General features: G+C 35.8%; 34 protein-coding genes. 23 read left to right on the top strand and 11 right to left on the bottom strand.

The window, feature by feature from the left end; genetic code table 11:
- Positions 1-244: 244 nt before the first annotated feature.
- On the bottom strand, positions 245-541 hold the full coding sequence (locus F6K06_RS25850; RefSeq protein ID WP_124146035.1) for a Mo-dependent nitrogenase C-terminal domain-containing protein: 297 nt from the start codon (positions 539-541) through the stop codon (positions 245-247).
- Positions 542-602: 61 nt separating this feature from the next.
- Positions 603-830 carry a CP12 domain-containing protein gene (locus F6K06_RS25845; RefSeq protein WP_124146034.1) on the bottom strand — a complete coding sequence of 76 codons (228 nt, stop codon included), beginning with the start codon at positions 828-830 and terminating at the stop codon, positions 603-605.
- A gap of 374 nt (positions 831-1,204) precedes the next feature.
- Between F6K06_RS25845 and F6K06_RS25840 the strand changes: the two genes are divergently transcribed.
- Positions 1,205-1,756, top strand: coding sequence for a hypothetical protein (locus F6K06_RS25840; RefSeq protein ID WP_124146033.1), 552 nt, complete (start codon positions 1,205-1,207; stop codon positions 1,754-1,756).
- Positions 1,757-2,090: 334 nt separating this feature from the next.
- Here F6K06_RS25840 and F6K06_RS25835 read toward each other — a convergent pair whose 3' ends face one another.
- Entirely contained in the window at positions 2,091-3,122 is a 1,032-nt protein-coding gene (locus tag F6K06_RS25835) for a tetratricopeptide repeat protein (protein WP_124146032.1), read from the bottom strand.
- A 180-nt stretch (positions 3,123-3,302) separates the two neighbouring features.
- The gene (locus F6K06_RS25830; protein ID WP_287323311.1) at positions 3,303-3,425 is read right to left on the bottom strand and encodes a hypothetical protein; all 123 of its coding nucleotides are present in this window, start codon (positions 3,423-3,425) and stop codon (positions 3,303-3,305) included.
- A 546-nt stretch (positions 3,426-3,971) separates the two neighbouring features.
- On the opposite strand from F6K06_RS25830, the gene F6K06_RS25825 reads away from it, so the two are divergent.
- The 17 genes from F6K06_RS25825 (at position 3,972) to F6K06_RS25745 (ending at position 25,250) form a co-directional block, all read left to right on the top strand.
- Positions 3,972-5,903, top strand: a complete 1,932-nt coding sequence (locus tag F6K06_RS25825) for a carbamoyltransferase (protein ID WP_287244518.1) — start codon at positions 3,972-3,974, stop codon at positions 5,901-5,903.
- Positions 5,904-6,568: 665 nt separating this feature from the next.
- A complete protein-coding gene (locus F6K06_RS25820) occupies positions 6,569-7,879 on the top strand; it encodes a tyrosinase family protein (protein ID WP_287244516.1) in 1,311 nt (436 codons plus the stop codon).
- A 172-nt stretch (positions 7,880-8,051) separates the two neighbouring features.
- Complete coding sequence (locus tag F6K06_RS25815) at positions 8,052-8,501, top strand: hypothetical protein (protein ID WP_287244514.1); 450 nt, start codon at positions 8,052-8,054, stop codon at positions 8,499-8,501.
- 149 nt (positions 8,502-8,650) lie between these two features.
- Entirely contained in the window at positions 8,651-8,773 is a 123-nt protein-coding gene (locus tag F6K06_RS25810) for a hypothetical protein (protein WP_287244512.1), read from the top strand.
- A gap of 64 nt (positions 8,774-8,837) precedes the next feature.
- Positions 8,838-9,572 (top strand): hypothetical protein, encoded by a 735-nt coding sequence (locus F6K06_RS25805; protein WP_287244510.1) that lies wholly within the window; start codon positions 8,838-8,840, stop codon positions 9,570-9,572.
- A 216-nt stretch (positions 9,573-9,788) separates the two neighbouring features.
- Complete coding sequence (locus F6K06_RS25800) at positions 9,789-10,403, top strand: IS200/IS605 family accessory protein TnpB-related protein (RefSeq protein WP_287244507.1); 615 nt, start codon at positions 9,789-9,791, stop codon at positions 10,401-10,403.
- A 175-nt stretch (positions 10,404-10,578) separates the two neighbouring features.
- Complete coding sequence (locus tag F6K06_RS25795) at positions 10,579-10,800, top strand: hypothetical protein (protein WP_287309036.1); 222 nt, start codon at positions 10,579-10,581, stop codon at positions 10,798-10,800.
- Between the two features lie 94 nt (positions 10,801-10,894).
- Complete coding sequence (locus F6K06_RS25790) at positions 10,895-11,368, top strand: hypothetical protein (protein ID WP_287244502.1); 474 nt, start codon at positions 10,895-10,897, stop codon at positions 11,366-11,368.
- A 185-nt stretch (positions 11,369-11,553) separates the two neighbouring features.
- On the top strand, positions 11,554-11,967 hold the full coding sequence (locus F6K06_RS25785; protein ID WP_124146027.1) for an SxtJ family membrane protein: 414 nt from the start codon (positions 11,554-11,556) through the stop codon (positions 11,965-11,967).
- Positions 11,968-12,132, top strand: a complete 165-nt coding sequence (locus F6K06_RS25780; protein ID WP_192901158.1) for a DUF5989 family protein — start codon at positions 11,968-11,970, stop codon at positions 12,130-12,132. It abuts the gene before it with no gap.
- Positions 12,133-12,503: 371 nt separating this feature from the next.
- Positions 12,504-13,706 (top strand): SGNH/GDSL hydrolase family protein, encoded by a 1,203-nt coding sequence (locus F6K06_RS25775; protein WP_124146026.1) that lies wholly within the window; start codon positions 12,504-12,506, stop codon positions 13,704-13,706.
- Positions 13,707-13,989: 283 nt separating this feature from the next.
- Complete coding sequence (locus F6K06_RS25770) at positions 13,990-15,192, top strand: SGNH/GDSL hydrolase family protein (RefSeq protein WP_124146025.1); 1,203 nt, start codon at positions 13,990-13,992, stop codon at positions 15,190-15,192.
- A gap of 1,328 nt (positions 15,193-16,520) precedes the next feature.
- Positions 16,521-17,759 carry an SGNH/GDSL hydrolase family protein gene (locus F6K06_RS25765; protein ID WP_287244497.1) on the top strand — a complete coding sequence of 413 codons (1,239 nt, stop codon included), beginning with the start codon at positions 16,521-16,523 and terminating at the stop codon, positions 17,757-17,759.
- A 931-nt stretch (positions 17,760-18,690) separates the two neighbouring features.
- On the top strand, positions 18,691-20,043 hold the full coding sequence (locus tag F6K06_RS25760; RefSeq protein WP_124146023.1) for a hypothetical protein: 1,353 nt from the start codon (positions 18,691-18,693) through the stop codon (positions 20,041-20,043).
- A gap of 580 nt (positions 20,044-20,623) precedes the next feature.
- Positions 20,624-20,797, top strand: a complete 174-nt coding sequence (locus F6K06_RS25755; protein WP_161564621.1) for a hypothetical protein — start codon at positions 20,624-20,626, stop codon at positions 20,795-20,797.
- 586 nt (positions 20,798-21,383) lie between these two features.
- Positions 21,384-22,634 (top strand): SGNH/GDSL hydrolase family protein, encoded by a 1,251-nt coding sequence (locus tag F6K06_RS25750; protein ID WP_124146022.1) that lies wholly within the window; start codon positions 21,384-21,386, stop codon positions 22,632-22,634.
- Positions 22,635-23,834: 1,200 nt separating this feature from the next.
- Entirely contained in the window at positions 23,835-25,250 is a 1,416-nt protein-coding gene (locus F6K06_RS25745; RefSeq protein WP_375339683.1) for a hypothetical protein, read from the top strand.
- 240 nt (positions 25,251-25,490) lie between these two features.
- On the opposite strand, the gene F6K06_RS25740 is transcribed toward F6K06_RS25745, so the two are convergent.
- Complete coding sequence (locus F6K06_RS25740) at positions 25,491-26,555, bottom strand: hypothetical protein (RefSeq protein WP_240039070.1); 1,065 nt, start codon at positions 26,553-26,555, stop codon at positions 25,491-25,493.
- A gap of 664 nt (positions 26,556-27,219) precedes the next feature.
- Between F6K06_RS25740 and F6K06_RS25735 the strand changes: the two genes are divergently transcribed.
- Complete coding sequence (locus tag F6K06_RS25735) at positions 27,220-29,019, top strand: hypothetical protein (RefSeq protein WP_124146020.1); 1,800 nt, start codon at positions 27,220-27,222, stop codon at positions 29,017-29,019.
- Between the two features lie 679 nt (positions 29,020-29,698).
- Here the strand turns inward: F6K06_RS25735 and F6K06_RS25730 are convergent.
- A complete protein-coding gene (locus F6K06_RS25730) occupies positions 29,699-29,884 on the bottom strand; it encodes a hypothetical protein (protein WP_124146019.1) in 186 nt (61 codons plus the stop codon).
- A gap of 6 nt (positions 29,885-29,890) precedes the next feature.
- A complete protein-coding gene (locus tag F6K06_RS25725; protein WP_124146018.1) occupies positions 29,891-31,090 on the bottom strand; it encodes a hypothetical protein in 1,200 nt (399 codons plus the stop codon).
- Between the two features lie 22 nt (positions 31,091-31,112).
- On the opposite strand from F6K06_RS25725, the gene F6K06_RS25720 reads away from it, so the two are divergent.
- The 4 genes from F6K06_RS25720 to F6K06_RS25705 all read left to right on the top strand — a co-directional run bounded on the left by F6K06_RS25720 (position 31,113) and on the right by F6K06_RS25705 (position 37,675).
- On the top strand, positions 31,113-31,262 hold the full coding sequence (locus F6K06_RS25720; protein WP_161564620.1) for a hypothetical protein: 150 nt from the start codon (positions 31,113-31,115) through the stop codon (positions 31,260-31,262).
- A gap of 1,211 nt (positions 31,263-32,473) precedes the next feature.
- Positions 32,474-36,016 (top strand): transcription-repair coupling factor, encoded by a 3,543-nt coding sequence (gene mfd / locus F6K06_RS25715; RefSeq protein ID WP_287244205.1) that lies wholly within the window; start codon positions 32,474-32,476, stop codon positions 36,014-36,016.
- Between the two features lie 875 nt (positions 36,017-36,891).
- The gene (locus F6K06_RS25710; RefSeq protein ID WP_275670284.1) at positions 36,892-37,017 is read left to right on the top strand and encodes a hypothetical protein; all 126 of its coding nucleotides are present in this window, start codon (positions 36,892-36,894) and stop codon (positions 37,015-37,017) included.
- 46 nt (positions 37,018-37,063) lie between these two features.
- Positions 37,064-37,675, top strand: coding sequence for a hypothetical protein (locus tag F6K06_RS25705; RefSeq protein ID WP_124143381.1), 612 nt, complete (start codon positions 37,064-37,066; stop codon positions 37,673-37,675).
- Positions 37,676-38,243: 568 nt separating this feature from the next.
- Here F6K06_RS25705 and F6K06_RS25700 read toward each other — a convergent pair.
- The 4 genes from F6K06_RS25700 to F6K06_RS25685 all read right to left on the bottom strand — a co-directional run.
- Positions 38,244-40,286 (bottom strand): WD40 repeat domain-containing protein, encoded by a 2,043-nt coding sequence (locus tag F6K06_RS25700; RefSeq protein WP_287244201.1) that lies wholly within the window; start codon positions 40,284-40,286, stop codon positions 38,244-38,246.
- Between the two features lie 754 nt (positions 40,287-41,040).
- Positions 41,041-42,240 (bottom strand): glycosyltransferase, encoded by a 1,200-nt coding sequence (locus F6K06_RS25695; protein ID WP_124144236.1) that lies wholly within the window; start codon positions 42,238-42,240, stop codon positions 41,041-41,043.
- 658 nt (positions 42,241-42,898) lie between these two features.
- Positions 42,899-44,830: a S9 family peptidase gene (locus tag F6K06_RS25690; protein WP_287244198.1), complete on the bottom strand. Its 1,932-nt coding sequence runs from the start codon at positions 44,828-44,830 to the stop codon at positions 42,899-42,901.
- Between the two features lie 1,345 nt (positions 44,831-46,175).
- Positions 46,176-48,330 (bottom strand): Ig-like domain-containing protein (locus tag F6K06_RS25685; protein ID WP_287244196.1); only part of this gene is annotated, 2,155 nt, incomplete at its 5' end.

The following is a 48,330-nucleotide window of genomic DNA, read 5'->3' as shown; positions in this document are numbered from 1 at the left end:
AATCACTTTTTTTTAGTGGTCACTTTTTGGGGCTGGCCTCTCCGATGCGATCGCACCTCTGAGTATTCTATCTCAGGAAGAGGGCATTGCTCCTACTGGTCACTTATTTCTGCCATCCTGCACTAGTAGTTATAGCAGTCGAAGAAAAGGTTAGAACAGATCAAAAGCTGAAAATTCAGACAAAGCAATATTTTCCCTTTTCCCTCTTCCTTCTTCCCTCTTCCTTCTTCCTTCTTCCCTCTGCTTAACAATAAGGAGTAACATCTTCTAAACAAACATCAGCTAAGAAAGTTAGGGCGCGAAAACGTAAACTAATTAGTTCATAGTAAAAAGGATTTAGTTTACATAGAGGTGGAATATGCAAAACTGTACGACCAAAGAATTTAATATCTCTGGCAAATGGGCATTGAGCCGGAATCAATTGACATAATTTTCTGGCAAATTCAGGATTATTAATATCTATATTTTCTATAAAATTACGGCAAGTTTGTAGCAAAACATCAATGGGGTTTTGGGGACAATTATTAGTAGTAGTTTGCATTTTTTTACTCCTATTATTTTGAATTAATTGTAATGATGATATATAGTTAAAACCAAGAGAATTATGATGAGTAAATGCTGCACTCAATAGCATGAGGATTTTGTCTACAGTAATCATTAAACATAGAAGCTATTTGATGTTTCTGCTGATTAGCTATGCTGCCTAAAAACTCTTCATATATTTGCCAAGCAATTGGAGATTTAGCACTGTCTATATCTTGTAAATTCGTGGCTGAATATGTCCGTGTAAATGTTGTTATCGTTGACTTTTTTGAACTGCTACTAAACATATCTTTTGCTCTGCTTTACTTCATACTTTTAATATACACATAATCAAAACAGATTGCAAGATAGTTTTTATATAAAAAATATTTATCAATTATAGGCAGAGCTTATCTTCTCAACCAAATGTCTTTAAATGAAGAGTTAATAGTCTGAAGAGAAAGAATATTTGATAATGTAGTTGCGTGATCGCTGTATAACCAGATTTTATTTCAGTAATTAATTTTTATTTTCAAAAACTAATTTAAGGTAGTAATTCCTCCTAGTAGACTGACACACTTTAAATGGTGTTGACCAAGTTTATTTATGGTACAAACGTGATGGTACTAAATTTGAGCATAACATTCAGATATTTGCTTTTATTACTGATGATTTTTTACGGATGCAAAGTGCAAAGTTTTTTGGTTATGGAAAACCATTACTGTATTTAGAAAATGGGGAGTTAGTTAATCATAATTTTCCTGTGCCTAGAGGTGCTTTTTTATTTCCAAAAATTAGAGAAGGCAGCAGATATATTCAAGAGTTAAGATTTTTAGGTCTCTGGCAAACATTGTTTCCGAGAAAGTTGGAAACTGATAATCAATATGTTACAAAAACTCCTGCTATAGCCATGAAAATATTTGAGGATTTGGCAGAAATAAATAGAGATAAAAATAGTAAATTGGTAGTGGTTTATTTACCTACTCGTTCTGACTATTATGGAAATGAATCTAATTTTTGGCGACAATATCTACAAGTAGAGTTAGAGAAACGCAACATAATTTATATCTATCTAATTGCTGAATTTAGAAACATAATGTCTAATGACAAAGTAGAAATAGTATTCTTGGGAGGTGATGGGCATTATTCTGTATTTGGCAATGAATTTTTTGCTAATGTTTTGTATGAAAAGTTGTTGTCTTTGCCAGAAGTTGCAGCTACTTTGCAGCAGTAGAATAATTTTGTAGGTTGATTTTTATCCTGAATGCTAAAAGCTGATAGCTAGTTAAAATAAAGGCGAGCGATCGCTAAAATTAAACTTACTTGACTATGGCACAGAAGTAAAAATTTATTTAAAGTCTTTTTATAAGGATGATGGATGAGTCTATATCGATAATAGGATTTTGAATAATTTTCACGATTTTTCCATTAGCTCAATTTAAGAGTTTCAACAATAGTTTTATAGGTTCATAATAACAGTACAAAATATATTAAAATTATGTCCTACATCCTTGTCAAGGTCTTTTAAAGACTCTAAGCTTGAAACTCGAAACTTGTAGTTCCTATATCTAATTTTTTCTTAACTTTCTTAATTGATTAAGAGTTTTTTGATAGAACACTTTATTTTTTTGTTGTTTGTATAAATTGCCAGCTTTTAAAAAATGTTTGATAGCTTGTTGTTTATTTCCTTTTTGTTGATCAACTAAACCCTTATTATAGTAAGCAAAAGCATAGTTAGGATTAATTTCAATACCTCGATCATACTGAACTAATGCTTGTTCATATTTTCCCTGCTTATAATAAACTAAACCTTTGTTAATATAAGCTTTAAAATTATTAGGATTAAGTTGAATTGCTTTATTATAATCAGCTAAGGCTTGTTCATATTTTTCAATATGACTGTAGATATTAGCCCGATTATTATAGGCTATAGGATAATAGGGATTAAGTTCAACCGCTTTTGTGTAATTAGCAATTGCCTGTTGAAAATTTCCTTGGCGATTATTAATTACAGCTCTCTGCAAATTTTTCTGCAAATCTAGATTGAGAAGAAAATCTCGGTTAAGAAATAATAATATTTGAGCAGTATCCCCTATAATCATAATAGATAAGTAGAAAAGTAAGCAGAAAAATAAATTTAAAATTCCTAAAATTTCTGAAAATAATGAAGCTAAAAAAACATTTTCTAAAGAAATATTACTAGAGATACTATATAGTATTTCATAAATACGAGAAGAAAGAATAGAATAAGCAATCCCGAAAAAAATCGGTAATAAATAAATTAAAAAGAAGACTTTCCAGAAATTACTACTTACCAACAAACGACTGTAAAAAAGAGCTGTTTTATCCCTTTTTTTTCTAAGAATAAAAGCCAGCCAATAGAATTGATTATTTACTCGATAAATTATACCTGGGATTAATAGTAAAAAATAGCGAATAACAGAGTTGATAGAATATCTAAAGTGTAGGAAAGAAAGGGAGATAAAGCTTGTAAATATTTTTTTGATTATTTTATGATAATTAGTATCTGTTTCTAGTACATAATTTTCTGTAACAGTTGATATGGCTATTAAGTAGCTATTATAAATAAATAATATCAAGATCAATAATGTTAATAAAAAGGTCAAAAAGCATAAAAAAAATAACACAAAGAATATGGGATGTAAAGAAAAATTTGGGAATGCTTCTAAAAGATTATTTTGAAATTCTGAGTTATTTTAAACCCAAAGTACCACTTGTACAATAGCAAAATAAGCTAACTTATTAATGATATAAAAAAATCAAAATATTAGAGAAAATACTACTAGGAAAGCCTTTAAGTTTCTCTGTAAAACATCACTTCCCATTGATAGTAATTCTGTTAAACTAAGTTTTTCATTTTTAATTTTAGAGGGATTATTCATAATATAGTATTTATAAATAGCAAACTCAAATATACCAAAGTCTTTGAGAATTGATATTAGCGATCGCTCTTAATTATGTAACTAATTTTAGAAGTGGTAATTTCTCCAAATTGACTGAATTAAATTTTTATGGTAAGGGGCGAACGATACAACTTGCCAGCAATACATTATCCCCTCAATGATGGAGAACTTAATTTAGTATTGTCTAAATTTTTACAAGGTAACTAAGGCTTGCTGAAAAAAGCAAAGTGTGGGAAGTGTGGGAAGTGTGGGAAGACTGGGATTGTAGGAGAAATAATTTTTCCTTGATTTTTCTGCCTCACGTTACCCCAAATTCCTGACTTTATGCAGCTCTTTTCACCGAAAAACTGATACTTTTTCACGACTTAAAATGGCTAAAACCTTTATATGTAAATGCTTTAATATTTAATCAGCAAGCCCTAACTAGATGAGTATACTTTGATGAACTATAATTTGAGGATATTTGACTAAATTTTGGCCAAAACTAGATAAAAAGCCCTATGTGAGGAGAAAAAATTTATAGATATGAACATTCTGGGAATCTCAGCCTATTACCACGACAGCGCCGCCGCCCTAGTATGTGATGGAAAAATTATCGCCGCCGCTCAAGAAGAAAGATTTTCTCGTAAAAAACACGATGCCAGATTTCCCAAAAATGCTATTTCCTATTGCCTGAAAGAAGCCAATATAGAATTACTCGACCTAGACCAAGTAGTTTTCTATGACAAACCCTTAATCAAATTTGAGCGACTTCTGGAAACTTACCTCAGCTATGCTCCTAAAGGTTTTCGGTCTTTTCTCATGGCAATGCCAATTTGGTTAAAAGAAAAATTATATTTAAAAACACTTTTAAGAAGAGAATTAGCCACATTAGGTAAATGTAAGTCATCCCAAATTCCTCAACTGATGTTTACAGAACATCATCAAGCTCATGCAGCTTCAGCTTTTTTCCCTAGTCCCTTCGACCGTGCTGCGGTAATGTGTCTGGATGGAGTGGGTGAGTGGGCGACAACTTCGGTTTGGTTGGGAGAAGGAAATAAACTTACTCCCCAGTGGGAAATAGATTTTCCTCACTCTTTGGGTTTGCTTTACTCAGCTTTTACTTATTACACGGGTTTCAAAGTCAATTCTGGGGAATACAAACTTATGGGTTTAGCTCCCTACGGAGAACCTAATTATGTAGATTTGATTTTAAATAACCTCATAGATTTAAAAGCTGACGGTACTTTCCGGTTGAATATGGAATATTTCAACTACACAACCGGGTTGACTATGACTAATCAGAAATTTGACAAACTTTTTGGCGGACCTCCTCGCAAAGCTGAAACTAAAATTAGTCAACGAGAAATGGATATTGCTGCTTCTATTCAGAGAGTAACTGAGGAAGTAGTATTACGTCTGAGTCGCACAGTGCAAAAAGAACTTAATGCTGACTACCTTTGTTTGGCAGGGGGAGTTGCTCTCAATTGTGTGGCGAATGGCAAGATTTTACGGGAAGGTATTTTTAAAGATATTTGGATTCAACCTGCAGCGGGAGATGCTGGTGGAGCATTGGGTGCTGCTTTGGCTATTTGGTACGAATATCACAATCAACCACGGGTAATAGAAAAGGTGGTTGAAAATATTCCCGAAAAGGAATTAATTTCTGTGGAGTCTGGAAATTCTGCTGTTTCTCTGGCAAAACCTCCTGTTTGTAGCGCTCCTAATGACATGATGCAAGGTGCTTACCTCGGACCGAAGTTTGCAGATGAGGAAATTCGGGAATATCTGGATGCTATTCAGGCAAAATATGAATATTTGCCAGATACAGAATTAATGCCTCGGTTGGCAGAAATTTTAGATAACGGCAATGTGGTGGGATGGTTTCAAGGTCGGATGGAATTCGGACCCCGTGCTTTGGGAGGACGCTCTATTATTGGCGATCCCCGGAATCAGAAGATGCAGTCAGTGATGAATTTGAAGATTAAGTATCGGGAGTCTTTTCGACCTTTTGCGCCTTCAGTTTTGGCGGAACGGGTTTCAGATTATTTTGACATTGAACATTCGAGTCCTTATATGTTGTTGGTAGCTCCCGTGCAGGAGAATTTGTTAATTCCCATGACAGAGGAGCAAAAGCAGTTGTTTGGAATTGAAAAGTTGAACGTGCCGCGATCGGAAATTCCGGCTATTACTCATGTTGATTATTCGGCGAGAATTCAAACTATTCATCAAGAGACGAATGTTCGGTATTACGATTTGATTCGTCATTTTGAGAAGTTGACGGGATGTGGGGTAATTGTGAATACATCTTTTAATGTGCGGGGTGAACCAATAGTTTGTACGCCCGAAGATGCTTATCGGTGTTTTATGCGGACAGAGATGGATTATTTGGTGGTGGAGAATTTTTTGATGGCGAAGACTCAGCAAATTCCTTGGGAAAAAGATGAATCTTGGAAAGACGAGTTTGAGTTGGATTAAAGTTAAATCAAAATTTAAAAGTTAAAATTAGTCTGTTATGAGTGGATTAGTTATATTGCCACTCAAACAGAGTAATATAGTTGTTTCAAATAAAAATGAAACACTTTTTTGGCTGAAATCCTTAATCCTTTTTTTCATGGCCAGAAATTCTCGTCTCAATCTAAACACTTTAATTTAAGTAGATATAAAATTATAACAGAGAAAGCATCTATTACAATAATTTTTTTCGACGGTTGACATTTAGAATCCAAGTTGTTTAGGATTTAGTTAGTAAGACAAGTTGTCAAACTTGGGAGAAGAAAATCAATTATGTTAACTGGCAAAACCCGCCGCGAGTTCCTGATATCTACTGGTGCGGCTACAGCTTTAGCATTTCTGCCAACCAAGGTAGCACGCGCAGAATCCTTCCGCATACGAAGGGATGTTACTAGCCGTGGAGCTGAGAGTGATATCATGTCCGGTAGCATCGGTATTGTATAGCAAAGGGAAGGAAGAAGGAAGAGGCAAGAAGGAAGAGGGAAGAGGGAAGAGTAAAGAAAAGGGAAGAAGGCTACCCTCGCAAGAAAAAAATCTAAATTTCCTGTAGATATTTACCCTTGGGTTTACACAAACGATACCAACGGACATGATATGATTTGGCTTCCTTGAGTAAAGGTGTGGGGAAGATGAAGGAACTTATTGAGACAAATTCTTCCGCTCCGCAAAGCTGGATTATGCAAGCTTTCATTCATGGCGATTGTAATGGCTTTAATGACTGTCAGCACGCCAACTGGTACTTTGCGCCCTGGCATCGCTCTTACCTTTACTACTTCGAGAAGCTCATCCAACACTTTAGCGAGAACCCCAACTTTGCACTGCCCTATTGGGATTGGTCATCAACTATTAGCGTGCCGAGTCAATTCTACGGTGACGGCAATCCTCTTGACGACAATATTTCAATCCAGTCCAACTGTCCTGATGCGCCACCTGCAGGGCGTGGTGTTCCAGAAGGAGCGAGGTTTAATTACGCTCAACTAAACGCTTATGTTGGTGCTGGAAGGGTTGAAGAAATTCAGAGTAATCCAGACTACAAATCTTATCTAGGTTCTGGATCTAAAGAACCAGGAGCGGGTGAGCTGGAGGAAACACCACACAACTTTGTACATCGTTGGGTTGGTGGCGAAGATTCTGGAAAGTCTAGCAATATGGTGCAGACTTTTTCACCGCTAGACCCCATATTCTGGATGCACCATTGCAATGTAGACCGACTGTACTCTGATTGGCTAGGCAGGGATGGCCACAACTATCCTAACGACTCTGAGTGGACGGAGAAATCCTTTAACAACTTCTACGATGCTGATGGAAACCAGGTGGGTGGAAACTTCACCTGTGGTGACACTGTAAACTCAACGGTGATGGGCTACATCTATGATACAGATAAGCTTTCTAACCTATCGCGATTGCTGCCTCTTCGGACATTACCATCAAAGCCACAGGTAATAGATTCGGTAGTTGCTTCAAAGTCCTCCATTAAAGAGAATTTACTGACGTTTGAAACTGATACGCCTTTGCGCAGGCGACCTCGTAGCTTGCTAGGTGCGACAGCAGTGGGTGCGCCCAATTATGTTGTACGGCTGCGCATTGAGGGTGTCAAGATACCCAAGCGACAGGACACCGGAGTTTTCATATTTTTGGGTTCTGGTATTACGCCCGAGACCCCAATTTCTGCACCGGGATTTGTTGACAACTTCACCTTTTTCGAGGGAGGAAGTGGCAGCGACAGCAAATCCCAAGATCATAAACACAAGAAGAATGTAATTCTAAATGCCACTAAAGCAGTGAAGCGACTTTATGGAAATGCCGACCTGCCAGAGGATACTACTCTGCCAGTCTCAATTGTAACTCGATCGCTCTTTGGAGATCGTGACGCTTCTGCAACGGTGGAGGAGATCCAACCAGATAGAATAAAAATCGAGATTGTTGACCTCAATGGCTAAAAACTGGCTCCTAGTGCGGAGGTCTCCCAGGTTCGTGAGGATAGCTATGAGTCTCATCATTGCTCTTGTCTTCATGGGCGTAGTCTCCGTAGTTTATCCCACCTCAAACTCAACCGCTGGGGCTGAGAGTCCCCAGGCAAGTAATTACTGTACTGGGGGTTATCCCATCACTATGAATGTCATTACCGCTAATCCTAGCACCTTTGAGGTAGAGATCGAGGAGGAGGTTCGGCAACGCCTCAATCTCTACTTAGAGGATGACTCTCTCAAGATTGCCCGTCTCTATATCCAAGAACTTCGTCCCCGTGAGGCACGAGCTTTGCAGGGCGTCCGGATCTTTATTGAGAAGCCAGATGCTGATGCCAATACTCCAATTGATGACCCGCATTATGCAAACAGCTTTGTCTTGGGTCTTGAGGATTCACAATCCATGATATGGAATATCGCGCCGACGCTTTCCAAGTTATGGTATTTAGGCGATCTGTCACCAGAGAAACTGGCAGAGAAAGAGGCGCTGCAAATTACCTTCGTTCCCAACCCTTGGGATTTTGCTATTGCTTTACCAGAAGACTTTGCCCTAACGTTCAGATGCTTGAGGTTTGAGATGCCACACCAACCATAAGCAAGTTCTAGGAGAGGGTGATGGCTGCCGTAGGTTGGGTTGAGTAAACCAGCAGGGTGTGTTAATGAGATTTAACGCACCATCTTTATTGAATTTTTACGTGTTAAGCTGATGCTTTTTCCTACAGAATACTTCCCCTATATCTGAAAATGAAAATATATAACCCACCCCACCCAGGCGAAGTGCTTCAAGAACTCTACATTGAACCTTTGAATCTGACCGTTACTAAGGTCGCAGAAGCTTTAGGTATAAACCAAGAAACATTGCTATAGCAAATATTATTGACACCCTTAGACAAGCTTTGCTAATCTTGGGAAAAGTGATTAAATGTAAGTAATGGCCAAATCTCACGGTTCCTTAACAGGGATAGAAGCAAAAATTGAATATCATCCTGTTTTTGAGGAACTGGGAGAATTATATGAATCCTGGAAACGCTCTGCTGTCAACTGGATGCAAACTGAGAAGTTGTCAGAATCAGAAGTAGAAAAGCGTCTAATGAAGCGGTTTAACATCCAATGGGCATGGGCTGATTCAATTGCTACTGAAGCCACTCAATGTTTAAACCAATTAAAAACAGCTAAGGATAACAATATCACTAAATTAGAGTTACAAATCCAAGCTAAAACAACTGCTGCAAAAAAACTCATCACTAAACTAGAAAAAACTTTAAAATTAGCAACAAAAAAAGGTTTTCCGCATCTACAAGCCCGAAATATTTTTTTTCATCAATTGCTAGGTTTAAAGAGTAAAATTCAGAAAATAGCTAGTCTGAAACGAAAATTAAAGCAGTTAAAAAACACAGAACGTTTACATATTTGTTTTGGCTCACAGAAATTATTTAATGCTCAACATAATTTAGCAGAAAATGGATATAAAACCCAAGAAGAATGGGGTTTAGATTGGAGAAAAAAACGCTCAGGCAGATTTTTATGTGTAGGAAAATCTCAGCCAGGCGGTGGAACTATGCTCAAAGTTTTCCCATTAAAAGAGGATGGCTTATATCAATTACAAGTTCAACTACCTAGACCATTACAAGACAAATATGGTCAGAAAATACAGTTAGAATTTTAAGTTTCAGATAGGGATGGCAGATATAGAGCAACAGATTTAGATTATGCCATAAATAATTTAAAACCAATCACAATTCAAGTTTTTCGCAGGGAGTATAAACAGGATAATTGGTATGTACATCTTTCTACTTATGTACCAGAAATACCAGTAGTTCATATAAGAAAAAATGGTTGTATAGGTATTGACTTTAATGCTGATTCAATTTCAGTTACTTATGTGAAGTGGGATGGTAACATTGAATATTTAGAAGAAATCCCGTATAAATGGAAAAATCAAACAACAGGACAACGGCAAGCATCCATGAGAAATATTGTTTGCCAAGTTGTGAAATTAGCAGAATTTTTTGAATGTGCTATTGCTATTGAGTCTCTGGATTTTACCAAGAAAAAATCCAAGATGAGCGAGGAAGGTAAAGTTTATAATGAGATGCTTTCCAATTTTTCTACGGGAATGTTTAGGGAAGCTATATTGTCACGTTGTAGAAGATTTGGAGTTGAATTAATTAAAGTAAATCCAGCTTTTACCAGTGTAATTGGAATGATTAATTATATGGCTAAGTATGGCCTGAATAGTGGCACTGCTGCAGCTTTAGTAATTGGCCGTAGAGCGTTAAAATTATCAGAAAAAATACCACAGTGTTTGTTGAGACCAGAGGATGTCAACAAACATGATTGGAGTCATTGGAGGCGAGTTGCTAGTTTTATTAAACTACATCGTATCCAGAGGACTCAACTTTTTCAGTGGAGGAAAGCCCTTGAGGGAATCCTAACCCATAGTTTATGGGCAGAACATCAACTTTCTGTGCAAGTACACATTGAAACGGGTGAGTAATCAAATCATTTGCAGTCACCGATGGCAAATGTATAGCTTTGTCTAGTTTTCAAGAAGGTGGACATACTAATACTGGAAAAACTATGACCCAGACTTTAATGAAGCAAGAAATAGGAGAAATAGATGATAGAGCGAACTATAGAGGAACTTGGTAAAATTCAATGTATTTGCATTAATGTCATTTGGGCGCTTTCACAGCATGGGTTTGGTGTTGGGAAAGAAGGTAACTCTATCAAAGTTACTATATTTATTGAACATTAACTATTGTCCAACAGTTGAAGAAAAAATCATAAGTACTAGAGAAGCATCTTTTTTATTAGGTATGTTTCGTCAACGTTTATTAGTTTTATTAGCTCAAGGAAGAGTCAAAGGATCTCAAAAAAATGGTAGATTCTAGAATTTCATTTAGTATTGTTCTTAAGTAAAATTAATTATCAAAATTGCCTTTTTATTAAAAACTAACTATTGTCCAACAGTTAAGGGAAAAAATTATGGGTACTAGAGAAGCATCTTTTTTATTAGGTATATCTCGTCAACGTTTATTAGTTTTACTTGCTCAAGGAAGAGTTAAAGGAGCTGAGAAAAAAGGTAGATTCTGGGAAATTCCAGTTTCAGACAGTGGAATGCCTGTAATAATTCCGGCTCGGCGCGGTCCGAAAGGTATGTGGCGCAAGAGAGAATCTACCACACCAAAAATGATTCATGTCAATCAAAACAAAATTCAAAGTAATAAAAAGAAGCCTCCAACAGAATTGGAAGCTGTAGTGTCAGTTAAGCACAGCGGTCATAACTATTATGGTTATGAGTTATATATTTCAGGTCCTTGCCAAATCGTCTATCGACCTTACAAACCAGCAAGTTGTGGCGCTCATCTATGGATTAATACTTTTGATTCTGTGCAATTTATAGATACTAAATCCAATCCAGCTACGGCAAGACAATCTAGTAAACAAATATACGCATAGTTTATTTCCATCTTAGGGTGAAAAAAAGTGCGTCTGTTTGAGTCTACGAACGCTGAAAAAGCTTACTGGGTGACCAGTGTTTAAGGCTTTTGGGCATCACTACCGTTCTACCCAACTTATATTGACTTTTGATAACTTTTCTGCTAGGAGTTAAAAGTTAACGAAATATTGATTATGCATAACTAATGAGCGATCGCGAGATACCGAAAATTGATAAGAAGGGTCTCAGGGAATTTGGTCTAATAGTGGGTGGTGTTTTTGGCGGTTTATTCGGTCTATTACTACCGTTACTCCACAGACATTGGCCTCCTCCTGCATGGCCTTGGATAATTGCTACTCCTCTATTGGTATTGGCAATTGTTTCACCCCCAACTTTGGGACCTGTTTATAAGTTTTGGATGCGGGTGGGAATTTTCCTGAGTAAAATAATGACTCCCCTATGGATGGGGTTAGTATTTTATCTTGTAGTTATGCCAATGGGTTTGATTATGCGAATGTTTAAAAAAGACCCAATGGAACGACAATTGAATACTGAAACTTCAACTTATCGGGTGATGAGTCAATTAAAAACTAGAGAAAGTATGGAGCGACCTTTTTAAATGTTTGAAGGAATATTAGACTTTCTCAAAGACCTTTGGGGTTTTATGGGAGAGCGGAAAAAATATTGGTTATTACCTTTGATTATTACTTTAGTTTTGTTAGGAGCTTTGATTGTTCTGAGTCAATCTTCTGTAATTGCACCGTTTATTTATACTTTGTTTTAATTTGACGTTTAAAAAAGCGGTCAGCGGTCAGCAGTCAGCAGTCAGCAGTAAACGTTTAGAAGGGGACTGTTACTCTTCCACGCACCTTTCGGTTTATAGAAACTGGGGATTTAAACCAGAGCTTCTAAAAGCTGTTAACGGAGTTCCTCTGCAAGAGGCTAGCTGTTTGCGGAGCATTCCGGTATGGAAATGGTAAAAGCTAATAGCTAGTTAACTTTACATTTCTAGCAGAAGGTTTTAGTTACAGGTACTAATAACTGTTAACTGATAACTGATAACTGAAAAGTTGGGTTTATCCCCAGGATAAACTCTGCTAATTTTCCTCAACCCAATCTACAGGATCAAAATACAAAAAAATTATAGCTGAGAGGATGATTAAACTAAAAACTTTGGTGGTAAATTTAGGTATGATTTTCGCCAGTTTATTTGTTGGGATAGCGATCGCTGAAGTAGGAGCAAGAATTGCTGGTTTGGAGGGTTTAAAAAAAATGTCGGAAAGTACCCATGCAGAATTTTATCCTACATTTCATACTATTCCTCATCCGGTTAGAGGTTGGGAATATAGAGGTAATGTTTCTGGTTGGTGGACGAGCGAAGGAAAGGCTTATTTAGAGTTTAATAGTCATGGTCTTAGAGGACCGGAAATTACTAAAGCAAAACCAGAAAATACTCTAAGAATTGCTGTACTTGGGGATTCTTTTACTTCAGCAGTGCAGGTTTCTTATCAGCAAACTTTTGTGGCAGTAATGCAGAAGGAATTGGGAAAATGTACTAATTTAGAAAGTCAAAAAGTAGAGGTAATTAATTTTGGAGTGGATGGTTATGGAACTGCCCAACAATTATTAACTCTCCGAGAAAAAGTATGGGATTTTCAGCCGGATATTGTGCTTTTAGCTTTTTTTATTGGCAATGATGTTACTGATAATTCTCGACAGTTAGAAAATAATCATTATCGACCTTTTTTTGTTTATGAAAATGGGAAGTTAGAATTAGATTTATCTTTTAGAGAACTAACTATTAGTCAAGCAAACCGCTACATGATTACTACAGTCGATAAATTACCAACTTGGCTAGTAAATAATGTCAGAATTTTACAAATTATCAAAAAAGTAGAGGCAGATCAAAAGAAGAGAAATGCTGCCAGACATTTTGAAAATTTACAAGCTAATAATTTTAGAGAACCGCCAAATTCTGCTTGGCAAGAAGCTTGGAAAATTACTGATGAACTAATAGGAATCATGGCAAAAGAAGTACAAGAAAAAGGTGCAGAATTTAAAGTAGCTAAAGTGATGACTCCGATGCGAGTTCATCCAAATCAAGAATGGCGAGAAGGGTATATGAAAATTATGAATATTCAAGACTGGTCATATCCAACAAAAAGACTGCAAAATTTAGGAGAAACTTATAATTTTTCTGTGATTGATTTAGTCGAACCTTTTGATGATTATGTTCGGGAAAATCCGGTTTGTGTTCATGGGTTTAAAAATACGACAATGTGTACGGGACATTGGAATGCTACAGGGCATAAATTAGCAGGAGAAATTATTGCTGAAAATTTATGTAAAAGGTTATAGCGCTACGCGCAAGTTAAAAGTCAAAAGTCAAAAGTTAAAAGTAATTCCTGTCTAGGTTTGAGCATTTAAAATGTCCTAACTTTTGCTTCGACTGCTATATAGGAGAGTGTGGGAAGTGTGGAAGTAGGGGAGTAGGGAAGAAAGTTAGTATTTTGGGCAAATAAGGGCAGAAAAATCAAAGAAAAATTCTTCCTCCTTTCTTCTGTATAATTCTCCTGAATTTTTAATTCTGACTCCTACCCTTATCAAAAGACTTTTTATTAAAAAATAAACCTCCAATTTAATGAAAAAACTCAAGAATTTAGCCATCAATTTAGGATTAACATTGGGTACATTAATATTTACTCTGACAGTAAGTGAAATAGGATTAAGAATAGCAGGAATTGAGCATCCAACGATAAAAATAGATGGAGATCAAAATCCTCTCCATACTTTCAAAGATATGTACAGAGGTTGGGCAGGAAAACCTAATGGCAAAGGATTTTGGCAGGAAGAGGGTATCCCTTCTGAAATAATAATGAATAGTGCAGGATTTCGCGATTATGAACGGAGTAAAAATAAACCAGAAAATGGATTGAGAATTGCTTTATTGGGAGATTCTTTTACAGAAGCACTTAATGTCAAATTAGAAGATACTTATGGTGCAATAATGGCAGAAAAACTACAACAATGCCCTGTGTTGAAAAACCGAAAAGTAGAAGTAATAAATTTTGGGGTAAATGGTTATGGAACAGCACAACAATTAATGACTTTAAGGGATCGTGTTTGGGATTATCAACCAGATTTAGTCATATTGGCTTTTTATCCAGGTAACGATCTTAGTAACAATTATCGCGGTCTAGAACATGACCATTTACGCCCTTATTTTGTTTACCAAGATGGGCAACTTGTGGCAGATATGTCATTCCGAAATTTGAAGTTTTGGCAGAGAAATCGTTATGCTTTTTCTATTGTAGATTTCTTGCCATATTGGTTGATAAAAAATTCTCGAATTCTACAGTTAATTAGAAAGGTAGATCTTGATGCTAAACGCCGTCAGTATAATCGGGATTACAATGCAATTAATATAGATTTTTATAAAGAACCAAAACCCAATTCTGATTGGGAAGAAGCTTGGGATGTAACTGAGGGTTTAATTAAGTTAATGCGAGATGAAGTATATGAAAAAAAGGCAGATTTTATGCTGATAACAGTTAGTCATTCTTCTCAAGTACTTCCCGATGTTCAAGAGCGCGATAACTTGAAAAAAATTTTAAATGTGTCAAATTTATTTTACCCAGATATTAGACTAAAAAATTTTGGGAAAGAGGAAAATATACCAGTTTATAATTTAGCTGGACCTATTTGGGATGAGGCTAAAAAAACAGGTAAGTGTTTACATGGTTTTGATAATGCACTTCCCTGTGGAGGTCATTGGAATGTAGAAGGTCATAAATTGGTAGGGGAAATAATGGGAAATTATTTGTGCGAGAAATATGGCGGTTAGGAGTCAGGAGTTAGGAGTTAGAAGTCAGAATTTTATATCAAATTCATGATGATTAGTTACTTTATTGCCACTGAAACGAAGTGGAAGGAAGCAATTTTAGGGGTGGTGCGAGATTGCTTCCTATTGTCGCAATGACGACTTTTGTACAAAATTCGCGATCGCTCAGACAAATATACTATTTTTAGTTGAATAAAAAGTCATGCGTAGGTACGAACAAACCCCAATAACATTTATAATATCACAAAAATTGTGAGGGTGGAACCGAAAATCCTTTGAGCCGCCGATTTTTTCATGAGCTTCATAAAATGAAACTGTTTGTGGTTTTCTACTGAGGAGAGATAGAAGGTAAAGATTTGATGATGGGAAAAACAAGCATTTCTATGAGCTTCACAAAATGACAATATTTCTAGTATTTCTCCTGGAAAAAAAGCCTGAATATTTGATTGTGTCTCAGTCAGGAATTTTAGTTGAATAAAAAGTCATGCGTAGGTACGAACAACCCCTAATAACATTTATAATATCACAAAAATTGTGAGGGTGGAACCGAAAATCCTTTGAGCCGCCGATTTTTTTATGAGCTTCATAAAATGAAAATGCTTGTGATTTTCCACCCTAGGAGAGATGGAAGGAAAGATTTGATGATGAGAAAAACAAGCATTTCTATGAGCTTCACAAAATGCCTAAATATTTGATTGTGCCTCAGTCAGGAATTTTGGTTGAATAAAAAGTCATGCGTAGGTACGAACAAACCCTAATAACATTTATAATATCACAAAAATTGTGAGTATGGAACCGAAAATCCTTTGAGCCGCCGATTTTTTTATGAGCTTCATAAAATGAAAATGTTTGTGATTTTCCACCCTAGGAGAGATAGATGGAAAGATTTAATGATGGGAAAAATCTGATTCTAATCTTAAAAGTAGGGGAGTAAGGGAGTATTTTTCAATCTTTTTCTTGTATTGCCTCTATTCCACTCCCGACTCGTAACTCAAAAATTTTTACGCGGGCAAAGATAGCAAATGCTTTCTATATATATGTAATATATGTAGATATAATCCCGTTGAAAAGTGGTCATTGGGACGATAGGAAGTAATCTCAGGGACTTTCAAGATTGCTTCCTTCCACTCCGTTCTAGTCGCAATGACCTAAAATAACTAATTATTAAAATTTGATATGAGTGAAAAAAGTTTCTCTACTGTATCTCCATAAATTAGAAAATTACCCCAATTGTTTATACTTTCAGGTACTATATATAACTTGGTTTTTAACTTAACTTATTGTCAATACTAAAACTAAGAATAATCTCTTGCTCAACTAACCTAAATATAATGAAAAAACTTCAGAATTTAGCCATCAATTTAGGATTAACAGTCAGCACATTAATATTTGCTGTAACAGTGGCAGAAATAGGTCTAAGAATAGCAAAAATAGAAACTCCACCACCACCAAGAGAAGACTCTAATCAAGAACTTTTATATACAGCAAAAGATCCAAATCGAGGTTGGGCAGGAAATCCTAATGCCACAGCATTTTGGCAAGGAGAAGGTATACCTTCAGAATTAAAAATGAATAGTGGAGGGTTTCGTGATTATGAACGTAGTAAAACTCAACCTGAAAATGGATTAAGAATTGCTTTATTGGGAGATTCTTTTACAGAAGCACTTCATGTCAAATTGGAGGATACTTATGGTGCAATTATAGAGCAAAGATTACAACAGTGTCCTGTATTAAAAGACCGGAAAGTTGAGGTAATGAATTTTGGTGTACAGGGTTATGGAACAGCTCAACAGTTGATGACTTTAAGACATCATGTTTGGGATTATGCACCAGATTTAGTAATATTAGTTTTTTATGCTGGTAATGACCTCCGCAATAATTATCGCGCTTTAGAACACGATCATCTCAGACCTTATTTTGTCTATAAAAATGGTCAACTTGTTGAAGATATGTCATTCCGCGATTTAAAATTTTGGGAGAGAGATCGTTATAACTTTTCTATAGTAGATTTTTTGCCATTTTGGTCTGTGCAAAATTATCGGATTTTACAACTAATTAGAAAGGTGGATATTGATGCTAAACGCCGTCAGTTTGAAAAAGATTATAGTGAAATTAATCTAGCTTTTTACAAGGAACCACAATCAAATTATGATTGGGAAGAAACCTGGAAAGTTACTGAAGGTTTAATTAAACTAATGAGAGATGAAGTATATGATAAAGGGTCAGATTTTATGGTAATAACAGCCAGTGATTCTTATCAAGTTTTACCAGATATTCAAAAGCGTGATGGATTTAGAAAATCTTTGAATGTACCGAATTTATTTTATCCAGATATTCGGTTAAAAAATTTTGGTAAGGAGGAAAATATACCAGTGTATAATTTAGCTGGACCTATTTGGGATGAAGCGAAAAAAACGGGTAAATGTTTGCATGGTTTTGATAATGCGGTTCCTTGTGGAGGTCATTGGAATATAGCAGGTCATAAATTTGTCGGGGAAATAATGGGAAATTATTTGTGTGAACAATATACTACTCGATTAAGCAAAGAAGGTAAAAGGGAAACCCTCTAATATCGTTTCACGGAAGTCAGAAGTCAAAAGTTAGATTTAATAGGCTAAAAATTTTGACAATACAGTAGTTTCAGGCAATTATTTGACACTTAAAGGAATGAAGCTATTTGTGACATCCTTAAAGTGAATTGGTATAAATTTATTTATCTTTTCTTTTGTGGGTTTAATACCCCACCGTCTACAGAATGCTTAAAATTGTTTGGGTTTGAATACCGATGTAATTAGAGCTTCTGCCTTCTGCCTTTCCTACGCAATGCTGGGCAAACAGCACACATCGCCTCCAGAATGTAGGACGCACATCTGACAGTCAATCATTTTTGATTTGTAATTGTTTTAGGATTTTGTAACTGGTCAGTTATTTCCGCCATCCTGCAATAGCTGCCTTCTTCAAGGAATTTGTTAAGGATGCTTTATACCAAAGCACTTTGTTTCTCAAAATAATTCTTTTTTTTGGCTTTTCATAAATTAAAATACTTGCTGGAAAAAAAAATTTTATTGGTAATCGAAAAAAGTTTCAGTAAGTTTAAAAATTAATATAGCATTTTTCTACAGACACGAAGTACTTATGTTTATGGTTTTAGGGAATAGGTAGTAAGAAAGATGGGGAGACAGAATAGGAAACAAACAAAAAATCTTTACCGTTGGCCGTACCAAATCGATCTCCGAATATGCTGTAATTAATAATTAAAAATTATTTTTGGCTCTCTCTTGAAAATGGATGGGATTGGCGAATAGGATTTCTTCTTTAAGTAAGAAGATTTATAGCAGTGGAAGGAAAAGTGAAGACATATCAAAAGCTGAAAACTCAGACAAAGCAATATTTTTCCTTCTGCCTTCTGCCTTCTGCCTTCTGCCTTCTTCCTTCTTCCTTCTTTCTTCTTCCTTCTGCTATAAACCTTAATTATTTGGTAAATAAAAATTCAGCAATGCCATGAAAAATTTTAAATGGATGCAGGGAATCAAAACAGGATTCAGTCTAGTTACGATTAACTTAGTTTTAGGATTTATAGGATTAGAGATTGTATCATTAGGTTTTTATTATTTTCAGGAAAATCGACTATTTTATACGAGAGAAAGTACTATTTCCAAAGTAAGAGAAGACCTGGAAAAAACTGGAACTAGACTGGGTGCAAATTTAGATAATGAATCAATATTAGAGCGAATACATCCGTTTTTTGGCTATGTGCTAAAAGCAGGAAGTTTTACCCATGAAGAGTCGGGAATAAGAATTAATAATTATGGTTTTGTCTCTCAGTACAATTATCCTTTTGTTAAAAGTAATAAGAATCAATTTATTATTGGTATTTTTGGCGGTTCAGTTGCGAATAATTTTGCCGTTGGTCTGAACATTAATCAATCCAGAGGTAATGAAGAATTTATCAATAACTTAAAAAGTATACCTGAGTTAGTAGATAAAGAAATAATCATCCTATGTTTTTCGGGGGGAGGTTATAAACAACCACAGCAATTATTGATTTTAAATTATTTTCTTTCTATCGGCCAAGAATTTGATATGGTCATCAATATAGATGGTTTTAATGAAGTAGCTCTATCTCATCAAAATAATCAAGCAAAAATAGAATTAACTCTACCAAGCATACAACATATTTTACCTTTAACAAGGTTAGCTAGTGATGATTTGTCTGTAATGAAAGCAATTGTTAAAATTAGCGAACTGAAACAGAATTTATCAACTGCTATTAATAAGTTAGAAAGTTGTCAACTAGCTTCGTGCCATAGTTTGAGAAGTTTGCAAGTCAAAGGATTATTAGAAAGCTATCAAAAAGAGATTATTAAATACGATCGACAGATAGCTCGAAATTCTCAAAACCTTGATAGTGACAGTCTAGTACATTTGAAGAAGATGCCTGAAGTATTAGAATATGAGGTAGCTTTTGAGAAGATAGCAGAAAATTGGTATGAATCATCACTAACAATGAATCAGATTTTAGCCGAGAGAAATAAATGGTATTTTCATTTTATTCAACCTAATCAATATTATCCGACTGAAAGAGTTTTTAGCCCGGCAGAAAAAGTTCTAATTATTGAAGGAAATCCTTATTCAATAGGAGTAAAAAAAGGTTACCCAATGTTATTTTCTAAAATTAATAACTTACGAAAAGCCAACGTAAATATATTTAATGGTGTGAATATTTTTGATGAAGAAAAAGAAGTAGTTTATCGAGATGCTTGCTGCCACTATAATTTTGTTGGAGACACAATTTTAGAAAGGTTTGTTGCTAATTCCATCAAAAATGTAATGGAGAATCAAGATAAAAATTAGAGTAATATAACAGTTGAAGGGTAAACATTTCCTGCGAAATGCTGCGCAAACAGCGGTCAGCTATCAGCTTCATTACCTTTAGTTGACAACTAAAACTCGTCGTTCTTGTGCTTCAATTCTCTGGTTGAAAATGTAGTATAGCTTAAGCGAATGCTTGCTTCATTTATTAAAAATATCAGAGCTAACTGTTAATAGGTGAATGCTTACTTTGAAGGAAAGGAAACTGAGATACCAAAAGATTAAAGCTCAGACAACGTTAGATTTTTCCAACTTCAGCCTTCTTCCTTCTGCTGTATTATCTGGCTTAAAATTGAAAGTTAGTTAATATGAAATATCAAAAAGAATACTATGAATAATTTCCCTGCTTAAAAGACTTTACCTAGAAATGTCGATTTGAATAAAAACAGGATTTGACTCTAACTAAATGATATATAGACTATTCCTACTAAACATCCCCAATAATAAAAAATCAAATCAATTATTCCACTCTTATTCATCAATTCTTTCTCCCTGCTCCCTGCTTCCTACTCCCTATGCGTGGAGGAGGTGTCTACTGATATCATGTCCGGTAGCATCGGTCTTGTATAGCAAAGGTAAGGAAGAAGGAAGAAGGAAGAAGGAAGAAGAAAGAGGGAAGAGGAAAGAAGGCTACCCTCGCAAGAAAAAACCATCATTTCCTGTAGATATTCACCCTTGGGTTTACACAAACGATATAAACGGACATGATATGATACCATTTCTCTGTAAACAATAAACTTAATAATTGTTGCTCAGACCTGATTAAGCTGACTATTCTCATCTTTATATTAAATGGAACTTCATAGAGAAATAGAGAAATGGTATGACTCGGTCCTCCTGTAAACAGTCTAATTATTGTTCTGCTGATTAAATCTAAAAGCATTGACATATAAAGACAAGTGCCTTTTTGGGGCCTTTAAAAAGTGCATGGTATCACGTCTAAAACGCTCATGCATGGAGCGTATTTTAGGCACATAGTTGGGCAGAAAAATCACTCTTATACCAATTTCATAAAATATTGCAAAGCGTGACGAAACAGGGAACAGAGAACAGGGAACAGGGAAAGAAAAACATAAATATTAAAGAGGAAAAAAGGTGGAAATTTTAGAATTTATGGAATTTATAATTTTTTCTTTTATGAATAAATCACAAATTAAGATGTAACTGCCTTTTTTGAATTTGGTATTACAATTCTTACTCCTACCTCCTCGCTCATTCCCATTTCTTCTGTCTCCTGTCTCCTACCCCAGCAAAAAGACTTTCCATACGCAAACCCTAAGTATTTGTAGCAAAAATTTTAGTATTTCATATAAGTAGAGAAAATGAAAAAGCGACAAAATTTAGCAGTAAATATAGGAATAACAATAGTTACATTTATATTTGCTGTGATAGTGGGAGAAGTAGGATTAAGAATATTAGGAATTGCACATCCCCCACCACCTAGAACAGATGAAAAATCAGAAAATAAATCTCTATATACTGCTAAAGATCCAAATCGAGGTTGGGCAGGAAATCCTAACGCTACAGCATTTTGGACAGGAGAAGGTATACCTTCAGAATTAAAAATGAATAGTGGAGGGTTTCGTGATTATGAACGTAGTAAAACTCAACCTGAAAATGGATTAAGAATAGCTTTATTAGGAGATTCTTTTACAGAAGCAATTCATGTCAAATTGGAGGATACTTATGGTGCAATTATAGAGCAAAGATTACAACAGTGTCCTGTATTAAAAGACCGGAAAGTTGAGGTAATGAATTTTGGTGTACAGGGTTATGGAACAGCTCAACAGTTGATGACTTTAAGACATCATGTTTGGGATTATGCACCAGATTTAGTAATATTAGCTTTTTATGCTGGTAACGACCTCCGTAATAATTATCGTCCTCTAGACCACGACCATCTCAGACCTTATTTTGTCTATAAAAATGGTCAGTTAGAGTTAGATATGTCATTCCAGACAATGAAACCTTGGTCAAGAGGTCGTTATGTTTTTTCAATGGTTGATATATTACCAATTTGGTTAGTGAGAAATTTTCGGATTTTACAGTTAATTAGAAAAGTTGATATGGATGCTAAACCACGTCAATTTTTAAATGATTATGGCAAAACTATTGTTTCTTTTTATCGAGAACCTGAATCAAATTCTGACTGGGATAAAGCTTGGAAAGTAACGGAAGATTTAATTAGGTTAATGAGGGATGAAGTCTATGAAAAGAATGGAGATTTTATGTTAATGGCAGTTAGTGATTCTCATCAGGTGCATCCCAGTTTGGAACACCGTGAAAAATTTAAAAATTCTCATAATTTGTCAGATTTATATTATCCAGACCGGAGAATAGAAGCGTTTGGCAAACAAGAAAATATTCCGGTTTATATTTTATCTGGACCATTAGTAGATGAAGCGCAAAAAACAGGCAAGTGTTTATATGGATTTGATAATGCAGAACCTTGTGGAGGTCATTGGAATATAGAAGGTCATAAATTTGTGGGGGAAATAATGTCAAATTATTTGTGCGAAATATATGATTTCACAGAAGTTAGGAGTCAGGAGTTAGGATTCAGGAGTCAGTAGGTAGAAAGGAGTTTTTCAGTGACTTTAGAGTTAAAAATAGGTATAATTTGCCACTATTGTTTTGGGTGAAAATTTACCACTAAGTACCTAGACAGAATTAATTGTACATTTTTGATTGCTCTGTCGTAGAGTCATAAAAGGATGCCAAATAAATTTATATACAAATAATTTTGTCTACCTACTTATAGCGTTTCTTAGCCTAATGAGATACACCTATCTTTATTTGTCTTCTGTTTCCTGTTCCTTAAAACCAAGGAATGCGCGTACCTCACGCTTCTTGGAAATTTCTATAGTTGAATTTCATACATCAAATCAGCAACGCCAAAATTAAAATGTATAATACCAAATTGATAAATATTTGCTACAAATAGCGAGGGTCTTTCTTAGAAGTAAACCCACCCCTAACCCCTCCGGTGGAGGGGAAGTCAGGGGTCAGAATGAATGGTTTCAATACCAGTTTTTAGGTCCTAAATTCTCTTTTCTGTCAAAGGGACATTTCCTGTAAAGCCTTTTAATCACACTTACTATTCGTAACATTCTTTTTTCAAAATGGTATAATAATTAAAATTAACCATCAGAGAATTTATTGGATAACTGAAACATTAGTAAGATTATTATTTTATCAACAATAATACTTGATATTTTGACCGAAAATTTTGGTCAATAGCCTCCCCTTTTAAAATGATAAAAAGTGGTTGACGGAATGACTGGTGTTAAATTCAAATGATGCCTGATACCGAAAAAAATATATCTATAAATCAACAGGATAAAGTAATGCTATACTTAGGTAAAATTTCAGTTATTAAGTAATTAAAAATATCTGAATCACTTTTTTGCTAATTTTAGCCAAGTTAATGTTAATTATTCTTGTGTTTGATTCTCCCTATACGGACGTTACATACAACTACTACTCCCCCTCCTGGGAGGGGTTAGGGTGGGTCTCCTACTATGCGAAAATGTAGAAAAGTTTTTGATAAATTCTATAAGACCAAAACTCATAAAGTATGGAACCATTAGATAAGCTTTTAAGATTACAGAATTGCCAAAAAAAATCCTTAACTGAACTGTATCTATCTATAGACTTATCTACTTTCTTTCTTCCTTTTTCCCTCTTCCTTCTTCCTTATCCAAAAAATCTTTAACTGAACTGTATTAATCTATAAATATATCTTCTATAAAATGACTATGAAAAAACTGGGTATGTTCAAAGATTCCAAAGAACTATGGAAAATTATTTTGATTAACATAATTTTGCTATTTATCTTTTTAGAATTAGGTTCTTTGGCTTGGTATTTTATCAGGTATAAGCAATTTTTCTACACGAGAGAAAAGGTGGCAAAAACCAATCAAGAGGAAGAACAAGAAAATCAAGCAGAAAATGAAAATAATAATGCTAATGTCAATACCAATATGATGGGAATAAATTTAGCAGGAATTAGGTTAGAAGATTCTGTAATAGAAAGACTGCATCCTTACTTTGGCTATGTTCAAAAACCAGGACCAGATTTTCGAGAAGGGTTTAAATACAATGCTGCTGGTTTTATTTCTCCTTATGATTATCCCTATCAAAAAAAGAGTGATAATCAATATATAATCGGAGTTTTTGGTGGTTCAGTTGCCTCTAACTATTCAATATATGAAATTCAGAATCAAATTTTGGTCAATAAATTAAAGCAAGTTCCAGAACTTAAAGATAAGGAATTTATTATCTTGTCTTTTGCCACAGGAGGCTATAAACAACCGCAACAATTAATACTATTAAACTACTTTCTCTCCATCGGTCAAGAATTTGATATGCTCATCAATATAGATGGGTTTAATGAGGTAATTTTGGCAAAAGCAAACAATAAAAATAATATTGATATTATGATGCCAAGTACCAATCATGTTGTGCCGTTAACCAACATAGCTAATAATAGTCTCTCGACAAAATCTATTAGAGCAATGTTAAAAATTAACGACAGTAAAGATAAATTGAAAGATGCTTTAGAAACTTTAGATAAGTGTCAAGTAGCTTACTGTTATGCCTTGACATCAATTTATGTACAAAATCTAGCAACGACCTATCGTAAAAATGTCAAAATATTTGATAAAGAAAGAAAAAAAGCAGCTCAACAAGCTGCGGGAGAAACTGAAGCTAGTATCGTTTATTTCTATGCACAATCTCCTCAACTAGAAAAATCAGAATTATATGAGACTATGGCAGAACATTGGAAAAAAGCCTCCATAATGATCAAGCAAATTGCTGCTAATAATAATATTTTATATTTTCATATTCTACAGCCAAATCAATATTACCCTACCAATAGAATTTACAGTGAAGCAGAAAAGAAAATTGCTTTTGATTCTGATACTCCTTTTAAAGAAGCAACAGAATTGGGGTATCCAGTGCTTTTAAGTAAGATAGATGATTTGAAACAAAATGGTGTGAATATTTTCAATGGTGTAAATATTTTAGATAATGCCAAAGAGATAGTTTATATTGATAGTTGCTGTCATTACACGAAAGCTGGAGAAAAGATTTTGTCTGAATATATAGCTAATTCAATCTTTAATACACTTGCTCCAAATCAAAATCAATCGGTAGATAGTAAAAATAAATCAAATAATAGATAAATATAGCAATCCTAACCTTATTTGGGTTGTAATATTTTGATGGCACTTAGGAGTCAGGAGTCAGAATTTACTCATGTTTTCAGTTCAAATTAACTATTAGACCTCTCCAGAAAAGAGGCAATAGGGAACAGGGAACAGGGAGAAGTAATTGATAATTTATGGATAATAATTGATTTTATTTTTGATTTTTGGAGATGTCTATTATCAAAAATTTCACAACCAATGGGCGAATTGCTATATCTACTGAAAAAATTCTTCAGAGAGATACTTATCTATTACTTCAGCAGCTAATCTATTACCAGCAATATTCCAATGAATATCGTTAGGTTTGTAGAGAGGAATTTGAGTCCCCGCAGTCACAAATTCTTCAACAATGTCAAGATAATATATATTATTTTTGACAAGTGCTTGAGATAATAATTTGTTAGGGTGTCGAAAATCAAATTTATTGGGAGTAAAATTATAACTAGCAACTACTTTATCTCTTAATTCTTTGATAACTTGTACTTCATCAGGCATTAAGACTACGACTAAAGTAATATTTCTGCGATCGCAGATTTCTTTGATTTTTAATAAGTCGCCCAAAGCATCATTAAAATGTTCTTGAAATTCAGTTTCTTCAGGATTTTTGAGAAAAATATAACTCCTCTTTTTTGCCTCTTCCAGATGAAAGTCATCCGGTACAGTAGGTAAATCTTCTCGATACTCTATATTATGATGATAAAGATTACCTTCAAACTTACTATTCACCTTAATTAGGAAATCAAAAAATGAGAAAACGTAAGAATCTTGAACTTTAAGTAATCTCCGGTCTTGTTGTGATTTATAGTTATCAGAAAAGTCATTTCCGACGTAAAAAGATAACAATACCATATCAGGATTTAATTCTAATCCTTCATTGACTAATAGGGATAAATAATCTTTCGGCCCAATAGCAATTATACCCATATTAATTAATTCTATTGGCTGCTGACTATCTTGATTAAGTTTTGACTCCAATAGAGTTAGAAAATTATGTTTGTAGGGAATACCTCCATAAGCAAAAGAATCACCTATACCCAAAATTCTGTATGTACCTTCTGCTTTTTGTTTGCTAAATTCTACATCTTTAAATCCCCGAGAATTTAATTGGAAGTCATAATCTGTAGATAATGGTTTCCCACGCCAACGATTATAAGATGAGGGGTCGTAGAACATAAAAGATGGATTAATTTTGTGATAAATTCTGAATGTGACTTCTGTTAAGCCAAAAGTTATTAAAGATATAATTGCTGTTTGACGGAGGATAGAAAAAATTTTTTTCATTATTAAAATTAAATTTTCTAGGATGAATGTTTTGATTGGATTAAGTACAGTTAATCTAGATTAGCGATCGCTAAGATGTTAATATAACACCAGTAAAAAAAATACCTATAAATTAACTTTTTCTAGATAGATAAGCGCGATATGGGAGGTTTGAATTTGGCAATCTGGAAAATTAAATTTGAGTATAAAATTTCCCATTCCCCATTCACTATTGTCTATCCCCTTTTTTGATAAATATGGAATGTTTTGACTGGATTAAATACAATTAATCTAGATTAGCGATCGCTAAAATGTTAATATAACACCAGTTTAAAAATATCTCTCTAAATTAACTTTTTCTATCTATATAGATAAGCGCTATAGGGGAGGTTTAGACTTGGCAATTTGGAAAATTAAATTTGAGTATAATTTTTCTCCATTCTCCATTCCCTATTCCCTATTCCCTGTTACCGAATAATTAAGGTTTAAAGTCTCTCCTTTAAAAGAGAAACAAGCGGTAGTTAGCGCAGCTCCCCGAAGGATGGGATGCTGAGGGAACATAGCCATATCCAATTGACCAAGAGAGAAAAAATTTTCCTTTTATTCAATCCTCTTCCTTTTAGGGAGAGGTAATTATTAATTATCCATTATCAATTATTGAACTGTTCCCTTTTTTTTGATAAATATGCAACGTACTCATTCTAAATTAGTTTTAGGAATAAATTTATGTTTGGCGATAATTCCAGCTATAGTTCTAGGAATTCTTATTCTTAAGTATAGTTTGAATGTACCGATTCAAGACCAATGGCAAATTGCTGCTGTCTTTGAAAAAGTTAATGTAGGAACTTTGTCTTTCAACGATTTAATGGCACAGCATAATGAAAGCAGAAAATTTTTCCCCAGACTAATTTTTATCTCCTTAGCATTTTTGACAAAATGGAATATTAGATATGAAATTTTAGTCATATTTTTACTTGCCTGTATAGTTGCTGTAAATATTTATCTTTTAAACCAATTAACAATTAATGCTTCCCCAATCAAAAGTCTGACCATAGCATTAGTATCTAATATTTTTATTTTTTCTGCAGTGCAATATGAAAATTGGTTATGGGGTATTCAAATAGTTGTTTTTATTCCCATTGTCTGTATTACTACCTCTATATTAATTGCTTATTCTCAACTGAATAATACAGCAAAATTTTTAATTTGTATGTTCTTGGCAACCATCAGCACTTTTTCTTATGCTAATGGTTTATTAGCCTGGGTAATTGTCTTACCAGTTTTAGCTTTAGCCAAACTAAAATCTTGCTCAGATATACGAAAAAATATCAAATTATATATCCTCTGGATAATTGGATTTATAGCAAATATAGCCTTATATTTTTACGATTATCAAAAGCCATTATCTCATCCTAATCCAGTAGAATCTATTCAATATCCAGATCAAATATTTCAATATTTTCTAGCATTTATAGGTACTGCTCTTGGTATAGGTAGCAGTATACAACCTCTCAATAATTCAATTATTCTTGGTTCCATAATTATTACCCTATTTATTTGTTTGTCTTCTTATGTACTATGGCAGATTAAAGACTATCAAATTCGGTCTCAAAGCATTGGTTGGATTATGCTTGGTTCATATACAGTTATTAGTGCCTTAGTTACATCCATTGGTAGAGTTTCATTTGGTATAGAACAAGCACTTTCCTCAAGATATACAACCTTTTCCACTTATCTCATTATCTCCATAATTCATTTAACAATTATTGTGGGAGAGGATTGGATAAAAAAAGAATACTTGTTAATTAATAGAAGCCTATTCTCAAAAATTATTTGCTGGTTTCTCGGCATAATAACTGTTCTGCAAATACATAATTTTACCTACAGTATAGAAAAGATGAAATCATGGCGACAGAATTACTTGAAATATAAAGGATGTTTATTACTCATTAATTTTACTCACGATAACTGCCAAAATTTGATTGATTATTACTACTTTGAATCTCATAGACAACGGGCGCGTTACTTAACAGAAATGGGTTTTTTACACCCTGCTTTAATTAAAACTAATCGCATTCAAGACCTTGTAGATACTAATAATGAGAGAGAAGTAGAAGGTATTTTTGAGAAGCTAGAATTCATTGGTGAGAATAATTTACTAGGGACTGGTTGGGCAATATTTACTGATACGGGTTTACCTGTAGATGCCATTGTTTTAAGTTATGATAATTCTCAAGGTGAATCTATTGTTTCTGCTGTGGCAGATATGACAATGCCAAGACCTTATCTGGTGAAAGAATTTAATAGTCAAAAATACTTTAAGTCAGGATGGCAAAAGGTATTGTCTACTCATAAATTTCCTCAAGGAAATATTAATGTTAAAGCTTGGGCATTAGATACAGATACCGCTAAATTTTATCAAATTCCTGGTACTTATGTAGTTAATAAAAATGGTGAAAATCTTACTGTTTTGTCAGGTAATTAAAGAAGGAAGATGGAGGAAAGAAGAAGGAAGAGGGAAGAAGGAAGAGGGAAGAAGAAAAAATTTATAGATATAAATAAGTTGTAAAGTAAGATGGTAAAAGCTCCTTTTTAGCCAAAAATTAAAATTTTTTAGGGAAGAATGTACACAAAATAACCAGTGCATTTTAATTTTCATAAAAAATAGTTGCAGCTTAGATATAGTAAGATATTTAACGTTCAGAAAATAGAGGATAAATATACAATTAATTTTGCTTAGGTACTTAGTATTTTTTTTCATAATTGCTATAAAACTATCCCTCACAGCTAGATATAGCTAGCAAATAAAAACTTAACATTAAATGACCAAAAAATCAGGTCAATAGCTTCCCCTTTTAAGGAGATAAAAAAAGAGAATTCCGTATTTTCGTAGCCTCCCATTACAGGAGGTGCTGATAACTGATAACTCATAACTGATAACTGAAATGACCTTTTGGTAAAGTCGAAATTAGTCGAGAAGTAACAGGGGAGGTTAGACAGGTAGATATTTATTTTTCTCCGGTCTCAAATCCTCCTAATTCTGGCCTAAATTTAGGAGTATTGGGTAAAATATTATTGAGTGATTCTTTAATTGAACCATTTCAGAATCAAACAACCTTGAATGAAGTTAGTAGTTGTGTGTTGAAGTTATTTTATTTCCAGAGTTAATTGCAGCGATAAGCAAAACGGAATCGAGAATATATTCCAGAATTATATTTGCCTAATTTATATTTTGGGTTGAAAAAAGCGCCGTCTACACGGTGTTTACAATTGGTTGGGTTTTGAGTCCCAATCCATTTTTTTTTCCTTCTTTCTTTCTTCTTCCTTCCTTCTTCCTTCTGCCATAGCAATCTTCCTTATTCAAAAAAATTATCGATATCTCTTACTAAATAATCGAATAAAATATCCGCAGCTAATAAATTTCCAGCACTATTCCAATGAGGTTCCCGAAGTAAGTATAAAGGACGATTTTTTTGTTCTCTTCTAAATCTATCTAACATATCTATATAAGGAATACTATTAGCCTCCAAATATTTCCTCAAAATCTCTTGCTGACAAGTCGTATTATAAGACTCTCGCTTCAAATCATCATATTCCGCAAAAATGTCATTCAACAATTCATCATTAACTTGATATTCATCGGGATAAATTGCCACCACAAACTGAATATTTCGAGACTCTAATAAGGCTTGCATTTCTGAAATACTCTGAAAAATATAGTTAATATTATCGTCTCGCTTGCCCTCAAGTAAATCTCTAATCTTACAGAATTTGAGCCTACTTTTTTCTACCCGCAGAAAAGCTTTTTCAGATAAAATTCCCGGTGACTTTTCCCGTTCAATAATTGGAGCTGATGCTAAATTTAAACTAGCAACTAGAGAACTACTAAACTGGGCAGAATCCTGTTTAGCTCTTTGTAATTCCTGGTAAACTTGATATTTCTGCTGTAAAAACATCAATAATCTAGACTTACCAATAATCGGATAACCAAAAATAATTAATTCATCTTCCTTATCTATATCTATATAGATACCATTGACAATAATTCGTTTTCTTTCTGGGTCAGCATCCCGAAAATCATTACCAACAAAAAAACCTAATACTACTAAATCCGGATTATATTGCAACCCGTATTTTTTCAACATAGCTAACTGCTCCCCAGTATGAGTTCCTGGATAGCCTACATTAATCACATCAACTTGCTGTTTGCCATAATAATTATCAAAATTTTTCTCCAACAAAGCCGTATAATTTCCTTCTTTTCCACCAGCCCAATTAAACGAATCGCTAACCACTAATAATCGAAATTTATTCTGGTCTTTTTGCAAAGGATAATCTCTATCGTTAAAACCAAATTGATTATTACCATTAATATAAGGTCGTACTCTAAATCCTAAATCTGAATCGTACTGATAGAGACCTTTAAATAGATAAGGCTCCAAAACAATCATCACAATTTCTACCAAAAATAGAGGTATAAATATCCAGGTAAATGTTAATAATAAAAATGTATTAAAATTTTTCCAGTTAATCAATTTGAGGAATTTTGATAACATAATAGAGAATAAGGAATAGAGATTGAAGAAGGAAGAAGAAAGAAGGAAGAGGGAAGAAAAAGTGGATGGGGATAGTCTTCGACAAGCCGCTCCGCGTCTACAAACCACAACCAATTGTAAACACCCTGTAGACGGTGGGGTATTAAACCCAAAATCAAAAGATAGGGAATAAAAAATATAGCACTTCGCCCTGGTATAGTTTCCAATTGAAAGAACTAATCAAGAATTTTTTATAGCAGAAGGAAGAAGGAAAAATATTGCGTTGTCTGAGTTTCAAGATGAGCGATCTGTCAAACACCTTTCCTTCGACTGCTATATAATACCAATTACCATGCATTAGTGCTATATTTGGGTAACACTTCAGTTATTAACTAATTAAACTATCCGAATAAACTTTTTGCTAATTTGAGTCAGTTTAATATTAATTATTATTTTTTTTTACTTCTCACCCACTCCCCTACTCCCATACTCCCCTACTCCCCTACTATGTAAAAATGTAGAAAAGTTTTTGAGAAATGGTATAACTCATTTGAGGGGAGGTAAGAAGATAGGGAGAGAAGTAAGGGAGTAGGGGAATAGGGAGCATTTTTCTACTTGCTTGATGCGCGTTCCGCAAGCGAGCCGTCGTCGTCGCAGGGTCGCATCCGCTTTTTCCCCTATTCTATTTCTAAATTTCCTGACTTCACCACCGACTAAGGACGGCAGCCAAAAGCACATACCGCGTGCAAAGATATCATAAGGATTCTATATAATGGCAGTTGGTGCAACCGTAATGGTATTAATTGAAATTGAGAAAAATGACTTCAGCTCCAATTGAAATAGCACCTCAGCACCTCAGCTCTCAAGGCGTATGATGGGGATTTTAATCCACCAGAACACGCACACCACGCGCTTTTTCAAATAAGCATGGGGGACGCCGAACCCGCCGATTTTAGCTGATAGCTGATAGCTGATAGCTGATAGCTTGTTAAAACAGGACTTAAGCATTTTGCCGAAAAAAACACTATATGTACCACAATGGTATGGTTTTTATCTACTATATATAGTACCTTTGCGTAATTCTTGTCAAAGAAAGAGGATGTATTTCGGTTTTTTTCCTACTGACAGTTTTTTCCGCTCCTCTACTCCCTCACTCCCCATCTCCCCGTTGTCTCGTAGCAAGATATATCTGAATAGAGTAGAATCATGAATTGTTAAATTTTGCAATCCTGACTCCTGACTTCAGCTTCGCTGACTCTTGACTTCCGGCTTAGAAAATCAAATTAAAAATCTTATGACCAAAAAATAGGGTCAATAGCCAGAAAAAAGTAAACTTCAGTATTTTCTTGCCTCATGCTTTAGGGGTTGGTACTGATAACTGATAACTGATAACTGATAACTGAAATGACACTATCTTCTATTCTTAAACTACTCGGGCGATCGCCCTTAACAACCGAACTCCTAAACAAACTCCAACAACACCAATGCCTACAACTCAACGGCGCTCCGCGTTTACCCAAAGGCTTAGTTGCATCTACCCTGGCCCAACAACAACAGCAAAATTTATTTATCGTTACTGCCACTTTAGAAGAAGCGGGACGGTGGGCGGCACAGTTAGAAGCAATAGGATGGCCGAAAGTTCACTTTTATCCCACCTCAGAAGCATCACCCTACGAACCCTCCCACTCCGAAGAAATGATTTGGGGACAAATGCAAGTATTGGCAGACTTGCTAAGTGAGAATGCGCCAGAAAATGCAACTAACAATGGTAACGATAGCAATAAAGCAAAAATGGCCGTAGTTGCAACAGAGCGATCGCTCCAACCCCACCTACCCACAATCAAACAATTTCAACCCTATTGTCTTACCCTTAACCCAGGCATTACCAGCAACTCCAAAACCTTCAGCACGACAGGGAGATCGGCCACAGATACACAGATAAATCATTCTCAGTCTGATGGTTTAGAGTGTATATCTTTAGATGAAAAACTTGCCCAGATGGGATATGAAAGAGTACCCCTAGTAGAAACCGAGGGTCAGTGGAGTCGCCGAGGGGATATTATAGATATATTTCCCGTAGCATCAGAATTACCAGTGCGCCTAGAATGGTTTGGCGACGAACTCGAAAAAATTCGGGAATTTGACCCTTCTACTCAACGCTCCCTCGACAAAATTGCCAAAATAGTAGTCACTCCCACAAACTTTAGTCAGTGGGGGTGGGGAAACTTAGAGTCAATGACCGACTCAAAATTTGTCTCCCTTTTAGACTATTTGCCAGAAAATACCCTAGTCGCCATAGACGAAGCTGACCAATGTGCTGCTCATGGCGATCGCTGGTTTGAACTGGTAGAAGAAAACTGGCAACAACTCAACGCTGACCAAACATCCCAACCATTACCAAAAATTCACCGCACTTTTGCCGACTCTCTCGCAGAAGTAGAATTATTTCCCAGACTATATTTATCCGAACTTGCCAAAGAAAGCAATAGCAGTATTACCAGCTCAGTCGAATATACCCTCAACCTCGCCAGTCGTCCCTTACCAGTCATGCCACACCAATACGCAAAACTGGCAGAAAACCTGCGCCAGGAAAGGGAACGGAAATTTTCCGTATTTCTCATTTCTGCTCAACCATCGCGGTCCGTATCCCTACTCCAGGAACACGACTGTCCCGCTCAGTTTATCCCCAACCCCCGGGACTACCCCGCCATTGATAGACTGCAAACCCAACACACCCCCGTTGCCATCAAATATAGTGGGTTAGCAGAATTAGAAGGATTTGTTTTACCCACATTCCGGTTAGTTTTGATTAGCGACCGAGAATTTTACGGACAACACACCCTCGCCACTCCCACCTATATTCGCAAACGTCGTCAAGCAGCTTCCAAACAAGTAGACCCCAATAAACTGCGTCCCGGAGATTATGTAGTTCACCGTCAACATGGTATCGGCAAGTTTGTCAAATTAGAAAGTCTGACTCTGAATAATGAAACTCGCGACTATCTGGCAATTCAATATGCTGACGGTTTGCTCAGAGTTGCCGCTGACCAACTCAGTTCTCTGTCGCGACTGAGAAGTACAGATAAGAAAAAACCGCAGCTCAATAAACTGACGGGTAAAACTTGGGAAAGCACCAAAAATAAAGTCCGCAAGTCAATCAAAAAATTAGCCGTTGACCTGCTGAAACTTTATGCTCAACGCGCCAAACAAACAGGTTATAGTTTTCCTGCTGACTCCCCATGGCAAGAAGAAATGGAAGATTCGTTTCCCTATCAACCTACTCCCGACCAGTTGAAAGCAACTCAAGATGTGAAACGGGATATGGAAAGTGAGCGAGCAATGGATCGCCTGGTTTGTGGTGATGTGGGTTTTGGTAAAACAGAAGTTGCTATTCGGGCAATTTTTAAAGCAGTCACTGCCAACAAACAAGTAGCATTTCTCGCCCCGACTACAGTTTTAACTCAGCAACATTATCATACTCTCAAAGAACGTTTTGCACCTTATCCCATAGAAATAGGTTTACTCAACCGCTTCCGTACTACTAATGAAAAGAAAGAAATTCAGCGGAGGTTGGCGACTGGGGAGTTGGATATTATTGTTGGCACCCATTCTATTTTAAGCAAAACGATTAACTTTCGGGAGTTGGGGTTGTTGGTGGTGGATGAGGAACAACGGTTTGGTGTTAACCAGAAGGAAAAAATTAAGGCGCTCAAAGCTCAGGTAGATGTGTTGACATTGACTGCAACGCCAATTCCCCGGACTTTATATATGGCGCTTTCGGGAATTAGGGAAATGAGTTTAATTGCGACTCCACCCCCATTGCGTCGTCCGATAAAAACTCATCTTGCACCCTACGATCTGGAAACTGCTCGCACTGCAATTCGCCAAGAGTTGAATAGAGGAGGGCAAGTTTTTTATGTTGTACCGCGCATTGAGGGTATTGAAGAGTTGGCGGGAAAATTACGAGAAATGATTCCCGGAGCTAGAATTAATATCGGTCACGGTCAGATGGATGCTAATGAATTGGAGTCAATAATGCTCACGTTTAGTGCTGGCGAAGCTGATATTTTGGTTTGTACCACAATTATTGAGTCTGGTTTGGATATTCCTCGGGTCAACACGATATTAATAGAGGATGCTCAAAAGTTTGGTTTGTCTCAGTTGTATCAGTTGCGGGGAAGGGTTGGTCGTGCGGGGGTGCAAGCTCATGCGTGGTTATTTTATCCTACTACTGCTTCCGGTGGGGTAGCACTGACAGATGATGCCCAAAAACGGTTGCGCGCAATTCAGGAGTTTACCCAGTTGGGTTCTGGATATCAGTTGGCAATGCGAGATTTAGAGATTCGGGGAGCGGGAGATATTTTAGGTGCAGAGCAGTCTGGTCAGGTGAATACCATTGGGTTCGATCTGTATACGGAGATGTTGCAAGAAGCAATTAGTGAGGTTAAAGGTCAGGAAATTCCCCAGGTGGATGATACGCAAATTGACTTGAGTTTGACTGCGTTCATTCCCGCAGACTATATTCTAGATTTAGATCAAAAAATGAGTGCATATCGGTTAGTTGCTGCTGCTAATAGTCGGGAAGAGTTGAGTCAAATAGAAATTGATTGGAGCGATCGCTACGGTACTATTCCGAAAGCTGCTTTACAGTTATTAAGGATGATGGAATTAAAACAAATTGCCAAAAAATTAGGCTTTTCTCGGATTAAATTAGAAGGGAAACAACACGTTGTTTTAGAAACACCAATGGAGGAAGCAGCTTGGAATTTATTAAAGGAGAAATTACCAGGTCATTTAAAGTCTCGTTTTGTGTTTAGTAAGGGTAAAGTAACAGTTCGTGGTTTAGGTGTTTTAAGTGCTGATAAACAGTTAGAAAATTTAATAGAATGGTTGATTAAAATGGAAGGTGCTTTGCCAGAAACTCAATTAAATTTTCAGTATTTATAAAAAGTGTTTTGACTATGATTGGGAGGGGTGTTATTAACTTATTTTGTGACTAAAAAAATCAATAACAATTTGACAACTGTTTGCTACAAATACCTAGGCTATTTATTAGTAGTCAGGTAGGGAAGCCGCCACATTGGCAACCTACAGAATGAATAGTTTTCATACCATTTTTTAGGCTGTAATATCATGTGCCCCCTTCGGGGAGCTACGCTTACAGTAAAACAGTTATAATTAGGGCTTGCTGATTAAATCTAAAAGCATTGACATATAAAGACTAAAGAATTTTTGGAGTCGAAAAAAGTGCAAATTTTTCACCTCTTTATGCTCAAAAAGGAGCGTATTTTAGGCGCATAGTTGGGCCGAAAAATCATTCTTACAAAACTTAGCTCCTACCTCCTATAAATTCCAATTTCTCCTGTCTCCTGTCTCCTGTCTCCTGTCTCCTGTCTCCTACCCCTACCACTCATACTTTTTCAGTAAACCCTAATTATGCTCGTAGTTGTGCTCTAGCCCTAACATAAGTATTTATACTACATCCGGTTTAGTAATAGGATATTCAAAAAAGTTGAAGTTTTTGCTATAGATCGGATTTGGGAATAGGGTAAGTACCTCTTCATCAGCGGATTTAGTATTAAAAGGGCTAAATCCCAACTACAAACAAAAATTTTATTATAACTAATTATGCGTTAGCGTAGCTCCCCTGGAAGGCAGTAGGGTAGCTTCCCCGGAGCAGATACATAATATAATTTATCTTTTTAGTTAAAGGGACATCTCCTGTAGATTCTTTTAATTACCCTTACTATTAATATAGCGTTTCTCAAGTTGAGGTACAGTTGTTTTTCTTCTTTAACGATTTAGAACAAACTATTTTCGGTATGGTTTCTAACGGTAAACTTTGGGAATTTGGTAAATTGAAAGGAGATGTTTTTACCTGGAATATTATCAGTTATACTCTGGGAGACTTGGAGAGATTATTTGCAGTTATAAATTATGTGTTTTAGCAGTGTTTGTTAGAATTAGAGAATAATTAAAACAGAGTATTAAATCATGCCATTCAGTAATTACAAAAATATTGCAGCAGTCGCCAAAGAATATCAAATCAAATATATTTCTGCAAATTTTATCAATGAACTGGAATTTCCAGTGCCTCAAAATTTTAGAGAAGAATTAGAATTTCTACTTTCTCATGGAACCATATACGGTTCAGAATATGCTATTTGCGAAAATTTAATTTATCCTCTTTTGAAAGAAGTCTGGAAATCTTATTATGAGAAACTGACGCTTTGGAGCCACGAAACTTTAATTTATGATGAAAAACTTTCAGGACAACCAGATTATATTGTGACTAAACTCAATCCTCTAGGCAGAATGATTTTTGACAAACCCTATTTTTTAGTAGTTGAAGCCAAGCAAGATAAATTTGAAGAAGGATGGGGTCAATGTTTAGCAGAATTATTAGCAGTACAGAAAATTAACAACGATTTAGAACAAACTATTTTTGGTATTGTTTCTAATGGTAAATTTTGGGAATTTGGTAAATTAAAAGGAGATATTTTTACTAGGAATACTATTAGTTATAGTATTGGAGATTTGGAGAAATTATTTGCTGTTGTAAATTATGTATTTCAGCAAAGCTTGTTACAGTTGGATAATAATTAAAATAGTCTCTTAATCTAATATTTAGTAGTAAAATAACACTTGGAAATAACCAAAATTGGGATTAAAAATTCCTGAAAAAAAGTTATTTTTTATAATTGAAATATCAAAAACATACCGCTGTATCTCAGATGAAGCAATTCGAGATTTAGAATAAATTTGCGATTATATTCCTGTAAACAATTCTAATACCAATTTGATAAATATTTGCTACAAATAACTAGGTTATTTCTGAGGAGTAAACCCACTCCTAACCATTCCCAGGAGAGGAAGTCACCGAGTCATAATGAATAGCTTTGCATAAATTATCAATTATTTCTTCCTGTTCCCTGTTCCCTGTTTCTTGTTCCCTGTTCCCTCTTTTCTGGAGATGTCTAGTTATAGATAGGTTAACTGTTTAGGAATCAGGAGTCAGTCCTCAGGAGTCAGGAGAAGAAAGAATTAGAAAGATGAGCTTAGTTATGGCGATTGGAGAATTTTTTATGTCCAATTAAACGGATTTGAGATAATATCATATCCGTTTGAATACTTATACTTTCAAAATCTAATTACTCAACCGGATATGATATAATTAACTAACTTGCCACAAACGAACGACACCGTAGCGACCACTAGATGCTAAAAAGTTGCCATTTGGAGAAAACGCAATACTGTTAACAATATTAGTATGTCCAAATAAAGTTTTTAGGGATTTACCAGTAGTAACATCCCATAAACGGATAGTTTGGTCGTCACTTCCAGATGCCAATATTTTGCCATCAGCAGAAAAAGCAACTCGATTAATTATACTCTGATGCCCTATTAACAGTCTGCTCATTTTTCCAGTGGTAATATCCCACAACCGTATAGTTTTCTCTCCACCAGCAGATGCTAATAATTTACCATCTGGGGAAAAGGCAACTGTTTTAACATACATTGTATGTCCTGAGAAAACTTTCAGGGGTTTACCGTTGCTAGTATGCCATAACCGGACTGTTTTATCTGCACTTCCAGATGCCAACATTTTACCATCAGCAGAAAAAGCAACACTCCAGACTAAATCTTCATGGCCTGCGAGCAGTGCTAACTTCCTACCAGTAAGTACATCCCATAATATTAATGTTTCTTCCCGACTACCAGATGCTAATAACTTGCTACTGGCAGAAAAAGCTACACTTTTAACTACATCTGTATGTCCTGTCAAAACTCGTATTTGTTTTCCAGTAATAGCATTCCACAAACGCACGCTAGTATCATCACTAGCAGATGCTAATAACTTACCATCTGGAGAAAAAGCCAAACTACCGATTAAACTTTCATGTCCTTTGAGAATGCGTAATTGTTCCCCAGAAGTAGTATTCCATAAGCGGATGTTTTTATCCCAACTTCCTGATGCTAAGGTTTTGCTGTCGGGAGAGAAAGCAATACTTTCCACTCTATTCATAAACCCTTGAATTAGGTGTACTAATTCTCCAGTGGTAACATTCCACAAGCGCACGGTTTCATCTCCACTACCTGAGATTAATAAACTGCCATCGGGGGAGAAAGCGACACTGTTAACAAAACTTGTATGGCCAGTAATTAGTTGTAACTGTTTTCCTGTAGTCACATCCCATAAACGCAAATTGTTTTCATCTCCTGCGGATACTAATAATTTGCTATCTGGAGAGAAAGCTGCATCATATATTTTACAACTATGACCTTGTAAAACTCGCAGTAGTTGACCAGAAGTAACATCCCATAAGCGTATAGTTTCATCCCAACTGCCCGATGCTAATATTTTGCCATCTGGGGAGAAAGCAACCATTGTCACCCGACCTTGATGCCCTGACAACAGTCGTATTTGTTTGCCAGTGGCAACATTCCATAAGCGTATAGTTTCATCCCAACTGCCCGATGCTAATATTTTGCCATCTGGGGAAAAAGCAACTGTTTCGACTCGTTTAATATTTTCTTGGAGAACTTGTATTTGTTTGCCAGAAGCAACATCCCATAAGCGTATAGTTTCATCCCAACTGCCCGATGCTAATATTTTGCCATCTGGAGAGAAGGCAACGTTATTAACTGGGGAAATATGTCCTTTTAATTCTGCTAATAATTGACCTGTGCGTAAATTCCATAAATAGATATTTGGATCTGCTCCTATAGCTAGCAAGTTATGATGAGAATTAATCGCACCACACCTAGCAGGACAGTCGATTTCCCATAATATATTGTCACTCAAACCTATGTGAAATAAGGTAGCACCACCAGCACTACAGACAAGAATTAAATTATTTTTTAAAGGAATTATATCTGTGATAAATCCACGTCCTAAACGTTTTTTCATCCCTTGATTAACTAATTCTGGTAAAGCAACGGAGCGAGGATATTGTAATAATTCTTCTTTTTGTTTTTCTGTGGCTTTTTCCCAGAGTAAATTGTGTGCTGTCCATTGCACTATTCCTGTTTCTGTTTGAATAATTTGGGCAACAAGTTTGATGCCTTCTTTACCAAATTTAAGTGCTTCTCTAACAGCAGCTATTCTTTGTTCTTGGGAGTTATTATTGGTAAGTTTAGTTTTGAGATGCTGCAATTTTTTCAGAGTTTCTGTATCTTGTGGGTTAAAAGATTTATTTTGTAGGTTATTATTCATTGTTTATAGCTGATTTACTTAATACCATTGTATTTAATTTTATTGAAGAAGGAAGAAGTAAGAAGGAACAAGGAACAAGGAACAAGGAAAGAGAATCACAAAGATTTAGTAGTTATGACGATTGGAGAATTCTTTGACAGCAGATTCCAGCAAGCGTGAGGTACACCCCGATGCGGGCAAGATGCCCGCACTATAAACATTTAATTATCGGTACTTTGATATTTTTTATAGCGAAAATGCCTTCAAAGCTAGCAGGGGTAAGGGAAATACGTTGCTCTGGCTAAAAATGCCTCTTTGCGTAGCATTCCGCAGGAAAACCTAGATATATCAGGAAAAAGGTTGGTTAAATGTAAAACCTAGACTATATAAGGGTTTGATGCTGTTCTTAACATATTTTTTCTCAAAGTACCATTATTAATCATAACTTACGCAGAACCGCCATATCTAGTAAGGGCGATTTCCTACGGAATGCTCCGCAAACGCGAATCGCCCCTACAGATGGTGTATGACCTAATATAGCAATGTGCGCTGGCATATTTACAAATTGCAGGAGGTGTTCAATAGCTAAAAGTCTTATATTATCAGCTTTTTATTCCCCCAAATGAGCTGTTCCCTATTGCCTGTTCCCTGCGCGCAGCGCTATATTTTGCGTAAGTCCTGTTAATATCTGTGGTAAGCATTTCCTGCGGAATGCTGTGCAAAATGAGGCTAACTGATAGCTGACTGCTGATAGCTGACTGCTGATTGCTTACGTTTATTGTTGAAATTTTTCTGGTGAATAAGTTCGCCCTTTCCAATCACTACCTCGCCCTCGCCAGTGTCGCCAAGCTGAATCTATGGTAATTAATGTATAGATAAAAGCAACAGTTGGTAAACTCATGGCATAGATTGGTGAAAGTTGATAAAATCTGACAATAGGTAAGTAAGCTAAAAACATTAATATTCTTGCCAATAAAGCGATCGCTACTATTTCCCACCAACTAAAAATTACTCCTAAAATTATTCCTAATGAGGGAACTAAATAAATTAATTTCATCCCTATGACTGTTACTACTAATAGCAGCGGTGAATAATTTAGCTGAGTAAAAGCAGTACGAGCAACCATACTCCAAATACTAAATAAATCTGGATAGGAACGTCTACTTTTGGTGTCTGAAGTTAGTCCTAAGCAAATCTTTTTATTGGTTGATTTTTGTTTAACTGTTTTAGCTAAAGAACAATCATCTATTAAAGCATTTTTAATAACTTCTATTCCGCCAATTTCATCTAAAACTTGGTGACGAATTAATATACAACCTCCAGCAGCAGCAGCAGTAGAACTTTGCGGATTATTTACCCATCTAAATGGATATAATTTTTGGAAAAAAAATACAAATGCTGGAATCATTAATTCTTCTGCTAAAGTTTGGCATTGCAGCTTCACCATTAAAGAAGCTAAGGCTAAATTTTCCTGTTCTGCTTTAATAATAAGTTGGCGAATATTTGTGGAGCTATGTTCAATATCTGCATCAGTAAAAAGAAAATAATCTGGGGCTGGGGTTTGTTTTTTTGCATAATTAATTCCTTGATTAATTGCCCATAGTTTTCCACTCCAACCACTAGGTAATTTTCCTGCTGAAATTACTTCTAGCTTAGTAAAACTATCATTTTGTTGAGCTATTAGTTTCGCAACATTAGCTGTGTTATCTTTGCTATTGTCGTCCACCAATATAATCTTGAAATTCCCTAGATAGTCTTGATTTAATAAGGATTTTAGTGTCAATCTCAATAATTTTGCTTCATTTCTAGCAGGAATTATCACAGAAATTGACGGCCAATATTGAATTTTTCTAATTTCTGTTTCTGATATTGGTAATAATCGTTGATCTGCCAACCAAAATTTGCCTCTAAAAATTAATAAATATATCCATATTATTAGATTTAAAATTATCGTTATCAATAATATTTGCTGCATAAATTAACCCTGAAGTCTAAATTTAAGAATATTTAAAGTCAAGCTATAGGTGTTAAGTCTTGGATTTTAAGTGAATGATATCATCTCCGCTTAATTAGTGGTTAAAAAACTTTTCCCTGCCCTATTATTATTTACATTATTTATCTCTTTTCACTGATTTATAATTATTCAACTAAGCATGATACTATATCATGCCCGAAGGCAATCGTTTGTGTAAACCCAAGGGTGAATATCTACAGGAAATTTAGGTTTTTTTCTTGCTCAATAGCCTTCTTCCCTCTTCCTTCTTCCTTACCTTCGCGCTTACAATACCGATGCTACCGGACATGATATAACCTACGATCTAATACCATTTTAATAAACAGGTGAAAAACTTAGGTTACCCTTTGGTTAGAGGTCAGAAGTGATTGGGTAATTGTCATACTCTTCCATAACTTTAATCAAGAAGTTGCACATAATAAACTTAAGCATTGCCTTGCTTTGAGAAACTCTATTTATATGCAGATTCATCAAGATTTGGTATTAGGTAAAATCTTGTTACCTACAACCTAAAACCTAAAACCTAAAACCTACCACCTTCTATAAGATTTTGCATTAGGTAAAATGTCGTTACCTACAACCTAAAACCTAAAACCTACCACCTACCATCTTCTTCTTCCTAGAGATTAATAATTTCTACCTCCTCTAAATTATCAGCAGGTGTAAATCCAAATACACGGGAGTAAAAATAAAATTCCCCATCTAAAGCTCGTTTAATATTCTCTGAACGACGAAACCCATGTTGTTCTTCTGGAAAGGCAACATAAGCCACTGGTAATCCTTTTTGCTTTAAAGCTTCTAACATTATTTCTGCTTGATTTGGTGGCACAATTTTATCTTCTAAACCTTGGAAAAAAATTACAGGACAAGACAAAAGCTCAGTAAAATTAATAGGCGATCGCTGTTTGTATAAATCTTTTTTTTCAGGATAAGGACCAATCAATCCATCTAAATAACGAGATTCAAATTTATGAGTATCTGTAGCTAAAGCCTCTAGATTGCTAACTCCATAATAACTAGCACCAGCCTTAAAAACATCCTTAAAAGTTAACGCACATAAAGTAGTATAACCTCCTGCACTACCACCAGAAATAGCCATACGATTACTATCAACTAAACCCCGTTTAGCTAAATATTGAGCGCCATTAACACAATCATCAACATCAACAATTCCCCAGTTATCTTTTAGTCTTTGCTGATACTCTCGTCCATAGCCAGTGCTGCCTCCATAATTAACATCAAGTAGAGCAAAACCACGACTTGTCCAATATTGAATTTTTAAGCTTAAACTACTAGAAGTTGCTGCCGTAGGGCCACCATGACTTTTGACTAAAAGAGGTGGTTTTTCTGATGTTATTTCTGTGTAATCTTGATTAGTTGGTGGGTAAAATAAACCATAAGCAGTATTCCCATTTTCAGTAGGAAATTCTATTGATTGAGGAATAGATAAATAACCTGAATTAATTTCTAAATCTGTAGAACGTTTTAAGATATTAATAGCACCTGTAGATAGATTTATATTGACAATTTCAGTGGGTTTTGTGGGAGAACTTCCCAGAAAATAAACTCGCTCTCCTTTAACTTTTAAAGAACCCATAGAAGTATAGGGTATTTCTATTTGCTGTAGATGTTTTTTCGTAGCATTAAGAGTTGCTAAATGCCAAGTTCCATTTTGAGTAAAAGTGCAAATAATTTTGTTTGCTGCTGTAAAACCATAAGTAGACATTCCAAATACCCATTGTGGCATTCCAAACTCTGCATTTAAAGGATATAATGGTTCTACATTTACCATTTCAGTTCCTGAAACCCGATAAATATTCCACCATTTAGAGCGATCGCTAACAAAATATAAGATACCTTCTGGCGACCATTCCGGTTGAAAAATTGATTCTTGTTTGCCACCTGCAACTAATTGAGCTTCACCTAATAAACCATTTGCATTAATCTTAGCTACCCATAACTCAGTACCATCCCAAGGCATATTAGGATGATTCCAACTTATCCAACAAAGTCTCTTGCCATCAGGACTCAGACGTGGTGAGGCATAAAAATCATTACCCTCGACTAATATCTGAATATCTGCCTTATTTTTGATATTGATGCTAACTATCCTATTTATAGGTTCTCCACCTTGAGTATGATCTTCCTGAATACAAATTAGGCGATCGCGCTGTTTATCCATCACAGCATCAGCATAACGGCAGTTTGCTTCTGGAGTTAAAGGTTGAGGAGCTGCATCTGGAGTCTGGCAGTAGAGACGTTGGTCAGCAAAATTAGAAAAATAAATCCTGCCATCTGTCACCAAAAACGCACCACCTCCGTATTCATGGACTCTGGTGCGGACATTAAAAGGTGGGGGGGTGATGTCAGTTGTCTGTCCATCTGGAGTGTGACGGACAATTACATTCCGTCCACCTTCTGAGGGTCGTCCCTCGATCCAGTAGACATCCTCACCATCAATGGCAAGACTGCTAAGTCCAATTGTCCCTGCCACAATCAAATCAGCAGTGATGGGAGATTTCCAAGAGCCATAAGGTGCTATTTCTTTCATAGTTTAAAATTAATATTATAGATTATAAAGCAATATTTACTATTAATTGTGTCATTGTCAGTCACTAAATCTTAAATATTCAGTTTCATTTAATATAGGACAATATAATTTTGACTTCACTACCGCCATTCAATCTACAATATTAATACAACCCAATAATATAGAATCCGGTTATATAGTATATGTTTATAGTTCTATAAATTACTTCAATTACTTCAATATTCGGCGTTGCACAGTGACAAATGATTTTAGATTTTTGATGAACAGGATTTTGGATTAATCAATTGCTAAAATGATTAATATTAGGTTTTTTACTCAAAGTCTAAACTAATTTTTGGCAATATCATTCCATAATGTGCAAACCCTAATATTCTATCTCCCCATCTCCCCTGCTGGCCTTGGTGAATCAAGCTATGAAACCTAAACTTAGCCAAATATAAAATGCTTTTCAGTTAATAGTTATACAATTTCTCCATGAAGTTGCGCTTAATAAAAGATAACAGCTATTAGTAAAATTCAGGTTTGTGTAAGAATTATTAAGCGCATTATGACAGATAAATGGTATTAGGCAATTGCCATTAAAGCACAATCATAGCCAAAATTACCAACGCCCCAAGGCTATTCTCAAGTCTTTGTTAACTCTATGATTGAATAGTCTAGGGATATTAATGGTGGGTTGGGGAGCAATTAAATACGACCGCAATATTGAGTGCGTTCGCAACACATCCTCTAGTAAACTGAATGGATGCGATCGGCTAAAAAGGAGGAATTTTTGATGTAAATCGATAATGGAAAAAATATTGAACACCTTGCCCCGTCTTACTTGAAAAATATTCAAAATTTCTCCTATAAACTGCGGAATGTGAGGTGAAAAAGTTTTTAGCTGGTGGTGCATTGTAATGATCGTGCATTGTAATTATTTTTTTTATAGCAATGTGCGCTGGCATATTTACAAATGGCAGGAGGTGTCCAATAGCTAAAATCTTATATTATCAGCTTTTTATATCATGTCCGGTTGAATACTTAAACTTTGGAGGAGGTAAGGCAGAAGGCAGGAGGCAGGAGGCAGAAGGAAAGAAAAGGTTAGAAGGGAAAAGGTTTTTTATCACGCTATTATCCGGACATGATATTATTCCCCCAAATGAGCAGTTCCCTATTGCCTGTTCCCTGCGCCCAGCGCTATACCAGACACGGTAGTGGGAGCATCTTGCTCCCTTCGCGGGCAGGATATCCGCATTACCAATTGCTTATTCCTATTTACCATTACGCGAGCAGGACTACCATTTTAATACTGCCAACTTACCCCTACTTCAAATTATGCGAAGTTGTAGACTATTCTCATTTATTAGATGAAAAAGGAATCATTGAGAGTAGTTAAGCGAGATGCTATTTGCCCTGAGGTCGCAGACAAATTTTCTAGAGTAACTAAAAGTTGATCGTTCCAGAAAATAGAAATGTTGTCTCCAACAGGATTGATTGTTAAGTTCTGTTCATCAGTAGTCAGTCCATCAGTTAATACGAGGAAGTCTTGATTGATATCGAAGTCGGTGATGATATCTGCTCCTTGGTTAAGGTTGATTAGGAAGCGATCGCCACCACTACCTCCAGTGAAAGTATCATCACCTTCCCCACCACTCAAGAAGTCATCACCTGCTTCTCCAAGGAGAGAATCATTTCCTGACGATCCAAACAAGCTGTCGTTATCTTCACCACCTAACATTGTGTCATTACCATCTTCACCAAACAATTGATCCTCACCTTGATTGCCAAACATGAGGTCGTCTCCTGTGCCACCAAACAACTCGTCTTGCTGGCCTTGTGTGCCAACTGCTGCTACAAGTTCGGGGTTATCTCCATAGAGAGTATCATTACCTTCACCGCCACAGAGAGTATCATTATCTTGATCGCCAAACATGAGGTCGTCTCCTAGCTGACCATATATTAAGTCATCACCCTTACCACCTCGTGAAGTATCATTGTCTTCACCACTAAGGATAGTATCTGCAGCATAGTTACCACTGAGGAAGTCATTTCCGGCACCACCAGAAATCAAGTCCTTTCCTAATACATCAGGATCAGTAACACTATTGTTGCCACCATAGATTGTGTCATCTCCTTCCTCCCCTAACAAGGTATCGTCTCCTTGGTCGCCAAACATGGAATCATCATCCTTACCACCATAGATGAAATCATCTTGTTTACCACCGTACATGACATCGTTTCCACGACTGCCTTGCATGACATCGTTACCTCGACCGCCATAAACAGAATCTTCTCCTACTTCCTCTTCTGATAAATTTGAACTAGGGTCACCAACAATTTGATCGTCACCATTTTCACCCATGAGTGAATCGTTCCCCTCCTGTCCGAAAAGAGTATCTGAGTCTTTTCCACCACGGACTTCATCGTTACCCTTACCACCCATGAGCAGATCATTGTGACGGTTGCCGTTGAGGGAGTCATTACCCCTTCCACCATTCATAGTATCGCTACCAGTAAAGTCTTTGTCAGTACCACCAGCGGTACCACCCCAAAGAACGTCGTTATCTTTGTCACCTAGAACAAGATCGTTGCCTATATCACCCCAGATTACATCATCTTGCTTACCACCACGAACTATATCGTTTTGTTTTCCTGAGTTAATAAAATCCTTTTGTTCTTTGCCATTAACAAAATCATCTCCACGGTTAGCAAAAATTACGTCTTCACCCTCACCACCATAAATAATATCATCGCTATCACCACCTTCTACTGTGTCATTTCCACCCAAGGCATCAAAAGGTTGTCTGATGTTGCTGATCTTAATCAATTCACTTGCTTCTGTACCGAAGAATAACTCTTCAAATAGATTTGTTTCGTCGATAACTATAGAGGGTAAAATAGGTAAATCTACAAGTTCTATAGTTGGAGGAGGAGGACATGAACGATCTTCATTTATAGGAGTTGGTTCTGGAGTTGGTTCTGGAGTTGGTTCTGGAGTTGGTTCTGGAGTTGGTTCTGGAGTTGGTTCTGGAGTTGGTTCTGGAGTTGGTTCTGGAGTTGGTTCTGGAGTTGGTTCTGGAGTTGGTTCCGGAGGATTAAAAACATCAATAGAAATATTGGCAGGTTCTAAAGGGTTACCATTAGGGTTATTGGCCACATAAGGAATACTCACAACTCCTATAAACCCTGGAGAAGGAGTGAAAGTTACATTACCTTGATCATCTACTTCAAAAGTACCTTGATCATCTACTTCTAAGGTGGTCTGAATTCCTGGAGTCTCTGGGTTGAGGTCAATAGAAGTCAGGTCTATAGGAGTATCGTTATCAGCGATATTCAGAGTTACAGGAGTATCAATAGGAGTTGTGGCACTGTCATCCTCTAGGTCGCCGACAACATCAATAGAAATATTGGCAGGTTCTAAAGGGTTACCATTAGGGTTATTGGCCACATAAGGAATACTCACAACTCCTATAAACCCTGGAGAAGGAGTGAAAGTTACATTACCTTGATCATCTACT

This window comes from Okeania sp. SIO1H4 (assembly GCF_010672695.1).
Lineage (GTDB): Bacteria > Cyanobacteriota > Cyanobacteriia > Cyanobacteriales > Microcoleaceae > Okeania > Okeania hirsuta.
This window is presented reverse-complemented; position numbering and strand designations above follow the sequence as displayed.

Bases quoted from the DNA above. Each gene is read 5' to 3' on its own strand.
- F6K06_RS25850 (WP_124146035.1), bottom strand. From the start codon at position 541: ATGCAAACTACTACTAATAATTGTCCCCAAAACCCCATTGATGTTTTG.
- F6K06_RS25845 (WP_124146034.1), bottom strand. From the start codon at position 830: ATGTTTAGTAGCAGTTCAAAAAAGTCAACGATAACAACATTTACACGG.
- F6K06_RS25840 (WP_124146033.1), top strand. From the start codon at position 1,205: ATGCAAAGTGCAAAGTTTTTTGGTTATGGAAAACCATTACTGTATTTA.
- F6K06_RS25830 (WP_287323311.1), bottom strand. From the start codon at position 3,425: ATGAATAATCCCTCTAAAATTAAAAATGAAAAACTTAGTTTAACAGAA.
- F6K06_RS25825 (WP_287244518.1), top strand. From the start codon at position 3,972: ATGAACATTCTGGGAATCTCAGCCTATTACCACGACAGCGCCGCCGCC.
- F6K06_RS25820 (WP_287244516.1), top strand. From the start codon at position 6,569: ATGAAGGAACTTATTGAGACAAATTCTTCCGCTCCGCAAAGCTGGATT.
- F6K06_RS25815 (WP_287244514.1), top strand. From the start codon at position 8,052: ATGAATGTCATTACCGCTAATCCTAGCACCTTTGAGGTAGAGATCGAG.
- F6K06_RS25810 (WP_287244512.1), top strand. From the start codon at position 8,651: ATGAAAATATATAACCCACCCCACCCAGGCGAAGTGCTTCAAGAACTC.
- F6K06_RS25805 (WP_287244510.1), top strand. From the start codon at position 8,838: ATGGCCAAATCTCACGGTTCCTTAACAGGGATAGAAGCAAAAATTGAA.
- F6K06_RS25795 (WP_287309036.1), top strand. From the start codon at position 10,579: ATGTCATTTGGGCGCTTTCACAGCATGGGTTTGGTGTTGGGAAAGAAG.
- F6K06_RS25790 (WP_287244502.1), top strand. From the start codon at position 10,895: ATGGGTACTAGAGAAGCATCTTTTTTATTAGGTATATCTCGTCAACGT.
- F6K06_RS25785 (WP_124146027.1), top strand. From the start codon at position 11,554: ATGAGCGATCGCGAGATACCGAAAATTGATAAGAAGGGTCTCAGGGAA.
- F6K06_RS25780 (WP_192901158.1), top strand. From the start codon at position 11,968: ATGTTTGAAGGAATATTAGACTTTCTCAAAGACCTTTGGGGTTTTATG.
- F6K06_RS25775 (WP_124146026.1), top strand. From the start codon at position 12,504: ATGATTAAACTAAAAACTTTGGTGGTAAATTTAGGTATGATTTTCGCC.
- F6K06_RS25770 (WP_124146025.1), top strand. From the start codon at position 13,990: ATGAAAAAACTCAAGAATTTAGCCATCAATTTAGGATTAACATTGGGT.
- F6K06_RS25765 (WP_287244497.1), top strand. From the start codon at position 16,521: ATGAAAAAACTTCAGAATTTAGCCATCAATTTAGGATTAACAGTCAGC.
- F6K06_RS25760 (WP_124146023.1), top strand. From the start codon at position 18,691: ATGAAAAATTTTAAATGGATGCAGGGAATCAAAACAGGATTCAGTCTA.
- F6K06_RS25750 (WP_124146022.1), top strand. From the start codon at position 21,384: ATGAAAAAGCGACAAAATTTAGCAGTAAATATAGGAATAACAATAGTT.
- F6K06_RS25745 (WP_375339683.1), top strand. From the start codon at position 23,835: ATGTTCAAAGATTCCAAAGAACTATGGAAAATTATTTTGATTAACATA.
- F6K06_RS25740 (WP_240039070.1), bottom strand. From the start codon at position 26,555: ATGAAAAAAATTTTTTCTATCCTCCGTCAAACAGCAATTATATCTTTA.
- F6K06_RS25735 (WP_124146020.1), top strand. From the start codon at position 27,220: ATGCAACGTACTCATTCTAAATTAGTTTTAGGAATAAATTTATGTTTG.
- F6K06_RS25725 (WP_124146018.1), bottom strand. From the start codon at position 31,090: ATGTTATCAAAATTCCTCAAATTGATTAACTGGAAAAATTTTAATACA.
- mfd (WP_287244205.1), top strand. From the start codon at position 32,474: ATGACACTATCTTCTATTCTTAAACTACTCGGGCGATCGCCCTTAACA.
- F6K06_RS25710 (WP_275670284.1), top strand. From the start codon at position 36,892: ATGGTTTCTAACGGTAAACTTTGGGAATTTGGTAAATTGAAAGGAGAT.
- F6K06_RS25705 (WP_124143381.1), top strand. From the start codon at position 37,064: ATGCCATTCAGTAATTACAAAAATATTGCAGCAGTCGCCAAAGAATAT.
- F6K06_RS25700 (WP_287244201.1), bottom strand. From the start codon at position 40,286: ATGAATAATAACCTACAAAATAAATCTTTTAACCCACAAGATACAGAA.
- F6K06_RS25695 (WP_124144236.1), bottom strand. From the start codon at position 42,240: ATGCAGCAAATATTATTGATAACGATAATTTTAAATCTAATAATATGG.
- F6K06_RS25690 (WP_287244198.1), bottom strand. From the start codon at position 44,830: ATGAAAGAAATAGCACCTTATGGCTCTTGGAAATCTCCCATCACTGCT.